Origin of the sequence: Exiguobacterium sp. s125 (assembly GCF_018618605.1) — a bacterium.
Classification (GTDB): Bacteria; Bacillota; Bacilli; order Exiguobacteriales; family Exiguobacteriaceae; genus Exiguobacterium_A; species Exiguobacterium_A oxidotolerans.
On record NZ_JACSMI010000001.1, the window covers coordinates 807,400 to 865,070 of the forward strand.

The window sequence follows — 57,671 nt, forward strand, 5'->3', positions numbered from 1 at the left end:
CAAGGACTTAAACATCATCATCAAAGGTGACGTTCAAGGTTCAGTCGAAGCCCTCGCTGGTTCACTCAAGAAAATTGATGTCGAAGGCGTTAAAATCAACATCGTTCACTCAGGTGTTGGTGCCATCACAGAAGGTGATGTCATCCTCGCTTCAGCAGCGAACGCGATCATCATCGGTTTCAACGTCCGTCCAGACGGCAACGCGAAATCAATGGCAGATCAAGAAAAAGTTGAGATTCGTCTTCACAAAATCATCTACAATGCGATTGAAGAAATCGAACAAGCGATGAAAGGGTTACTTGACCCTGAATTCGTTGAGAAAATCATTGGACAAGCTGAAGTCCGTGACGTCATCAAAGTTTCGAAAGTCGGAACGATTGCTGGTGGTTACGTGACTGAAGGTAAGCTGACACGTGCAGCAGGTGTTCGTGTCGTCCGTGACAGCATCGTTATTTATGAAGGGAAACTTGATACACTACGTCGCTTTAAAGACGACGTCAAAGAAGTCGCAACCGGCTACGAATGTGGAATCAAGATTGAGAAATATGACGACATCAAAGTCGATGACGTTATCGAAGCCTTCATCATGGAAGAAGTAAAACGGAAGTAACAGAACGGAGAATATCCGAACTGGAGGGAATTCACATGAGTGTACGTTCAAATCGTGTTGCAGAACAAGTTCGTAAAGAGATTACGCAAATGCTCATCAAAGACGTCAATGATCCCCGTGTCAAAGCGATTACCGTAACAGGTGTCGAAGTGACGGGTGATTTACAGCAAGCAACGATTTTTTATTCAGTGCTTGGTGACGAGAAAGTACGCGAAGAAGCACGGATCGGTCTTGAAAAATCAAAAGGATTCATGCGTAAAGAAATTGGGTCACGCATCCGGTTACGCAAAACTCCTGAATTGATGTTCGAGATTGATACATCGGTCGAGTATGGATCGCGGATTGATGAGTTGCTCCGGAACTTGAACAAGGATTGACACATGAACAGGGCAACCACAGGCGTGGTTGCCCTTTTTTTAGGAGATGATGAGAGATGGAACCGATTGGTGTACTACCGTTAGACAAACCAGCGGGTATGACGAGTCACGATTGTGTATTTAAATTGCGCCGTTTGTTTCAAACAAAGAAAGTCGGACATACCGGCACGCTTGATCCTGAAGTCACAGGCGTCTTACCGATTTGTTTAGGACGGGCGACAAAACTTGCGCGGTTCATCACGGATGAAGGAAAACGGTATGTAGCGGAAGTGACGCTTGGTTTTTCGACGACGACAGAAGATGCCCATGGGGAAACGGTCGAGACGACTGGCGTGATGCAAGGGGCAGTGACGGAAGCGCAAATCGATTTAGTTCTCGGGCAATTGACTGGGCAAATCGAACAGACCCCGCCGTACTACTCTGCTGTTAAAGTCAATGGAAGAAAGCTATACGAATATGCACGAAAAGGAATCGAAGTCGAACGACCAACGCGCGTCGTTGAGATTCACGAATTAAAACGAACGTCTCCTTTGACGTTCGATCACAACACGTGCCGCTTTCACATGGAGATTGCCTGCGGAAAAGGAACCTATATCCGGACGCTCGCTGTTCAAATCGGAGAGTTGCTCGGTTATGCAGCGCACATGAGTCACTTGCGACGAACGGCGTCGGGTGCGATTGAAGAGGGTGATACGGTCACACTTGCGATGCTCGAAGGCTGTGAGACGGTCGAGGAGCGGATGGCGTACGTTTTACCAATTGAACAAGTCATTCAAAAGTGGCCACGGATGACTGTTGACGCTGAAACGGCAGCTCGGGTTTTAAACGGAGCAAAGCTTGCAAGCATTCCGGATGAATTCGAACTGTTTACTGTCTATAATGAAGAGGACGTACCGTTAGCGATTTATCGCCGAGACCCTGAAATCAATATGGGGCGTGTCGAGGTCATGTTACAAATCGATTAAGATCGGAGAGATAGGGATGGAAATCATTCATTTAACATATCCGGAAAAACCGGTAGCGGAGTCGGGAGTCATTGCACTTGGATTCTTTGATGGGGTTCACCTAGGGCATCAACATGTCTTGCAAACGGCAATCGAGAAAGGCGAGGAGCTCAATCTCCCTGTCACTGTGATGACGTTTGACCCGCACCCGAAGCAGGTCCTCGGAAAAAGTGACGATCAAATCCGTTACATCACCCCGCTTGATCGAAAGCTCGAGAAGATGGCGGACCTCGGAATCGACCGGGCTTACGTGATTGAGTTCACGATTGCGTTTTCCGAGTTGTCCCCGCAAGAGTTCGTCGATACGTACTTGATTGCGGCGGGTGCGAAACATATCGTCGCCGGATTTGACTATTCTTACGGACGATTCGGAGCTGGAAAGATGGCAACACTCGATTTTCATAGTCGCGGTCAATTCACACACACGACTGTCGCTGAACAGCAAGCAGATGATGAAAAAGTCAGTTCGACGCGGATTCGAAAGCTGTTAGCGGCTGGTGAAGTCGAAGCGGCAGCCAGTTTACTCGGGGAACCGTATCAAATTAAAGGGACAGTCATTCATGGAGATGCACGAGGAAGACAAATCGGCTTTCCGACTGCTAATATCCGTCCGGAGTTTGCGTATGTCATTCCGAAACTCGGGGTATACGCGACACATGTCCATTTAGAAGATGGACGGACATTCCCCGCGATGACGAACATCGGACGGAGACCGACCTTTTATGAAACAGGAGAAGTCAGTGTTGAAACCCACTTACTTCAGTTTGACGAAGATTTATACGGTCAAGAATTAAAACTGGAGTGGATCGCCTATTTACGTGACGAACGGGCATTCGACGGGATCGAGAGCTTAAAAGCACAACTCGCTCAAGATAAAATCGAAGCGGCACGTCGTTTAAACGTTTGACAGAAGAATAGCGGTTCGTTATGATAAGTCAGTACGATCACGTACAGCCGATTGACTTGGCATCAGGTCTCACCATCCGATGCTCGGCAATACGGTCATTCAAAAGATGGAGGTGGAGTGACAATGGCACTCACTAAAGAACGTAAAAACGAAATTATCGAAGCTTATGCTACGAAACAAGGCGATACTGGTTCGCCGGAAGTACAAGTTGCTGTTTTAACTGAACAGATCACAACTTTGAACGATCACTTACGTACACACAAAAAGGATCACCACTCACGTCGTGGTCTCTTGAAAATGGTCGGTCGTCGCCGTAACTTGCTCACATACCTTCGTAACAAGGATGTTGCTCGTTACCGTTCTTTGATCGAGCGTCTTGGTCTTCGTCGCTAATCCGACTAAAAGGACAAGTGGAAGCAGGAGCATTGTCTCCTGTTTCTTTTTTTTGCCGATTCGTGGACATTTGGCGCAAGAACCTACATAATTAGATTTGAATGAAAAAACGGATAGTAGTGAGAGGAGATTTGTGCATGTCACAAACAAAACAGACGTTTTCGACCGAACTCGGTGGACGTACTTTAACAATTGAAATCGGTCAACTGGCCAAACAAGCGAACGGGGCAGCGATGATTCGCTATGGCGAGACAGCCGTCCTCGCAACAGTCGTTGCGTCGAAGCAACCGAAAGACTTGGATTTCTTCCCATTAACAGTGAACTATGAAGAAAAATTATACGCAGCAGGTAAAATTCCAGGAGGTTTTTTAAAACGTGAAGGCCGTCCTGGAGAAAACGCGATTTTAACTTCACGATTAATTGACCGTCCGATTCGTCCACTCTTCCCAGAAGGATTCCGTCATGACATTCAAGTCGCGACGACAGTTCTTTCTTCAGATGCGGACAACTCGTCAGAAGTCGCAGCTATGATTGGTGCTTCGATTGCCCTTTCCATCTCGGATATTCCGTTTGACGGTCCAATCGCTGGTGTGACGATTGGTCGCGTTGATGGAGAGTTCATCATCAACCCAACGGCAAGTCAGTCGGAAGCAAGCGATATCGATTTACAAGTCGCAGGGACAAAACATGCCGTCAACATGGTCGAAGCCGGTGCGAAGGAAGTACCGGAAGAAGCGATGCTCGAAGCGATTCTTCTCGGACATGACGTCATCAAAGAATTGATTGCGTTCCAAGAGGAAATCGTTGCTGCCGTCGGGAAAGAGAAATTTGCCTACACGGTGTCATCATTTGATGAAGCACTTGTTGCGCGTCTGAAGACGGAAGCATTAGCAGAAGTCACGACAGCGGTTCAAGTCGAAGAAAAACAAGCGCGTGACGTCGCGATCAACGAAGTCATCTCAAAATATATTGATCTTTACGCAGCCGACGAGTCGGTCACGGAAGCACAACTTGCTGAAGTTTCTGGTGTATTGAATAAGTTCGTCAAAGCGGAAGTTCGTCGTCTCATCACAGAAGATAAAGTACGTCCGGATGGTCGTGGACTTGCTGAAATTCGTCCGCTCGACTCAGAAATCGGTCTCTTGCCACGTGCTCATGGTTCTGGACTCTTTACACGTGGTCAAACACAAGTCTTGTCTGTCGCGACGCTTGGTGTCGCTGGAGACGCACAAATCATCGATGGACTTGGTTTGAAAGAAGAAAAACGTTTCATGCACCATTACAACTTCCCGCCGTTCTCAGTCGGGGAAGCGCGTCCAATGCGTGCACCAGGTCGTCGTGAAATTGGTCACGGAGCACTTGGAGAGCGTGCCTTACAGCCTGTCTTGCCATCAGAAACAGATTTCCCGTATACGATTCGTCTCGTCTCGGAAGTGCTTGAATCAAATGGATCTTCTTCACAAGCCTCAATCTGTGGATCAATCCTCGCGATGATGGATGCCGGTGTCCCGCTTAAAGCACCAGTTGCAGGAATCGCGATGGGATTAATTAAAGAAGGCGAAAATTATTCAATCTTAACAGACATTCAAGGTATGGAAGATCACCTCGGCGACATGGACTTTAAAGTCGCAGGAACAAAAGATGGTGTAACTGCTTTACAAATGGATATGAAGATTGGCGGCATCACGCGTCAAATTCTTGAAGAGGCGCTCGAACAAGCACGCCTTGGCCGTTTGCACATTCTTGAACACATGAATTCGATCATTGCAGAACCACGTGTCGAGTTGTCGAAATATGCACCGAAAATCGTAACCCTCAAAATCAATCCGGATAAAATCCGTGATGTGATTGGACCCGGCGGTAAAGTCATCAATGCAATCATCGATGAAACAGGCGTCAAGATTGATATCGACCAAGATGGTACGGTCTTTATCGCATCGACAGATCAAGATGGCATTAATCGTGCACGTCAACTCGTCGAGGACATCGTTCGTGAAGTCGTCATCGGTGAAGAGTTTGACGGGACAGTCCGCCGGATTGAGAAATTCGGAGCGTTCGTTGAGTTGTTCAAAGGAAAAGACGCACTCGTCCACATCTCTGAGCTTGCACTTGATCGTGTCGGTCAAACGGAAGATGTCGTCAAACTCGGCGACAAGCTGAAAGTCCGTGTCACAGAAGTTGATGATAAAGGTCGTGTCAACGCCTCACATAAAATCCTTCTCGTTGAAGGAATGAGCGCGGAAGACCGTGCAGCATACGATGAAAAGAAAAAAACAGAGCGTGACAACCGCCCGCCACGTCGGGATACAGGATCTCGCCCACCACGTGACGGACAACGTCCACCACGTCGTAACTAATGAAAACAAGGTGGCTCAACGGTGCGGATGTCGCAACGAGGGCCACCTTGTTTCCGATTCAGGAGGAAACTATTATGGTCGAACGGATACAGCTACAAAACGGAGTACGAATCATCATCGAACGGATGCCGAGCGCGCGGAGCGTAGCAACAGGAATTTTCATCAAGGCCGGCTCACGAACAGAAACGCTTGAGGAACATGGAATCAGTCATTTAATCGAACATATGGTCTTTAAAGGGACAGAACAGTTCTCGGCGAAAGAGATTGCGGTTTACTTCGACCGACTTGGTGGAAATATTAATGCATTCACAAGTAAGGATCAAACGTGTTATTACGTTAAGACATTAGATGAACATGCAGCGACGGCATTTGATGTCCTAGCGGATATGTTCCTCGACTCGACGTTCGACGAAGAAGAACTCGAAAAAGAGAAACGGGTCGTCATCGAAGAAATCAAGATGTACGAAGATACACCAGATGATCTCGTCCATGAACTGCTCGCGATCGCAGCCTATGGCGAGGACGTCATGGCGCGACCAATCCTTGGGACGGAAGAGAGTGTTCTTAAAATCAATCGGCAGATGATTACGGAATACATGAAACAGGCGTATGCACCGGACCAAATCGTCATCTCGATTGCGGGTCACGTATCGGATGCTTTAGTGGAACAAGTGAAGGAGCGGTTCAGTGTCATGACACCGAGTGAAATCTCGCGTCCGATTCAGCTTCCCGAACTAAAAAATGATGTAATCCGTAAGGAAAAGGATACAGAACAGGTCCATCTTTGTTATAATTTCCGTGCAATCGATTCTACGGACGATCGTTTACCGGGACTTGCATTATTGAATAATGCCTTCGGAGCGACGATGTCTAGCCGCTTGTTCCAATCCATTCGTGAAGAACGCGGACTGGCGTACTCTGTCTTTTCGTACTACACGACATTTGACGACCATGGGACGTTCACGATTTACGTCGGTACTTCACACGAAACACTGAAGGAAGTCGAAGATGTCTTAGAAGCAGAAATCAAACTGTTGCTCGCGAATGGTTTGACGGATAAAGAAGTTGAAGATGGCATCGAGCAACTGAAAGGTTCACTCATTCTCGGGAATGAAGGAACATCAAGTCACATGAACCGAAATGCACGAAATGAACTTCATCTGGAAAAACACCCGACGTTAGAAGAAGTCATCGAAGAGGTGGAGCGCATCACTAAAGAAGATATTCAAGGATTGATCACACATATCTTCGAAGAACCACCAGCAAAAGCGTATATCTTACCGGAAATGGAAGAAGAAACCGTGTGAGAGAAGCTCTCAACTAAAAAAACCATACAGAAAACATGTTGTCGAGAAAGAAGGAATACCCTTGAATTTAGCTGAATTAATCGAAGCCATCCAAATTCAAAAAATTGAACGGATGGTAGATGCGGAAGTCGTCTCTTTGACGACAGATTCACGTGACGTGAAGCCTGGGACATTATTTGTCGCGATTAAAGGATATACAGTAGATGGACACGATTACGCTCGACAGGCTGAATCGAGCGGAGCAATTGCAATCATCGCTGAACACGCGCTCGATGTGACGATTCCTGTCATTCTTGTCAGAAGTACGACGCGGGCAATCGCTGAACTTGCAGGGAAATTCTATGATTATCCTTCCGAAAAAATGCGGATGATTGGCATTACAGGAACAAACGGAAAAACGACGACGACGACGATTGTTCGTGACGTCTTGGCGCGCCTAGGGCGTAAGACAGGAATCATCGGGACCGTCGAAGTGAAGATTGGTGACCGTGTCGTTCCAAGTCGGAATACGACGCCACAAAGCTCGGAACTGCAAGCATTTTTCCATCAGATGTACCAAGAGGGCGTTGAAGACGTCATTATGGAGGTATCGTCGCATGGATTAGAGCTAGGACGTGTCACGGGCGCGGATTTTGATGTGGCAGGATTTACGAACTTAACGCATGACCATCTCGATTTCCATAAGACGTTCGAAAACTACGCCCGCGCAAAAGGGTTATTGTTTGCACAACTCGGACAGCGCCTATCGGATGAAAAGGTAGCCGTCTTGAATGCAGACGATGCGACAAGTGAATTGTTTGAGATGATGACGGGTGCGCGCGTGTTAACATATGGCATTGATCAGCCCGCGGATTTGCAGGCACACAACATTACACAGACACTTCAAGAGACGACATTTACGATGGATTATCAAGAAGAGTCGATTGAATTGACGGTCCAATTCATTGGTCGTTTTAACGTCTATAACTTGTTGCTCGCAACAGGTATCTTATTATCACTCGGCTATCGTTTACCTGAGATTTCGAACGCGATCACTCAGATTCAGCCAGCCCAAGGGCGGATGCAACGTTTACCGATCGACGGGTATAATGTCTATGTCGATTACGCCCATACACCAGATGGAATCGAGCAATGTCTGAAGGCACTCGTCGATGTCCCGAAAGAGAAGATTATTTTCTTGATTGGAACAGGTGGAAATCGGGATGTGACGAAACGTCCGATGATGGGACAATTGGCATCGACCTATGCCGGGACGGTCATCGTCACGACGGATGATCCGCGCTTTGAGTCTTATGAGTCGATCACATCAGGGATTGCGTCAGGGATGCTTCATGACCAATTCGTCGAAATTGGCGATCGAGTCGAAGCCGTTCGATATGCAGCGAGTCTTGCACGTCCCGATAATATCGTCATTCTCGCAGGAAAAGGGCATGAAAAATATCAAATCATTGGTGACGAAAAAACACCACTCGACGAAGAACAAATCGTCAAAGAGATGATACGCCAATTGGAGGAAAAGCAGTGAATTATCAACCACTTGAATTAACGACAGAACGATTTGAAGCGTTTGTTAAAACACATCCAAAAGGGGACTTATTACAGTTGCCGGCATGGGGAGACGTCAAACAGGCGACAGGATGGACCCATCAGCGGATTGCTGTTGGAACGCCGGACGGTCAACCAATCGGTGTCGCTTTACTCTTATTTAAGCAAGTGCCGAAACTACCGTTTACGTTATGTTACGCACCGCGCGGATTTGTCGTCGATTATGCAAATAAAGAAGCCGTCACAGCACTGCGTGATCTCGCGATTAAGGTGGCAAAACAACATAAAGCCATCGCCATCAAATTGGATCCGAACATTGATCGTGATGAGGACCCGACACTGCTGACAGAAATGATGGCCCTCGGATTTAAGCACAATGGTTTTGGTGGCGGCTTCGATCATGCGCAACCGCGTTTTACGATGGAGACGAGCCTTGAAGGAACGGAGAAAGAAATCTTTGATCGGTTTCATTCAAAGTTTCGCTACAACGTCCGACTGGCTGAACGAAAAGGAATTGTTTGCTATGAAGCGAGTCGTGAAGAACTGAAAACGTTCGCGAAGTTGATGGTCGAAACAGGCGAACGGGACGGGTTCTCGATCCGTGGTCTTGACTACTTCGAAAATCTCTATGATCATTTGCGTCCGAACGGGGATGCGGCACTCTTTTTAACAAAACTTGATGCGGCGAAGGCACTTGAAAGCACGGAAGCATTATTGTTACAAGCTGATCGCGAATTGGCAAAAATCCACCGACAGCTTGAAAAGGAGACGACGGAGAAAAAAATCAAGAGTCTGAACAATCGTCTCGAACAGACGACAGCACAAATCGACAAGGCTGAGAAATCAAAAACTGAGTTGATGGCAATTGCCGCGAAGCATCCGGACGGCGTCATTCTCTCTGGCGGATTATTGACGCTTGCCGGTCGTCGTTCTTACTATTTATATGGTGCGTCGTCAAATGAGTATCGTGAGTTCATGCCGAATCACTTGATGCAGTGGACGATGATGCAATATGCCAAAGCGCACGGCGCCGTATCGTATGATTTTGGTGGCGTCAGTGGATCGACGGACCCGGATGATCACTATGCAGGGTTATACGCATTCAAGTCGGGCTGGGGCAGTACGATGATTGAAAAAATCGGAGAATTTGATTACGTTCTCAACAAACCTCTTTATCTTGTGCTTGAAACAGGTCTACCGATTCTGAAGCGATTACGGAAGAAGTTCCGTCGCTAATGAAGAGAGGGACAATCTTTGCCTGGATCTTGTTTTTATTCGCGATGTTCGCGGTCGGGTTGTTTCTTGCCGCTTCAACAAATCGTTTACCGTCTGTTCTACTAGACCAACCAGATTTAGGAATTGACAGCTGTCCCCGGGATGTAGCAGGGGAGAACCGTTTGATTAATGCTAGTCGCGACAACCTCAAACAGCTCCACCCGGCAGTCGAAGCAGGGGCAGAGGATTTGATTCGAATTAGCCACTCTTGCTACGATATCGATATTCGAATCACGCAAGGTTATCGCACTGAAAAACAACAGGATGCCCTCTATGCACAAGGTCGTTCAACGCCTGGTGACATCGTAACAAATGCGCGTGGCGGGGAATCAATGCATAACTACGGTCTAGCGATTGACTTCGTACAAATGATTGATGGCGGGATTTCATATGACATTGACTACGATGGCAATCAAACAGGCAAGAGTGATTGGCGAGAGGTCGCCGATGTTGGTAAAGCCCTTGGATTTGAGTGGGGTGGCGACTGGAAGCGTTTTGTTGATTATCCGCATTTCGAGATGAATTTCAATTATTCTTTAAGTGAATTGAAGTCCGGTGCACGACCGAGTAAGCAAGAAAAGGCCAATCGAACTGAGGAAATCGAGCACTTGCTTGAATCCTGATGAAGCGTCATACCGGACATGTTCTGATTCGGTATGACGTTTTTTTTTAATTTTCCTAGTCCCGTTGTTGGCAGGAAGGCAAAGTTCGGCTAGAATAGTGATAGTGATAAGTGGACGGCTCACGAAAAGTGAATACAAATAGGAGGTCATGTTGTGTCAAAGAAAAAGACGGAAAAAGTAAGCGTCTTTGCTCTTGGTGGGGCTGGTGAAATCGGTAAGAACATGTACGTCGTCGAACTCGACGAGGACATCTTCGTAATCGATGCTGGCTTGATGTTCCCAGGAGATGAGATGCTTGGAATTGACAAAGTCATTCCAGACATAAGTTATCTGAAGGAAAACAAAGAACGGATTCAAGGGATTTTCATCACGCACGGTCACGAAGACCATATCGGCGCACTCAGTTACGTCTTACGTGACTTGAAAGTGCCTGTATACGGGACACGCCTGACACTCGGATTGATTGAAATCAAATTAAAAGAAGCCGGTTTATTGAAGAAGGCAGATCTTCGTCCAATTGATGCCAAGACGAAATTAACCGTTGCGGGACATTTCATTACGTTCTTCCGCGTCAACCACTCGATACCGGATGCGGTCGGGGTTTGTATCCAAACATCACAAGGAGCCATCGTTCATACGGGGGATTTCAAGTTTGACTACACACCAGTTGACGGGAAACAAGCAGATTTCGGTAAGATTGCAGCAATCGGGCAACGGGGCGTTTTATGTCTTCTATCTGATTCAACGAATGCAGAGCGGCCAGGGATGTCCGGTTCAGAGTCGACGGTCGGGTCCGAATTGAACGACGTCATCTATGAAGCACCAGGTCGTGTTATCGTTGCATCGTTCGCATCGAACGTTCACCGCTTGCAACAAGTATTCGCAGCGGCCGAAGCGAATAACCGGAAAGTTGCAGTCGTCGGACGAAGTATGGTCAACATCGTCGAAGTCGCGCAACGTTTGAACTATTTACGGTTCAAGCAAAAAACATTGATTGAGTTATCAGAAATCAATCGCCTCGATGATAACCAAGTCGTCATCTTGACGACCGGTTCACAAGGCGAGCCGATGGCGGCATTAACACGGATGGCACGCAATGCACATAAACAAGTCAACATCCGTCTTAACGATACAGTCGTCGTCGCAGCGTCACCAATTCCAGGGAACGAGAAATCGGTTTCGAAAACAATCGATCTGTTGTTCCGTGCCGGGGCGAACGTCATTTATAACCAACGTAAAGTTCACGTGTCTGGTCACGGTCACGCAGAAGACTTGAAGTTGATGCTCAACTTAATCAAACCGAAGTTCTTTATTCCGATTCACGGAGAATTCCGGATGCAAAAAGCGCATAGTCGTCTCGCACAGACGGTAGGTGTCAATGCAAACAACATCTTCATTATTGAAAATGGTGATGTGGTCGAATTTGAAAAACGTAAAGCACGTATGTCACGTAAAGTGAATGCCGGAAATGTGTTGATTGACGGGATTGGTGTAGGAGATGTCGGGAACATCGTCTTACGTGACCGTCGTCTCTTGTCTCAAGATGGTGTCGTTCTCTGCGTCATCACGATTAGTCGGAAGAACAAAACGATCGTGTCAGGCCCAGAAATCATCTCACGTGGATTCGTCTACATGCGTGAGTCAGAAGATATGATCAATGAGGCTAACCGAATCGTCGCGAAACAACTCCAAGGAAAATTAACGGGAGAACTCGATTGGACTGAAATGAAGTCGTTGATCCGAGATAAGCTGAGTTCTTATCTATATGAACAGACAAAACGTCGTCCAATGATTTTGCCGATCATCATGGAGATTTAACAAGAAGAGCGACTCAGATCGACCAATTCCTGGTCAGCTGAGTCGTTTTTTTATCAGGAGGTAGTATAGATGGCGACGACAAAAAAGAAACCTGTTCGCAAACAAACGACGGCACGGAAACGACCGCCGGCTAAAAAACAACGCCCTCCGATTCAATATCGTACATATGTAGGTGTTTTCGCTGTTTTGTTATTACTAGCCTATCTTCTTGCGTTAGGAGAATTTGGACGAGTCGGTGAGAAGTTCGCCGAGTTCGCTTTTGATACGGTCGGTCAATTCGGCTCGTTGCTTTATGGCTTGTCAGGGAGTTTGCTCCTCTTGTTCCTATCGCAACTCGAGCGACAAAAAAAATGGGCGATCAGTTTACTCGCAGCCGGTCTTTTAATTTGGATTGATTTAATATTAGGAGAGCCGAGGGGTACATTAAATGCTTGGCTCTATCAAGGATCGGCCTATTACATTTCGAGTTTTGGTGCCTTCTTGATTGGGTTGTTTTTAATTGGCACAAGCGTGCACCTGCTTCATCCGTTATTCTTCAGTGAACTGGCGCATGGAATGCTCGAGCGGGTGGAAGCGTTTCGAAATCGTGAGCGATCTTTACCTGAACGCAAGGAGCGTCCTGTCAAAGAAGCTAAAAAACAAAAAGAACGTAAACCACTCGAACGGCAAGCAAAACCAACAACAGCTAAACAGGAGACTACTGTGCCGTCACTTCCGGAAAACGAACCAGAAGATGCAGTGGAGAGTATTCAAGACGTCCCGATCATCGGGTTCGCGGACCATGTCGAACCGCAGGCGGCTGAACTACAAGGTCCGTTGACGATGACTGAAACACCGGACGGATACCAATTGCCTTCTCTTGAATTATTGATGGAACCGACATCAAAAGATTTATCAGGTGAGAACAAACGCCTCAAGGACAATGCAACGAAATTGATTGCGACTTTAAAGTCGTTCGGGATTGGGGCAAAGGTCTTAAAAATTCATTTAGGTCCAAGTGTCACGAAGTATGAAATTGAACCGCATCAAGGAATCAAGCTCAGTCGGATTACGGGACTCGCAGATGACCTGGCGCTCGCGCTCGCTGCGAAGGACATTCGAATCGAAGCACCGATTCCGGGAAAGGCAGCGGTCGGGATCGAGGTGCCGAATCGTGAAGTGGCGATGGTCTCACTTCGGGAAGTCCTCGGAGCAGAAAGCGTTCAAGCCGATCCTGATCGATTACTTGTCGCTCTTGGACGGAGTATCTCGGGAGAGACCGTGACGGCGAAGTTAAACAAAATGCCACACGTGTTAGTCGCAGGATCGACGGGATCCGGGAAGTCAGTCTGTATCAATGGGATGATCGTCTCGATATTGATGCGGGCACGACCGGATGAAGTCCGTTTGATGATGATCGATCCGAAAATGGTTGAGTTGAATGTCTACAATGGTATTCCGCATCTTCTTGCACCCGTCGTCACCGATCCGAAAAAAGCTGCGCAAGCCTTAAAACAAGTCGTTTCAGAGATGGAACGGCGGTATGAAATCTTCAGTCAGAACGGCGCCCGCAACATCGAAGGCTACAATGCATTGATTGATAAGATGAATGCGGAAGAAAAAGTCCATCAGCGTTTACCGTACATCGTCGTCATTGTCGATGAGTTAGCAGATTTGATGATGGTCGCTTCAAACGAAGTCGAAGATGCCATCATGCGTCTTGCTCAGATGGCACGGGCAGCCGGCATTCATATGGTCATCGCAACACAACGGCCAAGTGTCGATATCATCACGGGTGTCATCAAAGCGAACATACCGTCTCGGATTGCTTTCAGCGTATCGAGTGGAACGGATTCTCGCACCATCCTCGATACGAGCGGGGCAGATAAGCTACTCGGACGAGGGGACATGCTGCTCCTTGGAAATGGGATGAATAAACCTGTTCGTGTCCAAGGGGCGTTCTTATCGGACGAAGAGGTTGAAAAAGTCGTCAACCATGTCATCAGTCAACAAAAAGCACAGTACGTGGAAGCAATGATTCCAAAAGATGTTCCTGAGGGTGAATCTGACGTCGACGATCCGTTATATGATGAGGTTGTTCAGTTCATCTTGACGCAAGATACAGCCTCGACGTCAATGATACAGCGGAAGTATCGGATTGGTTATAATCGCGCTGCACGACTGATCGATGCATTAGAAGAGAATGGTCTCGTCGGTCCGTCAGAAGGATCGAAACCACGCCGAGTCATCGGACGTTAAGTAATAACAGAGAACCAGCGTTCACATAATGAGCGTTGGTTTTCTTTACGTGTAAGAAAATATAAAAAAAAGTCTAAATGAGAACGCTTTCAGGAAAATAGTTGTCAGACGTCTGTTGATTTTATACGCATGTTTTGTCATACTCAGTCATATGAGTTGACCTACCTCTCACAGAGGTAAGTGAGCGACTTTTACACAAATAGATAATGAAAGCGCTCACATAGTTGGAAGAGGAGATGAATGACAATGAAGAAAAAACAGGTACTTGTGTCAGCAATGACGGTAGCAACAGTGGGACTCGCAGCATGTGGAGGTTCAGATGATAGTGCAAAGGGAAACAAGGACGAGTTTTCTGTCGCAATGGTTGCCGATAAAGGCGGAATCGATGATAAATCGTTTAACCAGTCGGCGTGGGAAGGTCTGCAAGCGTATGGAAAAGAAAACGACCTTCAGAAAAATGAGGGTTATTCGTACCTTCAATCAAAATCGCAACAAGATTACCAACCGAACTTATCGCGTCTTGCACGAGCGGGAGAAGATTTGATTTTTGGGATTGGAAATACGTTTAATGAAGATATCAAAACGGTTGCCGATCAGTTTAAAGATACACAGTTTGCAATTATCGATAACGTCGTCGAAGGAGACAACGTGACATCGATTACGTTTAAAGAAAACGAAGGTGCCTACCTTGCGGGAATCGTTGCCGCGATGGAAACGAAAACAGATCACATCGGGTTTGTCGGTGGAATGAAGATGGATGTAATCGAACGCTTCCGGGCAGGCTTTGAAGCTGGGGCAAAATCCGTTAATCCGAACATCAAAGTCGACGTACAGTACGCAGAAGATTTCGCTGCACCTGAAAAAGGACAAGCAATCGCAGCAGGCATGTATGGTAAAGGGGCAGATATCATTTTCCCGGCAGCCGGTGGAACAGGAAACGGCGTCTTCACAGAAGCGAAAAACCGGAAGAAAAATGGAGAAGAAGTTGCTGTCATCGGTGTCGATCGTGACCAACAAGAAGAAGGCATGCCAGAAGATGTCACGTTGACATCTGTCATCAAACGAGTGGACTTAGCTGTCAAAGATACAGCGAATGAAGCGAAAGCTGGAAAACTCACAGGTGGAGAGACGATTCGTTACGGTTTGAAAGAGCAAGGCGTTGACATCATTGAGTCAGAAAAAATCTCGAAAAAGACACTCGACATGCTCGAACAAGCGAAAGAAAAAGTCATTTCAGGTAAAACAGAAGTACCTGAACAATAAGCGTCAAAGGAAGAGCGGGCATTCTTAGGTAGAACGCCCTATTTTCTTCCAACAATAGATACGATATGAAAAGGGTTACAAAAGCGCCAGAAGTCAGACTTCTAACCTGTTACAAAATGATTGCAGGATTGTGTTCGACGTCATATACTTATCTTGGCTGGAGTTCTCATACGTCAGAAGTCTGAGCACTGGTTACAACTAGATAGAGGATGGAGATGCGTCATGTCGATTAAATTAGATCATCGTTTGCTTTACTTACGAGTGATTGAAAAGATTAAGTCTGACATCGATGACGGCGTTTACAAGGAAGGCGAGAAACTACCTTCAGAGTTTGAACTTTCAAAGCAACTTGGCGTTAGTCGAGCGACTCTTCGGGAGGCTTTACGAATTCTTGAAGATGAGAACATCGTCATCCGTAAACACGGTGTCGGTACGTTTATCAATGCAAGACCACCATTCACGTCGGGGATTGAAGAATTGTACAGTGTGACGGAGATGATTGCGCGCGCTGGGATGATTCCAACGTCTGAAGTCTTATCTTCAGAAATGGTTCAACCGACAGAACGTGACCGAGAACGTTTCCAACTTGGTCCGGATGAACTGGTTTATCGAATCGAACGAATCCGACTTGCAGGAGATGTTCCTGTTGTCTATTGCGTCGATAAGATTCCAAGCCATTATATTAAAAATGAAGAACAGTTTACGTCTTCGACTTCACTGTTCGACGCACTAGAAAAAGAACTAGGTCGTCGGGTCACACATGCGGTGACGCATATCGAACCTCGAATCGATCCGAAAATCGCTGAACAATTACATACGGACCAACCCTTGCTCGCGTTGCGACAAACGCATTATGATGAGCTCGACCGATCCGTTCTTTATTCAGCGAACTATTTCCGTGCGGATAAGTTTGATTTCCATGTCATCCGTAAACGTGTATAATCGATTGTTTTAGGAGTTTTACTGAAAGCGCTTCCGCAAACCTACGTAACGCTCCTCATCACCAGCCTCAGGTGCTTGACGTAGTCAGGAACTTTGTATGACCATATTCGAAAGGGGATTATTTCAGATGAAAAAGAAGTCACTTCTCGCATTAGCAGCAACAGGTTTAGCAATGAGTTCGGTACTCGCAGCATGTGGTAGCAACGATGATTCTAAAGATTCAGGAAGCGGCGAAAAAGACGGCTTCAAAGTAGGTATGGTCACAGATACAGGCGGTGTTGATGATAAATCATTCAACCAATCTGCATGGGAAGGCATTCAGAAGTTCGGTAAAGATAACGATTTGGAAGAAGGAACTGGTTACAAATACCTTCAATCAGCAAAACAATCGGATTATCAACCGAACTTACAACAATTAGCACGTGCGAACTACGACTTGATTCTCGGAATCGGGTTCTTGATGGCAGAAGACATCGGTAAAGTAGCGGATCAGTTTGACGACAAGAACTTTGCACTCGTCGATATGGTCGTTGATAAGCCGAACGTCGCGTCAATCGTCTTCAAGGAAAACGAAGGTTCGTTCCTCGTCGGTGTCGTCGCGGGTCTTACTACGAAAACAGATAAAGTCGGATTCGTCGGTGGCGTAAACTCAGACTTAATCAAAAAGTTTGAAAGTGGATTTAAAGCAGGCGTCATGGCTGTCAACCCAGATGCAAAAGTTGAAGTTCAATATGCAGAAGATTTCAATGCTGCTGAAAAAGGACAAGCAATTGCTTCAGGGATGTACGGCAAGAAAGTTGACGTGATTTATCACGCAGCTGGTGGTACAGGACAAGGTGTCTTCACAGAAGCGAAAAACCGTAAGAAAAACGGTGAAGATGTTTGGGTCATCGGTGTTGACCGTGACCAAGTCGAAGAAGGTATGCCAGAAAACGTTACATTGACGTCAATGGTTAAGCGTGTTGATACAGCAGTTGAACAAGTTGCGAAAGATACGAAAGATGGCAACTTCCCAGCAGGTAAAGTCGTAGAATTCGGTCTTAAAGACGGCGGCGTTGATATCGCACCTTCACAAGACAACATTGAAAAAGACGTCTTGACGAAAGTCGAAGACTACAAAAAGCAAATCATCGATGGAAAGATCACAGTTCCAGCAACTGACGATGAGTATAAAGAGTACGAAGCATCACTTTAATAAAATGGAAGCGGGGGTCGCTAGCATTGCGGCCTCCCCTTTTAAACTAAACATGGGAGTGGATTTTCTTGGAATACGTCATTGAGATGCTAAACATACGAAAAGAGTTTGGCAGTTTCGTCGCAAATGATAATATCACGCTCCAGCTTCGGAAAGGTGAGATTCACGCTTTACTTGGTGAAAACGGTGCCGGAAAATCGACGCTGATGAACGTCTTATTTGGTTTGTATCAGCCTGAGGCTGGAGAAATTCGTGTACGCGGTGAAAAAGTTAATATTACAAGTCCGAACGTCGCGAATGATCTTGGAATCGGCATGGTGCATCAACACTTCATGCTCGTTCAAAATTTCACCGTCACGGAAAACATCATTTTAGGTGCAGAACCGAAATCTGGTCTCAAAATCGACCGCGCAACTGCCCGGGAGAAAGTACGCCAAATTTCGGAGCAGTATGGTCTTGCGGTAGATCCAGATGCAAAAATTGAAGATATTTCAGTCGGGATGCAACAACGTGTCGAGATTTTAAAGACACTGTATCGTGGAGCTGACATTCTCATCTTCGATGAACCATCGGCTGTATTGACGCCTCAGGAAATCAAAGAATTGATTCAAATCATGAATCGGTTGATTGCTGAAGGTAAGTCGATCATCTTGATCACACATAAATTGAAGGAAATCATGGAAGTGGCAGATCGCTGTACGACGATTCGTCGTGGTAAGTACATTGGTACAGTTGATATCGATGAAACGATGACACAGTCGAGACTCGCTGAAATGATGGTTGGCCGTGAAGTAAACTTTGATGCGGAGTATTCCAAGGCAAATCCACAAGAACTCGTTCTCGATGTAAAAAACCTCGTCGTTAAAGACGGTCGTGGGATTAAAGCAGTCGACGGACTGAACTTAGATGTTCGAGCCGGCGAAATTGTCGGGATTGCAGGGATTGATGGGAATGGTCAAACTGAATTGATTGAAGCAATCACAGGATTAAGAAGAGCCGAAAGCGGAGAAGTATTCTTAAACAACAAATCAATCAAAAACCTGAAGCCGCGGAAAGTGACGGAAGCGGGCATCGGTCATATTCCTCAAGACCGTCATAAACATGGACTCGTTCTTGATTATTCAATCGGTCATAACATGGTCTTACAAACGTACTATCAAAAACCGTATTCAAAAGCAGGCATCATGAACTACAAGCAGGTCATGGAAAAAGCTCAAACGTTAATTGAGAAGTTCGACGTCCGAACTCCAAGTCCTGAAACATTTGCTCGCGCCTTATCGGGCGGGAACCAGCAAAAAGCCATCATCGCGCGTGAAGTCGATCGTTCACCTGACTTATTAATTGCTGCGCAACCAACACGTGGACTCGATGTCGGTGCAATTGAATTCATTCATGAGCAGTTAGTACTTGAACGGGAAAAAGGACGCGCTGTCCTCTTGATTTCGTTTGAACTCGAAGAAATTTTACAAGTCTCAGACCGCATTGCCGTTCTGTATGAAGGACGGACAGTAGCCTTTCTCGATCCTAAGGAAACGAATGAAATTGAACTCGGCTTCCTGATGGCTGGCGGTAAGAAAGAGGAGGTAGGTCGTTCATGAAACTCGAACGTTTTTATGGGATTTTGATTCCAATCTTGTCAATTATCCTCGGTATGGTAGTTGGTGCCATCGTCATGTTGATTGGTGGTTATGACCCAATCGCTGGATTTGATCAACTGTTTTACGGAATCTTTGGTGAACCGTATAGTATCGGAGAAACGTTGCGTGCAGCAGCACCATTGATTTTTGCGGGTCTCGCCGTCGCCTTTGCCTTTCGAACGGGATTATTTAACATCGGGGTTGAAGGTCAAGTTTTAGTCGGTTGGATGGTCGCGGTCTGGATCGGGATTTCTTTCGATCTCCCGACAGCAATCCACTTGCCACTCGCGTTAATCGGAGCGGGTTTAGCGGGCGCACTTTGGGCTGCGGTTCCAGGTATTTTAAAAGCGCGTTTCCATGTCCATGAAGTCATCACGTCAATCATGATGAACTACATCGCGTTGTATGTGACGAATGATATTTTACGTCACGTCATCGGAATCAAAAACGAGCGGACAGATTCAGTCAAAGAAACGGCTTCGTTGGCTTCACCATTCTTGCAAGAGTTAACGGATTTTTCGCGTTTGCACAATGGGATTTTCATTGCCATCGTCGCCGCACTCGTCTTCTGGTTCATTCTTTGGAAGACGACGCTTGGTTACGAGTTACGTGCAGTTGGATTTAATAAAAGTGCTGCAGAGTATGCCGGTATGGGTGTCAACAAGAACATCATTCTCTCATTCGTCATCTCTGGTGTATTCGCTGGATTTGCTGGTGCGATGGAAGGGTTAGGGACATTCCAAAACATGACGCTAAACGCATCCTTTACGGGTGTTGGATTTGACGGAATCGCCGTCGCCTTACTTGGTGCGAACAACCCGATCGGAGTTGTTCTGGCCGCATTATTATTTGCCGGACTCAACATTGGCGGATTGTCGATGCAACAAATCGGGATTCCACCAGAACTGATTAAAATCATCATCGCCTTCATCATCATCTTCGTCGCTTCCGGTTACGCGATCCGTCTCGTCATCGAAAAGCTGACGGTTAAAAGAGCAGAAGGCAAAAAAGTGAAAGGAGCCGATAAATAATGGGCTTTCTAGATGTACTTTATATTATCGTACCGATTGCGCTTGCCTATTCGGCTCCATTGATCATTGCAGCGCTCGGTGGTATTTTTAGTGAACGTTCTGGTGTCGTCAACATCGCGCTTGAAGGCTTGATGGTCATGGGTGCATTCACGGGTGTTGTTTCAGCCCTGACATTATCGAAGATGGGATTCGGCGCTGCTAGTCCATGGATTGCGATGTTAATCGCTATCGTCATTGGAGCAATCTTCGCTTTATTCCTTGCAGTGCCTGCGATTTTGTTCCGTGCCGACCAAACGGTACTTGGTGTCGCAATCAATATCTTAGCAGTTGGCCTTGCGATTTTCTTAGTCCGTGCCTTCTATGGAAAAGGACAAACAGACTCGATTCCGAACCGGATTTCGAAAGAGAATGTGCCGTTCCTATCTGATATTCCTGTTTTAAAAATGTTTTTTGCAAACGTCTACTATACTTCGTACATTGCGATCATCTTAGCAGTTGTGGCATGGTTCGTCGTCTTTAAGACACCATTCGGTCTTCGTCTCCGTTCTGTCGGAGAACATCCGATGGCAGCAGATACGATGGGGATTAACGTCACGAAGATGCGCTTTATCGGAGTCATGATTTCAGGCGGATTCGGTGGTCTTGCGGGTGCAGTTTATGCAACTTCGATTTCATTGAACTTCAGCGTGACGACGATTCTCGGGCAAGGTTTCCTTGCGATCGCCGCGATGATTTTCGGAAAATGGAATCCGCTCGGTGCAATGGCAGCTGCCTTGTTCTTCGGTTTCGCTCAAGCGATTTCGATTATCGGACAACAGTTACCATTACTCGATCAAATTCCTCAAGTCTATCTTTTGATTGCGCCTTACGTCTTAACGATCCTTGCACTTGCTGGTGTCGTCGGTCGCGCCGATGCACCAAAAGCTGTTGGTGTACCGTACATCAAAGGGAAACGATAACGATCATTCAGGTATTCTTGTTAAAAAAAGCTGTACGGATCGACCGATTGGGTCGAGACGTACAGCTTTTTTGATGTATGGTCATAAAAAAAACAGCATGGCGTGAAGCTACCATACTGTCAAATACTTATTCGTATTTTAATGCGTCGCCTTCGAATGATTCGTCTGCCACTTTAATTGAATCAGTTGGGCAACCTTCGAATGCGTCAATCATGTCATCGAACAATGCTTCCGGGATTTCTGCTGTCCCTTTGTTATCGTCTAGAATGACGTATGCTAAGCCCTCGTCATCATAGTCATAGATATCAGGTGCTGCGGCACCACAAGCGCCACAAGCGATACACGTGTCTTTATCGACAATCGTAAATTTAGCCATTTTGTATTTCTCCTCTCTATTCGAAAACATGATTGATCTAGTATTGTTCTCATCTATATGTCATTGTATCGGACTCATGCGTTCTTTTCAATGAGGAAGCGGTAGAAGTATTCAAACAAAGTAACAGGATGCGATGGAAATAGTCGGGTAAGGCGCAGTAGGTGCGTTAATCTAAGAAAGAGGTTTGGAAAGGCCAAGCTAATTATGCTATACATATAAACGAATGAAGACGATACTTTAAATATAATCAAACCGATCGAAGGTGAGGGGGAGTGGATGAAATTGACTGTCATCAATCAAGTTTTGTTAGAAACCATTAGTCGTCTCCGGGGTGAACGGACAGATCGTAGCCTCTTTCATATCCTTCAAGGAAAGCGTTCGGCAACATCACTCCAGGATGCACATTTCTATGAATTAGAAACTGTCTTTGGGGTGCTGCCCTTTCGACGAGAAACATTCGATCGGCTACTGCTTGAGCTGGAACAGCAGGGTTTCATTGAACGAGCGGAAACGTTGCGCATCACGGAGCTTGGTGAATCCTCGATCAAAGTACCGTTTTTAATCGATGACATGGGCGGTGAATTGCGTGGATTTCCAATCATTTTATGGAAACGCTTAAGCCTTTTGATTCAAACCGTCGTTTGTCTCGAACAAAAACGATTTTTCGTACCGGTTCAGCAAGACGTCGCGATAAAGGACTGGGTCCGGCGATACGTCAAAGGGATGCCGCAGCGTACGCAGTGGATTGATCAGGTGTACCATGAATTACGAGAGGCGTTGCGTCAGCTGTCGGTAAAAGAAGCGACGCTCATCAGTTACCGCTTGTCGGGGTTGAAAACAGGTTTGTCTTACCCGCAACTTGAAGAGAAACTTGACAGTGACGTCTTGTCGCTCCGCTTGGAATTTATGATGGCTTGGCGAAAATGTCTGCGTCACTTGGATGAAGCAGGACTGATTTTACGTCTTGGTGAAGATATTGATCAATCGAAGATGACACAATCAGCACAGAAAACGTGGGATATGTTACGTAACGGATTTGCTTTGAATGAAATCTCCGAGCGGCGCCGCCTGAAGAAGAGCACGATGGAAGATCACCTCGTCGAAATTGCGATGTACAGTGACGTATTCCCGCGGAGCCAATTCTTATCGGATGCACAATTTAAAGAAGTGATTGAAGTAGCAAATCGAAACGAGACATTTTCGTTGAAACGAATTAAAGGTGAATTGAAGCTTGAGACCGATTATTTTCAAATTCGTATCGCGTTAGCGCGAAAAAGATGGGAGGAGAGATGATGGAGACTGTCTTAAAACGTTATTTTAAGCATGACCGCTTTCGAGCAGGTCAAAAAGACATCATTGCATCCGTTTTAGCAGGTCGCGATACGGTCGCCATCTTGCCGACCGGGGGAGGGAAGTCGATCTGTTATCAACTTCCGTCCTATTTGTTGCCAGAAGGGTTGACCGTCATCCTTTCGCCGCTCTTATCGTTGATTGAAGATCAAGTCATGCAAATCAAAAGTCGCGGTGAACGTTCCGTCGCTAAATTGACGTCGCACGAAACAAAAGACCAAAAAGAGCAGATTTTACGTCACCTGAGTCAACTTCGGTATTTGTATTTGTCACCGGAACAATTGGCGATGCCGAACGTCAAACAACGGCTTCAGCAAACAAACATTAATTTATTCGTCGTGGATGAAGCGCATTGTATTTCACAATGGGGTCATGAGTTTCGCCCCGAGTACGCGAAGCTTGGAATCGTAAAGAAACAACTCGGAAACCCGACTTGTTTAGCTTTGACGGCAACAGCAACGAAACAAGTGGAACAGGATATGTTAAGAGGCTTAGAGCTGTCGGACCCGACGATTATCCGGCATTCCGTCAATCGACCGGAAATTCAATTTATCGTCGAAGACGTTGAGCCTGATCAAAAAGATCATGTGCTGGTAAACTGGTTAACGAAGGTAGAACGTCCGTGTGTCATCTATACGACGACAAGAAACGAAGCAGAGCGTGTCGCACGTCTAATCACGAAGGCGACATACTACCATGCAGGACTCGAAGCAGAGGATCGTCAATTGATCCAACAACAATTCTTACATGATGAGATTGAGTGTCTCGTCTGTACAAGTGCCTTCGGCATGGGGGTCAATAAAGGGAATGTCCGGACCGTCATCCATTACTCGATGCCGGCGACGATTGAAGCCTATATGCAGGAAGTCGGTCGGGCAGGGCGAGACGGAGCGCCGTCGACAGCGCTACTGCTCTATGCAAAGGGGGATCACCGTCTACAGCAGTTTTTAGTCGAAAAGCAGTATGCCCCTGTGCTTTGGATTGACCAATTGTTAGCGGGCATGGCACGTCAGGAACCGCTTGAAACGATGGAACGGCGTTTAGGGTTAGATGTCGAAGATCCAGCGTATCGTTTATTAAAATCGCAACTCAGTGATCGCTGGTCGCGTGAGGACATCATCGCTTGGCAAGAAGAGCGAAAAAAGATACGTTTACGTGAACTTATGCAAATGATAAATTATATTCAAAGTATAACGTGTCGACGAACGTTCATCTTGAATCATTTTGATGAGCAACCGATCGTCCAGGACCGGTGCTGTGATATTTGTGGTAATACGACAACACAATCACCGCAAAAAAGGCATACGATTGAAATTTTGGATTGGGAACAACGACTAGAAGAGGTCTTTTTTTCATCAGCCGATTCAGTGTAAACTAGTATTATCCTTATTTTTAGAAAAGGTGATGAAATTGAGTAAATACGATCAACGAAAGAACCGACAAGAAGAACCAAAATCAAGCTTACCACCACGTTCTTCACGAATTGAACATGTGCGGAATGAACGGTTAAAGCAACCCTTTGTCAAAAATCCGTTAGCCATCACGCTGACGATTCTTATGATTACAATCATTATCGCCTTCGTTTCCCTCGGTTTCATGATGTAAGGGCACATTGTGAACAGAGATTATTTTCCTTTACGGGTATACTGAAAAGGAGAAGGAAGGAGGCACGGTGCATGGATCGTGGGAAATATAATATCAAAGCAGTCGCTGCATTAGTAGGGCTCAACCCAACGACCATTCGTGCTTGGGAAAGGCGATATCAAGTGCTTGATCCGGACCGGAGTGAATCTGGGCATCGCATCTATAGTGATAGCGATGTCGCGAAGCTCCGCTGGATTGTAGACAAACAAAAAGAAGGACTATCTGTTTCGAAAGCGATTCAACTGTACGAAATGCCTGTCAGTCGCACGGAGCTTCCACTTGATTATGGTGTTGAACTACGTGAACAACTGTTTGAGGCATTAACGACATTTGAGGAACGACATGCCCATGACATCATGAATAAGGCATTCTCGATGTTTAGTTTCGATAAGGTGATTCAAGATATCGTCGGACCGTTGCTGCACGAAATCGGCTCGAAGTGGGAAAATGGTGAAATTACGATTGCGCATGAACATTTTGCGACAGCCTTTTTACGGGCCCGCCTTTCGACATTATCGTTGCAAATGCCGATCAATCCTTTTTTACCGCGCATTTTATGTGTATGTGCGCCAGAAGAAGAACATGAATTGGGATTGTTATTTTTTACGCTATACTTACGCCAATCCGGCTTCGATGTGATTTTTCTTGGGGCAGGAATTCCCGTGTCAGATCTTGTGACGGTGACAAAACAATTAGTACCACGTGCTGTCGTCCTTTCGTGTACGATTTCTGACCACCTCAGTCTTTTAGATGAAGCGCTTGCCGAACTACGACAGGCTGTACCGAACGTCGAGATTGGTCTAGGTGGTTATGCCGTCGAACAGCTCCCTGAAAAATACGCGGATCATCTCCTCGGGACGGACGATTCCTCCTGGAAAAGTTGGTTAAGTCGACTCACTCCGACAACTGGTGTATAGTGTGATTCATATCGAACGGAGAAGTTGTTTTTCTCCGGCATTGACTGGAGGAGTCTTAGATGAGATTTGAGACATTTAAACAAGGGCATTTACGTGTGTTTATTACGAAGCAGGAACTATCCGTTCACGACGTTCGACCAGAAACACTGGCAGTTGGAAAAGGACAGGACCTATTACGTAACCTGTTAGAAGAAGCAGAATCAAATTTTGGATTTCATGCGGTCGGGACACTCGAATTTTTTGTGACATTCTTTCCGAATGACGGGATGTTGGTCGATGTACGACGAGAAGGTGAATTACCAGAAGAAACGTTTGATGAATTTGATCAAGTAGAAATTCGGATGACCGTCGATATCGTACATCATGTCCTGTATCAACTCGAAGAATTCGAGGACGTCATTCAAGCGAGCCACGGATTGCTTCGCCACGTTCCGATGACGGAAACGGGTGGAGCGCTGTACTACTTCGAAGGACGGTATTACTTGTATTTCGAGGAACGGATGGCAGAGGCGCTTGAACGGACGATTACGACCGTACTGTCTGAATATGGCGTACCAAGTGCGAAAAGTCCGCTCGCGATGGCGGAATACGGAAAAACACTTCAGCGTTCGGATGCAATCAAAATGATCGCCGGGACATTTTCCGTGTAAATGATGATTTTTAACGAATCGGCACATACGACGATTCTTTTTAAGGCCACTGACCGGTTTCTGACGGAAAGTGGTCTTTTTCATGAGGAATCATCAGTTAACACCATTTTGTATTTTTTCGTTGAAAGAGTGATGGTATGATAAACAGTGAACGTAAGATGAAGGAGTGAAGAGTATGAGAGTGGCAGTATTATATGGTGGGATTTCTGGAGAACGTGAGGTTTCGTTAAGTAGCGGGAAGTCCGTGATTCAAGCATTGGAGGGAAAAGGGCACGAAGTCGTTGCCATCGATTTCCATCCGGAACGTGCTGAAGAAATTTTCAATCTGGATGTTGAAGTCGCCGTCATTGCTCTTCATGGAAAATATGGAGAAGATGGTCGTGTCCAAGCATTACTAGAGTTAGCGGATATTCCGTATACTGGATCAGGTGTTTTGGCTTCCGCATTAGCGATGGATAAAGCACGGTCGAAGTTGCACTTTGAGAAGGCTGGCATTCGGATTGCGCGTGATGTCTTGATTGAACGCGGTGACGACATCGCAGATAAGGTCCGGCAGTGGGGCGGTGAATTCCCTTGTGTCGTCAAACCGGCTCAAGAAGGATCGTCAAATGGATTGACGATTGCGATGGACGACGCGATGTTACGAAGCGGAATCGAACTCGCTTTTCAGGCAGACGATGCGGTTTTGATTGAACAATTCATTAAAGGGCGAGAAGTAACCGTACCGGTGCTCGGCCAAAAAGGTGCTGAAAAAGCGTTGCCCGTCATCGAAATCATTCCTAAAAATGAATTTTATGATTATGAATCAAAATATGCAGTCGGTGGATCAGAGCATATCTGTCCTGCTGATTTTGACGAGGTGACGACACAAAAATTACAAGAGTGGGCAGTCCTCGCCCATCAAGTCCTCGGATGTTCGGGCTATTCCCGTTCTGATTTCCTGGTGCCTGAAATCGGTCATCCCGTTATTTTAGAAACCAATACGCTACCTGGTATGACAGCGACAAGTCTATTCCCGGACGGGGCACGGGCAATCGGGATTGATTATCCAGAGCTAGTCGAATCGTTTATCAATCTAGCGATTACACGTCATCAAGCGACTTCGAACAACATAAAGTAAACGAAAAAGAGTAGATGATAGAAAGCGCTTACAAATATAGTAGGAATCCCTTTCATTACACGTCGGAACAAGGTATACTTTATCCGAACAAGGAAACGGCATAGGGGATGCCACTTATGGGGAGGAACGTTGGAATGATCACTGACCAACAACATGCGAATCATCGGAAAAACGTACTTGAAGCAACACAGGAAATCGTAAAAGAAGCTCTTGAGAAGTTGGGTTACCCGGACGAAATGTATGAATTGTTAAAAGAACCGTTGCGAATGTTAACGGTTCGGATTCCAGTTCGGATGGACGATGGGTCAACAAAAATCTTTACCGGCTACCGGGCGCAACACAATGATGCTGTCGGTCCGACGAAAGGTGGAATCCGTTTCCACCCGAACGTAACGGAAGTCGAAGTCAAAGCGTTATCCGTCTGGATGAGCTTGAAGGCAGGAATCGTCGATTTACCATACGGTGGTGGTAAAGGTGGAATCATTTGCGATCCACGAGAGATGAGTTTCCGGGAAATCGAGCGTCTGAGTCGTGGCTATGTCCGTGCAATCAGTCAAATCGTTGGTCCGACAAAAGATATTCCAGCGCCTGATGTCTTCACGAACTCACAAATCATGGCCTGGATGATGGATGAGTACAGCCGGATTGATGAATTCAATTCACCGGGCTTCATTACAGGAAAGCCGTTAGTACTCGGTGGTTCCCACGGGCGTGAGACTGCGACAGCTAAAGGGGTCGCCATCATGATTCGGGAAGCTGCTGCGAAAAAAGGGATTACATTAGAAGGAGCCCGCGTCGTCGTTCAAGGGTTTGGTAATGCAGGGAGCTTCTTATCGAAGTTCATGCATGATTTAGGGGCGAAAGTCATTGCGATTAGTGATGCATATGGCGCTCTCCATGATCCGAACGGACTGGATATCCCATATTTACTTGATCGTCGCGATTCGTTCGGGACGGTGACGACGCTGTTCAAAAATACAATTTCAAATAAAGAACTGCTCGAATTAGAGTGTGACATTCTTGTTCCGGCAGCGATTGAAAATCAAATCACGGAAGATAATGCGCATGACATTAAAGCGCGAATCGTCGTCGAAGCAGCCAACGGTCCGACGACGAATGAAGCGACTAAAATTCTCGCAGATCGTGAAATCTTGATTGTTCCCGATGTCTTGGCTTCAAGTGGTGGCGTAACAGTGTCCTACTTTGAATGGGTTCAAAACAACCAAGGGTATTACTGGACGGAAGAAGAAGTGCATGAAAAGCTTGAAAAAGTACTCGTGAACTCGTTTAATCAAGTGTATCAAACATCGCATACACGAAATGTTGATATGCGCCTCGCTGCCTACATGGTAGGCGTTCGTAAAATGGCGGAAGCCTCACGCTTCCGTGGATGGGTTTAATTTGAAAAAGTTCACTTCTTACAGGAGTGAACTTTTTTCATGTAACTTAAATTCTTTCTTCGTTTGCTCATGTTTGCTAAGATAAAAAAAAAGCACGTGGAAGAGGAGAAAAGATTATGCTGGATTGTCTCATCATTGGTGCAGGACCGTGTGGGTTATCGGCAGCGATCGAGATGCAAGATCGTGGATTAGCTGTCGAAGTCATCGAAAAAGGAAATATCGTCGAAGCGATTTATCAATATCCGACGCATCAAACATTTTTTTCGAGTAGCGAAAAATTAGAAATCGGTGGTGTTCCGTTTATCAACAAGGAACTTAAGCCGAAACGCCAAGATGCACTCGTCTATTACCGTGAAGTCGTTAAACGGAAAGAAATCACGATTCGTCCGTTTGAGACGGTGGAACGAATCAGTAAACGTACGGATGGTGAAGGGTTCGAAGTCGTATCGTCGCGAATGGAGGAGACGGTGACGCGTCAGGCACGGGCACTCGTCTTAGCGACAGGCTATTACGGATTGCCAAATAAAATGGACGTACCAGGTGAGGAATTACCGCACGTTTCTCATTATTTTAAAGAAGGTCATCCTTTCTTCGGACAAGACGTTGTCGTCATTGGTGGAAAAAATTCGAGTGTCGATGCCGCAATTGAACTTGAGAAGGCAGGTGCACATGTCACGCTGTTATACCGTGGTGAAGCGTACAGTCCGTCAATCAAGCCATGGGTCCTCCCGAACTTCGAAGCGCTCGTACGGGCCGAGAAGGTCAAGATGGTGTTTAACGCAACGATCGATTCCATCACACCGACGCACGTCCATTATAAAGAACAAGGAGAAGCGACCTCAATTAAAGCAGATTTTGTTTTTGCGATGACAGGTTACACACCGGACGTTGGTTTGTTCGCGGATGCCGGTATCATGATTGATGGAGAAACGGGAATTCCGGATTTCAATGAGGAAACGATGGAGTCAAACGTTCCCGGCATTTATATTGCGGGTGTCGTCGCTGCAGGATATGACGCCAACAAAATATTTATCGAAAACGGTCGTTTTCATGGAGAATTGATTGCAACGAGTCTTGCGGATCGACTTGTTCGTGAAACGACGCGATAAGCGCTCTTTTCGATCGCTAAAAAAATAACCGTTTCCCTCCCCGGGAAGCGGTTATTTTTAGTGACAGATCATTCGACTTGAAATGAAGTCTCAAGTTCAGGGTGTGTAGCCTCGATTTCGAGCTCAATCATCAATTTCAATCGAGCTTTTTGCGAGTTCAGACCATTCGAGAAAATCAGACCAAGTTCTTTTAATTGTTGTCCTCCGCCTGCATATCCGTAGACATCTTGGACGATGCCGTTAAAGCAACGACTGACGATGACGATTGGCATTTGTTCAGTCAGCTGACGAATCGCATCCATCAGACTCGGTGGCACATTTCCTTGCCCGAGTACTTCGAGGACTAGACCATCATAACCAAGTTCACCGACAGCAACTAAAAGGTCGGGGTCCATCCCGGCGTAAACTTTTAGGACGGAGACACGCTTTGTTAGTTTCGTCACCATGTGCGTTGGTTTTAAGACAGGTGTATTGAATAAATAGACATGATCTTTCGTGACCATCCCTAAGTTACCGAAATGAACAGATTTAAAAGTATCGACAGAAGAAGTATGCGTTTTCGTGACGTTGAAAGCAGAGTGGATTTCTCCGTTAAAGACAACGAGAACCCCTTTTCCTCTAGCTGCATCACTGACGGCTACACGCAATGCCGTAATCAAATTAAACTCACCGTCTGAACCGACTTCATTTGATGAACGCATCGCACCTGTCAAGACGATTGGAATTGGAGCACCAATCGTCAACTGTAAGAAATAAGCCGTTTCTTCTAACGTATCCGTTCCGTGCGTGATGACGACGCCATCATACCCTGCCTGCAGTTCTTCTTTGATGAAGTGTGCGAGACGGAGCATGATGTCCGGTGTGATGTGTGGTGAAGGAAGGTTCGCGAAGTGGCGTGTCGTGATGTCCGCGATGTCGGTCGCACGTGGCAATGAAGCATCAAGTGGGTTGATGTCATTCGGCAGAACGTGACCGGAATGATTTTGTGCCATCGCGATCGTGCCTCCGGTATGGACTAATAGTAATTTTTTCATAAAGAGCCTCCTGTCTATTTGTTCGATAGTCAGACACTAAAAGCTGACTATTCATTTTCATCCATAATTGTACCTTTTTTTTTCGGATATACAATGGACTCGGTTTTCTTTTCCAGGAGAAACCTTTATCCTTAAGGAATAGGAAGGGGGCAAAAACGTGTTATCGATCGTTTTCTCAGGAATTGCCCCGGGAATTGCACTACTTACTTATTTTTATCTCCGCCATGAACATGAAGCTGAACCCGTCGGTTATATTTTACGGAGTTTCATTTTTGGCATTTTACTTGTGTTTCCATTGATGTTCATCGACTACGTCGTTCAGACTGAATTTGGGGGAGATGAATCGATTCGTCTGTTTCGAACGGCAATTACGGAAGAATTTGCGAAATGGTTTATCGTTTTTTATACCGTATATATCCATCAACGTTTCAATGATTATTATGATGGTATCATTTACGCAGTCGCCTGTTCGCTCGGCTTTGCGACGCTTGAGAATATTTTATATTTAATGGTCAATGGGACGGTTGAACACATGATATTCAGAGCGTTGCTTCCTGTATCGGGTCATGCACTCTTTGCTGTTCTAATGGGCTTCTTTATGGGGCGTGCAAAATTTTCAATTTACCCGAATCGTTGGCTAAGTCTGTCCTTAATCGTTCCGATGATTGCGCACAGTATGTTTAATTTGTTAATATTGGAAAATGGTGGTATTTCCTTGCTGCCCATTATTTTTATGGTGATTTTATGGGGAGTCGGCCTTTACCAAGTTAAGAGTGCGAATCGCTTGAATCATCGATACAAAAAAAATAGTAATTGAATAGAATGGATTGGGAGAGAGTGACATGATGCAAACAGGTGATTTGATAATGGTACGCAACAGTGAAAATCGACAAGGTCGGACGAAGGTCACGGCTGTGACGAACCGTTTAATCTGGATGGAAGCGCCGAGTGAGGCGGACACGCTAAAAACATTTATTTTATCGGAAGATGAATCGATTCACGTTTACTTTTTTAAAGAAAAGGGACGGTTGTATGGCTTTGAATCGGAAATCGTCGAACGACAAAATGATCCGCTTCGTGGACAACGATATGCAATCAGACGCCCGACCGACCAACAGATTGAGCGTGTTCAACGTCGTCAGTTCGTACGTGTGCCGTTACTTTTGGACGTCGCACTTCATCCACATAAAACTAAATTCGAACCGTTCACGACGGTCTCGCTTGATTTATCAGCAGGTGGAATATTGATCTTAGCGAATCATTTACCGATTGAACTAAAAGACGAGGTTGAATTGACGTTTTTACTACCGGCCGAACATGGAGGAACCCATACACTTGATGTTTTAGGTGAGTTAGTTCGCGTCGATCGACGCGAAGAACGTTACGAACTCGCCTTTCAATTTACACAAATTCATGATCGAAGTCGTGAGCTCGTCTTACGGCACTGTTATCAGGCGCAAATGAAAAATTCGCGGAGTGGCACGAATTCATTCACCTAAGTCTATTTTTTTGCTATGATAACGGTCGATACTATGAACCGCTTAAAAATGGTTCAAACGGAAGGAACGAAAAACATGACTAAAATTCAAATCGCACTTGACGGACCAGCTGGTGCCGGAAAAAGTACAATTGCTAAACAATTAGCAGCACATCTTGACTACGTCTACATCGACACAGGGGCGATGTATCGGGCCGTAACGCTCGCAGCACTTGAGCAAGGAATCGATCTCGAGGATGGGCAACGGTTAGGTGAGTTAATGACATCACTTGATATTCGTTTAACACCAGGTGAAAACGGGCAACGTGTCTTTATTGGCGAGCGCGAAGTAACAGAGTCGATTCGGTCGAGCGAAGTGACGAACAATGTCTCATTCGTCGCAAAACATGCTCAAGTACGTTCGGCACTCGTCGAGATGCAGCGCCGCTTAGCAGAATCGGGCGGTATTGTTATGGATGGGCGTGACATCGGTACAGTCGTCTTACCAGATGCTGAACTGAAAGTCTTCATGACAGCAACAGTCGAAGAACGTGCGAGTCGCCGGCATCGTGAAAACGTGTCTCGGGGGATGGACAGTGACTTAGAAGCACTTCAAGCAGAAATCGCGTTGCGTGATAAACGTGATAGTGAACGGGAAGTGTCTCCGCTCAGACAAGCGGACGATGCTATTTATCTCGATACAACCGTCATGTCGATCGATCAAGTCGTCCTTCGTCTGACAGAGCTTGCGGAAGGGGTATTAAAATGAGTCGAACGGACTCCGTTTATCGACTAGCGCGATTCGTCGTGCTCGTCATCGCCAAAACTGTATTTCGTCTTCGCGTGACAGGGAGAGAAAATCTTCCGAAGGATGGATCCGTTCTTTTATGTGCGAATCATAGCTCGAACTGGGATCCCGTCTTTCTAGTTAGCGCGATTCCGACGAGTCGCTCGGTTCGTTATATGGCAAAAGAGGAACTGTTTAAAGTCCCTGGATTAAAACAATTGATGACGGCAGCGGGGACGTATCCCGTCGGACGCGGACAGGGCGATCGTCAAGCTTTAAAACGAACGATTGAATTATTGAAAACGGATGAAACCGTCGGAATTTTTCCAGAAGGAACACGGTCTGCTCCAGGTGAGTTCACGGCAGCGCAACCAGGTGTCGGTTTTTTTGCACTCCGATCTCCGGCGCAAATCGTTCCTGTCGCGATCATCGGCAACTATCGCCCGTTTAAGCCGATGCGGGTCGTAATCGGAAAACCAGTCGATATTGAAGATTTACGCGATCAACGCGGTGCCGCGAAAGCGATTTCAGAACGAATTCTCGAAGAAATCAAATCGGTCTACTACAATCATGTGTAAAACCTTGACAAATAGTCAGAATTGTAAGAAGTTAAAAGAAGGATAAACGTATTTTATTACGTTTCTTGTACTCATCGTGAGGAGGTTGTGTTGGAATGGTCGAAGAAATGAAAGATATGCCTGATTTTGAAATTCATCGGGACCAGGTAGTTACTGGGATGGTCGTGAAGATTGAAGACAAGCAAGCACTCATTGATATCGGATATAAGACAGAAGCAATCCTGCCGATTAGCGAAGTCTCAAGTCTCCATTTGGATGACATACGAGGTGTGCTAAAAGTCGGTGATGAATTACAAGTAAAGGTGAAGAAGATTACAGACGAAGAAGTCGTCGTCTCAAAACGTGAGATTGATGCCTTAAAAGCATGGGAAGAAGTCGAAGCGAAATATGAATCGGCTGAAATTTTTGAAGTTGTCGTCAAAGACATCGTCAAAGGGGGTCTCGTCGTCGACATCGGCGTACGTGGATTCATTCCAGCTTCACTTGTCGAACGTCACTATGTAGAAGATTTTTCTAACTACATCGGCCGGTCGATCGAAGTCAAGGTCGTTGAGCTCGACCAAGAAAAAAATCGTGTCATTCTTTCACATAAAGCGGTCGTCGAAGGCGAGCTTAATGCGAAGAAAAAAGAGACGCTTGAAAACTTGGAAGTGGGTCAAGTCCTTGAAGGAACTGTCCAACGCTTAACGGATTTTGGTGCATTTGTCGATATCGGTGGTGTTGACGGACTCGTCCACATTTCTGAAATGGCGCATCATCGTGTCGAACGACCGTCTGATATCGTAACGGAAGGGCAACAAGTCGAAGTGAAAGTACTTGGTGTCGACCGCGATACAGAAAAGGTCAAGCTATCAATTAAAGAGACGCAACCAGGTCCATGGCAACAGATGGAAGGAAAAATCGAAGCGGGTGACATCGTCAAAGGACGTGTCCGTCGTCTCGTTCAATTCGGAGCATTCGTCGAACTTGCACCGCAAGTCGAAGGTCTCCTCCATATCTCTCAAATCGCTAATCGCCATATTAGTTCGCCGTCGGAAGTGCTTGAAGAGGGACAAGAAATCGAAGCGAAAGTTCTTGAGGTTCACTTAGATGAACACAAGATTTCCCTTTCGACGCGTGTCTTAGAACAAGAAGAGACGGATGAAGATGACTATTCTCAATATACGGATCAAAATGAAGGGTTTTCGGTAGCGGACCTCGCTGATAAAGACTCGGACGCAAAAGAATAAATTTTGACAAAAAGTGGACACGATTCGTGTCTGCTTTTTTTATGTTTCGGTTAGATGTGGTATAAGCGCGCTTGATTTGATACAATAGAACGGCTATGAAGCGAGAGAAGAGAAAGAAGGTGTTGGGATGGCAATTCCAGTAGTGGCGATCGTAGGTCGCCCAAATATCGGAAAGTCGACGATTTTTAACCGGGTGATTGGAGATCGGGTTTCGATCGTAGAAGACAAGCCAGGTGTTACCCGCGACCGTATATACGGAACTGGAGAATGGCTCAATCGTCATTTTCATTTGATTGATACAGGTGGAATCGAAGTCGGGGATGAGCCCTTACTTCAAATGATGCGTCATCAGGCGGAGCTTGCAATCGATGAAGCGGACGTCATTATTTTCATGGTCAATGGACGCGAAGGGATTACGGCTGCCGATGAAGAAGTCGCCGGCATGTTGTTCCGTTCAAATAAACCAGTTGTTATCGCGGTCAATAAAGTCGATAACTTTGAAATGCGTGATTTAATGTATGAATTTTACTCATTAGGATTCGGCGATTTATATCCGATTTCCGGAACGCATGGTCTAGGACTCGGAGACATGCTTGATCGTGTCCTCGAACTAGCTCCAAACAAAGAAGACATCGAATACGACGAAAATACAATTAAGTTTGCCTTAGTTGGTCGTCCAAACGTCGGGAAGTCGAGTATGACGAACTCGATTCTCGGTGAAGAACGTGTCATCGTCTCAAGTGTCGCTGGTACAACCCGTGATGCAATCGATACACCGTTTACACGTGACGATCAAGAATACGTCATCATCGACACAGCAGGTATGCGTAAACGTGGGAAAGTCTACGAATCGACAGAACGCTTTAGTGTCATGCGTGCCCAAAAAGCCATTGAGCGAGCTGACGTCGTTTGTGTCGTCCTCGACGGTGAAGAAGGTATCATCGAACAAGATAAAAAAGTCGCCGGATATGCCCACGAAGCCGGACGTGCGATTGTCATCGTCGTCAATAAATGGGACGCGGTCGAAAAAGATGATAAAACGATGAAGAAAATGGAAGAAGAAATTCGTGAAGAATTCCGCTTCCTCGACTATGCGCCAATCGTTTTCGTCTCTGCGAAGACGAAACGTCGTCTTCAAACATTGCTCCCTGTCATCAATCAAGCGGCGAAAAGTCATGCCCAACGCATTCAGACAAGCGTCTTGAACGATGTTATCGTCGACGCAGTCGCGATGAATCCAGCGCCGACGGATAAGGGTGTTCGTCTACGGATTAACTATGCGACACAAGTGGCATCGCGTCCGCCTACATTCGTCTTGTTCGTCAACGATCCAGAGCTCTTGCATTTCTCATACAAACGGTATCTCGATAACCGAATCCGGGAAGCATTTGATTTTACTGGAACACCGATTCGGATTTTGGCACGTCAAAAACAATAAGGCAGGGTGAAAATCATGATGAAAAAAATTGCAGTCATTGGAGCTGGAAGCTGGGGAACTGCGCTTTCACTCGTTTTAGCAGATAATGGTCATGACGTCATTCTTTATGGCCGTGATCAAAAAAATGTTGATGCCATTAATGAAAATCATGAGAATACACAATTTCTGCCTGGTGTGGCATTGCCTTCTTCTTTACGGGCGACGACGAATTTAGATGATGCTGTAGCAGGTGCTTCGCATATTTTGATTGTGACGCCTTCGTCAGCGATTCGTGGCGTCGCACGCCAGTTAAATGAACGATTAACAGAACCCGTCGTCCTCATTCATGCGTCGAAAGGGATTGAACCGAAGACGCACTTACGATTGTCTCAGTTGATTGAAGAAGAAATCGATCCCGCAAAACGTTCGGCGGTCTGTGTTTTGACAGGACCGTCACACGCAGAAGAGGTTGCATTACGTAAACCGACGACGGTGACGATTGCTTCTGAAGATTTAGAAGAGGCCGGTCGTGTCCAAGAACTCTTCATGAATGAAAACTTCCGGGTGTACTTGAACGCGGATATCATCGGAGCGGAACTTGGTGGCGCCTTGAAGAACATCATTGCCTTAGCTGCAGGAATGACGGACGGTTTAGGGTATGGAGATAATGCGAAAGCAGCATTGATTACGCGTGGAATGGTAGAAATCGCGCGTCTCGGTACATTGCTTGGTGCTAAGCCGATGACGTTCACCGGTTTGACGGGGATGGGTGATTTGATTGTGACCTGTACATCAGTCCATAGTCGGAACTGGCGAGCCGGGAATGCCATCGGGCGTGGTGAAAAACTCGAAACCGTATTAGAAAACATGGGGATGGTCGTTGAGGGAGTTCGCGCGACTCAAGCTGCTTACGATTTGGCAGAAACGAAACAGTGCGAGCTTCCAATCACGACGGCACTCTACCATGTCCTTTTCGATGGTCACACACCGGAAGAAGAAGTACGGAAGTTGATGCAACGCCCGCAAAAAAATGAAATTGAACATCTGTTTACGACGAAAGATTAACGGAGTGGGGTGGAAACCTTGAGTCCTGGATTATTAAAAATGTGGATTTCGTTTGGCGGGATCGGGTTATTTGCGATTAGCGTCCTATTCGTCACGATCAGTCGAACGAAATTGACAGGGGTTTGGCAGTTCCTGCTCTCGACCCTTGCCTTCCTATGTTTTATTGTAGCTTCCATTATTATGGTGTTCATCGTCATGGCAGGTCCGAGCGCATGAAGAAGCTAGTCGTTCTTTTCATGTTGGTGCCTGTCATGTTGTTATCGGGATGTCTCTTCCCGGATAGTCAAAAACCTTCGAACCGGATACCCTATCCGCAACAAATCGCAACGGTTCAAGATGCTGTCGACGCGTATCAAAAAGATACCGGTGTCTTACCAATCAAAACAAGAGACGCAGATACGCCTTTGATGGAGCGGTATCAAATTGAACTCGGACGCTTAATTCCTCGTTATATGAGTGATCCTCCACCGAATAGTTTCGAAGGTGGTGGAACGTTCATTTACTTGTTAGTCGATGTGGAAGAGAAACCGACTGTAAAGCTGATGGATTTACTCGTTGCAGAAGAACTCCAAAAGCTACAGGTGCGCATCGATACGTACCGAAAGAAAAATGAAAAATATCCATTTAAAGGTTCGATTGGTAAAAATCAATTCACACTCGACTATAAAAAGTTGTTCATTAAGGAAGAACCGAAGATTCCGAGTCCTTATTCCGATACGGAACTGGACATCTATGTCGACGGTCAAGGGCAGTTGTATGTCAACTATCTTCCTGAATTGAAGAAAGCCGTTGAAACTGCGAAGAAAAAACCAAAAGTCGGTCAAGATATTCGTCATTTACTGTATGATGATCAACCTTTTGTCCCGGCATACTCTCAAAGCTATACAATTAACGAAAAAGGCGAACCTACGTTTTCTGAGGAATCGATCGAAGAATCAGAAAATTGAGAGGGATTATGACGAAAATGTTGTAATAGCAACGTTTATAAGGTATGATTAGCCTCGAAGAAGCGATTGGGAGGGGGTGAAAGTAATGAACAAAACTGAACTCATTCAAGCGGTTGTCGAAAAATCAGGTCTTACAAAAAAAGACGTGACTAAAGTTGTTGAATCAACATTCGAATCAATCACTGAGACACTCCAATCTGGAGAAAAAGTCCAATTGATTGGTTTTGGTAACTTCGAAGTCCGTGAACGTGCCGCTCGTAAAGGTCGCAACCCACGTACGAAAGAAGATATCGAAATCCCAGCAAGCAAAGTGCCTGCCTTCAAACCGGGTAAAGCATTGAAAGATGCAGTCAAGTAATTTGGCTACATAGTCGTTCGAGGAATTCCTCGAACGGCTTTTTTTGTGGGTATTCAAAGGCGTGAAAAAGCGATGATTATGGTATATTAAAAAAGAAGAACATCCATCAACGAGATGGCACTGGAGATCGGGGGGTAAAAGCATGGACCAACGAGAGCTATTCATGACAGAAATCATTACTGCGCTCAACAACAAACAGACGACTCAACTAGCTCGACATGTGGATTTCCCTTCCATCGATCGTGAACAGATCAGTTGGTTGATTGATGTCGCTCAAAACGAGACATTGGATTGGCAGGCGCTCGTAAAGGGCGTACATTTTGCGAAGGTTGCACTTGTCTTACATGAACGAGTAGGTGAAACGAAACGAGGATCAAAAGAAAGACAATTGCTCGTATTGGCGGGAGATCTTTTTTCGACTTACTTTTTTGAAGAGTTAGCGTCGCTTCCCCAAACGGCACTCGTGACGTTAGGACGGACCGTACAGCGTGTGAATGAAGCAAAATGTTCGATCCATGAGCGAAATTATACGTCGACAGAAGATTACGTCTTACTCTGGCTGACGGCGGAATTTGGACTCGTTCAAGGTTTGGCGGCAATCAGCGGTCAAGATTGGTTAACACGAGAAGGGCAACGCATCATTCGGAAACAGGCCGAGTTGCTCGATCATGAAGCGCAACAACTACTATTATCACATTTAGAACAAATGGCAGTAGCGTAATATTCTTGAAAGGGTGAACTGCGTGCAGACACAAGAAAAAGAAAAGAAAGTTTATGAAGTGTTTCAATCAATTTCGACAAATTATGATCAGATGAATTCCATCATCAGTTTCCGCTTGCACAAATTATGGCGAAAAGAAACAATGCGCCGGATGGATGTATTTCCGGGGGCAAAATGTCTTGATTTATGTTGCGGAACGGCTGACTGGACAATTCAACTCGCGAAAGCGGCTGGTCCGACCGGTGTCATCAAAGGACTCGATTTCTCTGAAAACATGCTTAAAGTCGGAGTCGATAAAGTCGAGGCGTTAGGGATGAAAAACGTCGAATTGATTCATGGCAATGCGATGGATTTACCTTTTGGTGATCATTCCTTTGACTACGTGACAATTGGGTTTGGACTACGGAATGTTCCGGACTATCTCCAAGTCATCAAAGAGATGCATCGTGTCTTAAAACCAGGTGGAACAGTCGTATGTCTTGAGACGAGTCAACCGACGGCACCAATTTTCCGTGAGGCCTACTCGTTATACTTTGGTAAAATCATGCCACAAGTCGGTCGTTTGTTTGCAAAATCGTTTGATCAATATAACTGGCTTCAAGAATCGACGGAAGTGTTCCTCGATCGTGTTGAATTAAAGCAATTATTTGAGCAGGCTGGCTTCATGCAGGTCGAAGTAAAGGCGTTTGCAGGTGGGGCGGCTGCAATGCACCTCGGGAAGAAGTGGTGAGATGTCACTGCATTCAATTTATCGAGATGTAACGAAAGAAGTGAATTTAGTCGACCGATTCTTAACAAATCATATTGCGTCCGAAGAACCGACGATTGATGCTGCGGGACAACAACTCTTGAAAGCGGGGGGGAAGCGGATTCGTCCGGCTTTTGTTTTGCTCGCTTCGAAGTTTGGTCAAGCAGACCGGGATGAACTGGTCCGTGTCGCGGCAAGTCTTGAACTGGTCCACATGGCATCACTCGTGCATGATGATGTCATCGATGATGCCGAACTGAGACGTGGAAAGCCGACCGTCATGCAACGTTTTGATGAAGAAGTTGCATTATACTCGGGTAACTATTTGTTTGGTGAGGCAGTCAAATTGATTGGAGAAATCGGGAAACCGGAACTCGTCCAAGTCATGGTCCATGCGATGCGCGAAATTTGTGAGGGTGAAATCGAACAAATTTATGATCAATACGATTGGAATCAATCGATTAAACGATATATTAAACGAATCGAGCGGAAAACGGCGATCTTGATTGAGGCAAGTTGTCATCTAGGAGCCATCGTCGCGAACTGCTCGGAAGCGGATACGAAAGCATTGCGGCAATTTGGGCGTGACATCGGTCTTGCTTTTCAAATTGCGGATGACTTACTGGATTTCACAGCGAACCGGGTCGAGCTTGGTAAACCGGTCGCAGAAGATTTACGACATGGGCATAAGACGTTGCCAGTTTTCTACGCCTCAGAAAATCCAGCTTTTTTCAAGGAACTCGTCAAAATTCAGGAGATGCCCTCCCACGAAGAAGTCGCGCCACTTCTTGACCGTCTGCAAGCGTCTGACGCACTTGAACGGACACAACAGACCGTCGATCTTTACATTAAGCGAGCGATTCGTCGTTTAGAGCATTTACCGAAGTCTTCTGCAAAGCGTTCACTTGAAGAAGTCGCACGTTACGTTGGAAAGCGAAAAGGATAAAAAACTGTCAAAATTTTCTTGCCGCTCGATCCGTTTACGAGTAAACTTACTATGTAAGCGCTTTTCTAAAAGCATTTCATAGGGGGACTCAAAAATGGAACAAACATTTTTAATGGTAAAACCTGATGGTGTCGAACGCGGATTGATTGGGGAAATCATCGGCCGGATCGAACGAAAAGGATTTGTTGTACGTGAAATGAAAATGATGCAAGCGTCTGAAGAATTGGCGAAAGCACATTATGCAGAGCACGCAGAGAAGCCTTTCTTTGGAGAGTTGGTCACTTTCTTAACGTCTGGTCCTGTCGTCGCACTTCGTGTCGAAGGAACGGATGTCGTATCTGTTTCACGTTTGATGATTGGAAAAACAAAACCGACAGAAGCGCTACCTGGGACGATTCGGGGAGATTTCGCGAACACGATGAGCGAGAACGTCATCCATGGTTCAGACAGCGTCGAGAGTGCGGAGCGTGAACTTGGACTTTGGTTTCAAGGGCAACCGGTAAACGCATAATGAAACGAACGGCAAACAGACGATTGAGCAATTGCTCAATCGTCTGTTTTTGTATTTTGGAAAGGAAATGGCTTTATGCTACTATAGAGAATAAGATAGGGTCATAAAACGTGTATGACCGATGATAGAGAGGACCAGTGAGGTGTACTATGGACGATTACGAGCTTTTCATCCAACGTTTCTTAAAAAAGTCAGGAATTGATTTAGGACAATATAAAGAAGCACAAATGAAACGACGTTTGACGGCTTTGCGCGATAAAAAAGGACATGATACCTTCGCCTCGTATATGCAGGCAATGGAAAAAAGCGAGACCTTATATGAAGAATTCTTGGACCGGATGACGATCAATGTTAGTGAATTCTTCAGAAATCCGATTCGCTGGCAACAGCTCGAACAAGATATTCTTCCGGTGCTGCAAGCACGTGCGCATGGTCGGATTCGGACATGGAGCGCGGCTTGTTCAACGGGGGAAGAGCCCTATTCGCTCGCGATGATTCTTAATGAGATGATGGACCCTGCCCAATTCACGATTCAAGCGACCGATTTAGATGAGATCGTTCTTGAAAAGGCGAAGCAAGGTCGATACGGCATTTCAGCCTTAAACGAAGTCGTCGAATCAAGGAAAAAACGATATTTCATCGAACAGGATCAACAATATGAGGTCGCTCCAGAAATTAAACGGCTCGTCCGTTTCAGTAAACATAATTTGTTAGGAGATCGCTATGACAGTGGATTTGATTTAATCATCTGTCGTAACGTACTTATTTACTTTACAGAAGAAGCAAAAGCGCACGTCTATCGCTCTTTTGTGGATGCGTTAAAACCGGGCGGCATTTTATTCGTCGGCGGAACGGAACAAATCTTTCAACCGGAACGATTTGGTCTAAAAATGAAGCAAAGCTTCTTTTATGAAAAAATTTAACGACGTGAAGGGATGAAGCGTATGCGCTACATGACAGCTGGAGAATCACACGGAAAAGGACTTTCCGTCATCATCGATGGTGTTCCTTCCGGACTAACAATCGATTTCGAAAAAATTCAATCTGAAATGACACGACGTCAAGGCGGTTATGGACGTGGACGGCGGATGCAAATCGAACAGGATACGATTGATGTTCGGGGTGGAATTCGTCACGGTTACACGACGGGGGCGCCAATCAGTCTGTTTATTGAAAACAAAGACCATACGCACTGGAAACAAGTCATGCAGGCGGAACCGCTCGAGGAAGCGCTTGAACGTCCGCGGACATTGACACGCCCACGCCCAGGACATGCGGATCTTGTAGGTGGCTTGAAGTACGGTCATCGTGATCTCCGTGATGTCCTCGAACGTTCCTCTGCTCGAGAAACGGCGGCCCGAGTTGCAGTTGGGGCAATCGCGAAACAATTGTTGGCACAGCTCGATGTCGATTTGTTTTCCCATGTACGATCAATCGGTGGCGTTGATGCTGAAGCCGTTGATCCGACGACGCGGCGTGAGTTGATTGAAGCTTCTCCAGTCCGTTGTGCAGATGAAGCAGCGACTGAACAGATGATGCGTGCGATCGATCAAGCTAAAAAAGACGGCGACACACTTGGTGGTGAAGTCGAAGTCGTCGTCACGGGACTTGTTCCGGGGATTGGATCATTTACGCAAAATGACATGAAGTTAGACAGTCGGATCGCCCAAGCTGTCATCAGTGTCAATGCGATGAAAGCGGTTGGATTTGGTGATGGTTTTGATTTGGCGCGTCGTCCCGGTAGTACGGTCCAAGATGAAATCATTCATAGTGAAGCAGGTTACTCCCGCAGAACCAATCACCTAGGCGGAATTGAAGGTGGGATGTCGACAGGAATGCCGATTCGAGTTCAAGTTGCGATGAAGCCGATTCCGACATTGTATCAACCCCTGCAATCGGTCGATATTGAAACGAAAGAGCCGTTCACGGCCCAAATTGAACGCAGTGATGCTTGTGCTGTGCCGGCAGCAGCTGTCGTTCTCGAAGCTGTCGTCGCATTCGAAGTCGCAGCCGCGATTCTCGAAATGTTCGGGAGTTCAACGATGGATCGATTAAAACAAACGATAGCTGATTACAAGGAGGAGGTGCGTCTGTTTTGACGCATCTTTGCATCAAAGCGAGTCGCCCGTATTCGGTTCACATCGAGCCGGGTGCGTTGCGACGCCTGGCGGAAGTCGAAGAAGCACAGGTAGCAGATCGATTTTGGATTATCACCGATCAAACGGTCAGTACCCTTCATTTAGAGACATTGATCAAACACGTCACGACTCTTTTTCCGAAAACAAACTGGATGACGAGTACTGTCGTACCAGGTGAGAGCAGTAAATCGCTCGAAACGTATGCAGACTTGCTTCAAGAAGGCATTGAACGAGGGGTGACCCGTCGTACGGTCATCCTGGCATTTGGTGGTGGAATGATTGGAGATCTCGCCGGTTTCGTTGCAGCAACGATTCTACGGGGCATTCCGTTCATCCAAATTCCGACGACGTTACTCGCGCATGACTCGAGCGTCGGCGGGAAAGTCGGGCTAAATCTATCGCTCGGTAAAAACCTCGTCGGGGCGTTCTATCAACCGAGTGCCGTTCTCTACGATGTATCTTTTCTGAAAACATTACCGGACCGCGAGTGGAGAAGCGGTTTTTTTGAATTGTTGAAACATGGTCTTTTGGCAGCGGAACCGTTTGCTGATCAACTGATGGATTTAAAACTGTCCGATATGAAAGAGTTGCCACTCGAATCCTGGATTGCGAAAGGGATTTCCGTCAAACAACGAATCGTCGAACAAGATGAACAAGAACAAGGCATCCGTGCCTTTTTAAATTATGGGCATACATTTGGTCATGCCGTCGAGTATGCGAGTGAGCGTCTCGCGCATGGTGAGGCAGTCGGAATCGGTTTAGTCTTTGCCAAAATGTTAGAGGGACAAGTCGAAGAAGGAAATCAACTGGCTCAATTGTTGACGCGTTTAGGTGTCGAACTACCAAAAAGGCAATCGTTCGAGGTCTATTTCGACTATATGAAACGGGATAAAAAAAATAATCAGTCGATTCGATTCGTCTTAGCAGAAAACGGGAAATTTAACTTAGAGGAAATTCCGGTGGGACGATTGCTGTCCGCCTATGACATGACTGTGAGGTGCTTGAAATGGGATTAAAGGGAAAGGTACGAGTACCCGGCGATAAATCAATGACACACCGTGCTTTTTTATTTGGTGGGATTGCAAACGGGACGACGACGATTTCGAATGCACTCGAAGGAGCGGATTGTCTCGCTTCACTGAAGGCGGTTGAGGCACTTGGTGCGAAAATCGAGCGTTCTGAAAAAACGATTCAGATTACAGGGACGACTGCATTAAACGAAGCAAAAATCGATTGTGGGAATTCCGGAACGACGATTCGACTACTAAGCGGTATTTTAGCTGGTAGCGAGGCGGCGTATGAATTGACAGGCGATGATTCGTTAAAAAAACGACCGATGGATCGGGTGACGATTCCACTCAGTCAGCTTGGTGCGAAAATCGAAGGGAACTACGCTCCGTTACGGATTCAGGGGCAACCGCTCGTCGGAACGACGTATACCTTACCGGTCGCAAGTGCTCAGGTGAAAAGTGCGGTCTTACTAGCGGGGTTATTTGCGACAGGTGAGACAACGGTGATTGAGCCGATCTTATCACGCGATCATACGGAACGGATGTTGCCGCAATTCGGCGTCGATGTGACGATCAATGACTTTGAAGACGGACGGCATATTCGTGTCGAAGGTCCTGTTCAACTTACGGCGACGACAGTCGATATACCGGGCGATCCGTCCTCGGCCGCATTTTGGTGGACGGCGGCGGCGATTGGCGAGGACAGTGTCATCACGACGGAACGCGTACTCATGAACCCGACCCGGATCGGATTTTTACAAGTATTACGACAAATGGGTGCGAGCGTCAAAATTTCGAACCGGCAGGAAGTGGCAGGGGAGGAAGTCGCGGATGTGACGGTAGAATCGACTACCCTGCAGGCGATGACGATTGAAGGAGAACAAATCCCTTCGTTGATCGACGAGGTTCCGCTCCTCGCTTTACTCGCGACGCAAGCGGAAGGAAAGACGATCATCCGGGATGCAGCGGAGTTACGCGTCAAAGAAACGGACCGGATCGAGACTGTCGTCGCGTCACTACGACGACTCGGAGCGTCGATTGAAGCGACGGCAGACGGGATGACAATTGAAGGCCCGACGTCATTAAAAGGGGCGGCGGTCGACAGTGCCGGTGATCACCGTTTGGCGATGATGTTGACGATTGCTAAGACATTGAACGAAGAAATTCAAGTGAACGGGAATGAAGTAGTTGAAGTCAGCTACCCAACGTTCTATGATGATTTAAAGAAACTGCAAGATAACGGGAACGGATAAGTTCCGAATTGAATTTAGAAAGTGAGGCGTTTGCCTTGAACGAACAGGTATTAAAAGAAATCGTCGAAGGGCTAGAACACGGCCATACGTCGGAAGCGTTAGCTTCACTCGAACAACTTGAAAAGACAGGGACCGATGAGGATCGCTTAGCTGTCGCAGATCTTTACATCGAACTCGGACTCTCGGACCGGGCAGTCGATATCTTATCGCCTCTTTACGTCGATTATGCGGGGAATGCTGGCGTCGCTTTATTGCTTGCCGAATGTTATATCGATCTTGATAGAGAAGAAGAAGCAATCACCGTCCTTGAACAAGTCGATAAGACGGATAGCGAAAATGGACCTCGGACATTAGTGTTGTTAGCGGACCTCTATCAATCACAAGGACTCGACGAAGTCGCGCTCGCGAAATTAAAAGAGGCACGGTCACTTGCGCCGGATGAACCGTTGCTCGCTTACGGACTGGCTGAACTCTATATGACACTTGGAGCGTTTGATCAAGCGGTCCCATTGTTCGCTGAAATTGCAGCTGTTCCGGCATTAAGAGAAGAATTGCCACTGGATGCCCTGTACGCCGAGTCGCTCGCAATGATTGGTGAATTCGAAGAAGCGATTCCCTTATATGAACGTGCAGTCGCGGAACGGTCTGACTTGCATACGCTGTTTGGACTTGCGATGACCGCCCACCGCGTCGGACTACACCAAAAAGCGGTCGAAACGTTCCAACAACTGATTGCCCAAGATCCAGACTATACGTCGGCTTACGTGCCTTACGCCGAGAGTCAAGCAGAACTCGGCTTGACGAAGGAAGCGTTGAATGTCATTAAGCAAGGGATGGAGCGAGACGATTATAATGATGAGCTCCGGACGATGGAAGCTTTATTCCTCTTGAAGCTAGGAGACCGCCAAGGGAGTGTCAACGCCTTACGTGAAGCTCTTGCCCTTAACCCGGAATCCTTGCTCGCTGCGGAACGTTTACTTGCGCTCCTCGCTGAAGATGAGGACCATGAGGCGACGATTGAAACGATTTCAGCAATCGAAGAACACGTCACGGCACCAATCTTGACGTGGTACCGTGCTCGATCACTCTATGCGCTGGAAGATTATACGAATGCAATGAAGCAGTATGCTCAAGTTGAATCTGCATTCGCGGATGATGCCCTCTTCTTGAAAGAATATGGTTTCGCATTGGTTGAAGAAGGACGACGTGAAGAGGGACAAGCATTGTTGCGTCGGGCAGCGATGTTCGCTCCAGAAGATGCTGATCTCGTCGATTATGTCGAACGGATGGATAGTTGATTCGATTGGAGAAGGGAGTAGGATTGAGATGACAGAGAGAAAACAGCGTTTCTTGCGCCGCATCTTGACCTATTACACGTTGAAGCGTCGGGAATCCAAATGGATCCTTGATTATTGGCTTCGTAATGATGCGAAACTGGATCAAGTTCATTTTGTTCAAAATGCGATGTTCGCGCCAAAAGCAATCATCATGACGACATACGGGTTTGACGCTGAACCGTTTCTCTTTAAAAAAGGTGAGGTTAAAACGACTGACCCGGAAAAGGCATATCACGACATCCGATTGACGGACGAACCGATTTATATCGAGTTAAATTTTCAAGGGATGATGATGGATGATGAATACTTGTCCCTACTTGAAGAGAACCCGTTTCGTCCGGAGGTCACTGTTGAACCACGATTAGCGGACGAAGCGATGAATTTCATCGCGGCGACGGTCAATCGGCAAGAGGAAGAGCGATTGATTCGTTTGATTGATGAAGCACTTGATGCACGCGATCGGAGTCGTTTTCAATCACTCTCGGAAGAATTGCGGACGATTCGGAGCCAACTCCAATAACTAAAATACACTTTTCAATCTTCATACGCGTTCGTCTGCAGTCATCCTCTTCGGATAAAGAAGAGGATGATTTTATTTGAGTTTGAAAAAAACCTAAATATGAAGAAAAATAGAATGGAATTTCATAAAACGTTCACATTAAGCGAGCAGTAATAAAAGCGGATATGATACATTAAATGTGACGAAATGTAAGTGAACAGGAAAGGGGGAAATGATTTGCGTTTCAAACCATCCGATGTTCAAAGGACGAGAAACGAACAAGCGTATATCGATACGTTGGTCGTCCCATTGATACCGATCGGATTTGATGAATCGATGCATGCTTTTGCGGAATGTGCTGACATGACATTGACGGTTGCGTCAGAAGTCGAACGGCAACTGTCCGGTCGGGCGATGCTCCTTCCAGCAATGACGTATGTCGGTATACCGTCACTCGATCAATTGAACGGTTGGCGGGAAGCGGCATCTGCCGAGCAATTCCGTTTTGTCACGTTCATTACGGCAGATTTACGCTGGAAAGACACAGCGGTCGACGACATCGTCTATGTTCCACGATTATCGCTCGAGACGATGAGTCGCGACCAGCAAGGTCAGATGGTCGGGAATTTTGTAGGACAAGTTCTCGAACAGTTAGGAAACCGTTGGACCGCGCTATGAAGCGGTTGACGCGATGATTTTATTAAGATACTATTACCATGTGAGAAATTTGTGTGAAGTACAGTGGTCTTGGGGCACGGCGTACATCACAAGGGGGGATCGATATGGCTCAAAACGGGTCTAACGTAACACGTCGTCAATTCTTGACGTATACACTGACTGGAGTCGGTGGCTTTATGGCAGCGACGATGGTCATGCCGATGGTCAACTTCGCAGTTGATCCGGTCCTGAAGAAATCAGGATCAGGCGATAAAGTAAAAGTAATGAAGTTGTCGGACATCACAACAGAACCAAAACGGGTCGACTTCAAGAAGCAAACACAGGATGCTTGGTATGATTTCGAAGAAACATTATCAGCATGGGTCTTCAAAAATGATAAGGGCGAAATTCTCGCACTATCACCGATCTGTAAGCATTTAGGATGCCAAGTCAGTTTCGGAGCAGATCCGACGCACCCAGAGCAATTCTATTGCCCATGTCATTTCGGACGGTACACGAAAGATGGCGTCAACGTACCAGGAACGCCTCCGACGAAGCCGCTTGATGAATATGAAATGCAAGAGAAAGATGGTTTCCTCTACTTAGGTAAACCAGTCGAAAGAGGTGCGTAAGCGATGATGCAAAAAATCTATGATTGGATTGATGAGCGGGTTGATATCACTCCGCTTTGGCGAGATATCGCCGATCATGAAGTTCCAGAACACGTAAACCCTGCCCATAACTTTTCAGCATTCGTTTATTGTTTTGGCGGGTTGACGTTCTTTACAATCGTCATCCAGATTCTTTCAGGGATGTTCTTGACGATGTATTACGTACCAGATATCATCAATGCCCATGCGTCAGTGTACTATCTTCAAAACGAAGTCGCACACGGTCAAATCGTTCGTGGTATGCACCACTGGGGCGCATCAGTCGTCATCGTAATGTTGTTCTTACATACATTACGCGTCTTCTTCACAGGATCATACAAAAAGCCACGTGAATTGAACTGGGTCGTCGGTGTCCTCTTGTTCTTCGTTGTCTTAGCACTTGGTCTAACCGGATACTTGTTGCCTTGGGACATGAAAGCATTGTTCGCGACGAAAGTTACGATTCAAATCGCGGAAAGCATACCGGTCATCGGTGGCATCGCGAAGACGCTCCTCGCGGGTGGAGAAATCGTCGGTGCAAGTACGATTGCTCGATTCTTTGCGATTCACGTCTTCTTCCTTCCTGCGGCATTGTTCGTCTTGCTCGGGGCCCACTTCATGATGATCCGTAAACAAGGGATCTCTGGACCACTTTAAACCGACAATCAACTTAGGCAACCTAAAAGGGGGAGAACACGATGCATCGTGGTAAAGGAATGAAATTCGTCACCGATTCACGGGTGTCGATCAATAACCGGATGCCGAATAAGTCGAAAGACTATTCTGAGTATCCAGGTCGGACGGAAGCGTTCTGGCCAAACTTCTTACTTCGCGAATGGATGGTAGGAGCGGTCTTCTTGATCGGCTTCATGACGCTGACAATCGTTGAAGCAGCACCACTACAAAACATAGCTGACCCGACGAATACGTCGTACATTCCACTTCCGGACTGGTACTTCCTATTCCTCTATCAGCTCTTGAAATATCAATTTGCTGCCGGTCCGTACATTTTGATGGGAACTGTCATTCTTCCAGGTCTTGCTTTTACGGCGTTACTCGTAGCACCGTGGCTCGACCAAGGGATTGAACGTCGCCCGGCAAAACGTCCAGTCGCAGTCAGCATGATGTTACTCGGAATCGTCTCAATCATTTTCTTGACTTGGGAATCTGTTCAAACAACGCACTGGGATACGATCCATAAACAAGGTGAGTTGACGATGAACGAAGGTCCTGAAATCGATACGACGGCGAAAGGGTATGAAATTTACTCGAACCAGTCATGTGTCAACTGTCATGGTAAGAACCTCGAAGGTGGAGCAGCCGCTCCTGCCCTCGTCGGGACACAAAAGACAGAAGATGAAATTTATGAAATCGCAGATAAAGGTGTCGGTGCGATGCCTGCTGGACAGTACAAAGGTTCAGATGCAGATCGTAAAGAACTCGCTAAATTCATCGCTTCTTACGGTGAAGGCGGAGAGAACAATAAATAAGAGAAGAGCCGGGGGAATGATTCCTCCGGCTTTTGTCTATCATGAGGTGAATGAATGTGCCGTTTTTGCAGATTTTAAAACATAAAGCCCTCCTTTGGCCGCTCGGATTAATCAATCTAGCGGGAACGTTATACGGCTATTATTGGTATCAACCGCAACTCGAGACGGCGAAATGGTACTATTATCCGTTCATCCCGGACAGTCCGACGGCGTCGCTATTTTTTACGATCATCGTGTTTTTATGGATCTTCAATCGTCGTTCCCGACTGTTTGAAGCGCTCGCGTTCGTCACGTTGATTAAATACGGTGTCTGGGCCGTCGTCATGAATGCCTTGATGCTTCAAGAACTCGGGACAGGTAACAGTTATTTGACGGCAATGGCACTGATGTTGATGGTCTCGCACGGCGCGATGGCATTCCAGGCACTGCTTTATGTTCCGTTCATGACGTTTCGCGTCAAGGAACTTGTCCTTGTCTCGATTTGGGTCATCCATAACGATGTCGTCGACTATGTGCTCGGTCAGTGGCCACGCTATCCGGCACTTGCGGAGCACATCCAGTGGATTGGCTATGGTTCGTTCTGGTTGACGGGATTATGTATTTTGATGGGATATTTCTTTGTCGCACGCGATTCGATTGACAATAAGGTCGCTTGAACGTAAAATAAGGATATAATCTTTTAGGAAAGGACAGATGTTACATGGCTAACTATCTGATTTACCTCGCCATCATCATCATTGTTCCCATCTGGGCACAAATGCGAGTCCGAAAAACGTATAAAAAATACCAAGAAGTTCCGATTCATAGTGGGGTGACAGGCGCTCAAGTCGCTGACTTCATCATGAAACAGAATGGGATTACGGATGTCCGTCTCGAAGCAATCGGCGGAACGATGTCCGATCATTACGATCCGACGAATAAAGTCGTTCGTCTTTCGGAAGATGTGTATCATGGTTCAACGGTTTCTGCCGTTTCGATTGCAGCGCACGAAATCGGGCACGTCATCCAAGATGCGACGGACTACAACATGATGCGTGTCCGTCACCGGATTGCACCGGTTGCGTCAATTACGTCGAATCTGTCATTCCCGTTATTACTCGTTGGTTTCTTCGCTGGGATGACTGGTCTTGCGATGCTTGGTGTCATCTTGATGCTCGGTGCCGTCGTCTTCCAGCTCGTGACGTTGCCAGTTGAGTTCGATGCGTCGAAACGGGCGATGGCTCAGTTAACGGAACACGGAATCATCGATGCGGAAGAAGAGCGTGGCTCACGCCGTGTCTTGAACGCCGCCGCCTGGACTTACGTCGCTGCGACACTCGTCGCTGTCGCCGAATTCCTCCGCCTCGCTTTGATGGTCTTTGCACCGTCTGACGAGTAATTCAAGAGTAACGCGTACAAATTAATAAAAAATAAACACCCGGCTGGTTCGATCTTCTTCTTCAGAATCGAATCAACCGGGTGTTTTTTTGTGTATTTTTACGTTTCCTTGATCGGAACACGATTTTCATCGAACGTAAATCCTTCGCCGGTTACTTCATACACATCATGGAGTGTGATGAAAGCATGTTGATCTATCGTTTTGACAAGTGTTTTTAATCGTGTGATTTCATTGCGGGCGACGACGACATACAAGACTTCGAGGTCGCGACCGGAGAATCCACCTTTCGCGAGTAACCGCGTCGTTCCGCGGTTCATCGTCGCGTGAATCCCGTCGGCGATCTCCGTCCGGTGATCACTGATGATCATCGCGGCTTTACCAGCATACGTTCCTTCCTGCATCCAGTCGATGACACGGGCCCCGACGTAGACGGCAAGCAACGTATACATCGCCTGTTTGTAGTCGAGATATGTCAATGAAGCGACGATGACGAAAAAATCAAAAATCATGAACGTCCGACCGATCGACCATCCGAAATACCGCTTCGTCAGTCGGGCGATGATATCGACCCCGCCCGTCGTACCGCCGTTGTTGAAGATGATGCCGAGGCCGACACCGATGAAGACACCGGCGAACAACGAAGCGAGCACCATATCGTCTTTCAACATGATTTCAAGCGGTGAATAGTTGGCGATTAGGCCGTACCAAAGAGAAAAGCTGAACGTGCCGATCAAGGTATAGATGAACGTCGTCCGCCCGAGCATTTTATAGCTGACGAAAAATAACGGGACGTTTAAGACGAGGTTCGTAATCGACGGGGATAAACCGAACAAGCCCTTTAAAATAAGGGTGATTCCCGTGAATCCACCCTCAGCTAACTCATTTTGAACATTAAAATGATAAATGCCGAACGCAAAGATAAATGATCCGATTAAAATCCAAAAAATATTTCGGAAGCGAATCGGAAATTGAAATGGGGGTGCCATAACAGGTTGCTCCTCTCTAACAAGACTCTTTCTCTAGGGTAACGGTAGACGTTGAAAAAGACTAGCTTTTCTACGGAAATCTCCTTGGAAAGTGGTCGATGTAGTTTTTAAGAGGCGTTTTGTTTACAATTGAATCGAGAAGACAAGGTTAACCTAATTAAAGAGAGAGTGATCTTATATGAAAAAATCGATTGGAATCCTTTGTTACCCATCCGTAGGCGGAAGTGGTGTCGTCGCGACGGAACTCGGGATGAAACTTGCAGACCGTGGGCATGATGTCCACTTCATTACATCAAGCATACCGTTTCGCTTGACGGAATATCGTCCGAATATCACGGTTCACCTCGTAGAAGTCAACCAATATTCTGTATTTAAATATCCGCCTTATGATATTACATTGGCTTCGAAAGTCGCAGAAGTCATCGATGTGTTCGATCTCGACATCATCCATGCCCACTACGCCGTCCCGCATGCCGTCTGTGCAGAGCTCGGACGCAATATGGCGAAGAAGAAAGGCGTCGCTGTCGTGACGACTTTACATGGAACGGACATCACGGTCATCGGTCAAGACTTAGAGATGCAGCCAGCCATCCGTTACGGAATCGAAAGTTCGGATGCTGTGACGGCCGTCTCGGAAAGTCTTGCTCTTGAGACGAACATGACGTTGCATGCCGAGTACGATATTGACGTCATTGCGAACTCGATTGATGAGAGTGTGTATTATCCGATGCGCGACGAACGTCTAAAACGACATTATGGGATTGAGCCGGGAGAAGTCGTCGTCATACATATTTCGAACTTCCGCCCCGTCAAACGCATCGATGATACGCTCGTCGCATTTGCAATTGCTGCAAATAATCGTGACATGCGGCTATTACTCGTCGGAGATGGTCCGGAGATGGGGCAGACGCGCCGCCGGGCAAAAGAACTCGGGGTCTATGAAAAAATCATCTTTGCCGGAAAACAAGAACATGTCGCCCAGTTGCTCGCAATCAGTGACATCCATTTATTGTTGTCGGAAAAAGAAGCGTTCGGACTCGTCGTCCTTGAAGCGATGGCGGTCGGAGTCCCAAGTGTCGTCTCGAATGCCGGTGGCTTACCAGAAGTGATCCAAGACGGACAAACCGGATTCATCGTTCCGACGTATGACGTCAAGGCAGCGGCGGAACGAATCGGCCAGTTAGCCGATACACCCGAGTTACGCGAACAGATGGCGGATGCCGGAATTCGCGATACACGGCAACGGTTCGATTCAAATGAAATCGTCCGGAAGTATGAACAGGTCTATGAACGGGTGTGTGCACGATATGAAAATGTCTGAGCTGGCGAATACGATCATTGAAACAATCGAACGTGCAGGTGGCGAAGCGTATGTCGTCGGTGGAGCTGTTCGCGACACGTTACTCGGACGCGTGCCTGGCGATTATGATTTAGCGACGTCACTCTTACCGGACGAGGTCATCCCGTTGTTTCCGGTCGTCATCCCGACCGGACTCGAGCACGGGACGGTGACGATCGTCTTAGAACACGTACCGTTCGAAGTGACGACGTTTCGTTCCGAGTCAACCTATAGCGACCGCCGTAGACCAGACCACGTGACACTTGGCGTCTCGCTGGAAGAAGATTTGACACGACGTGATTTTACAATCAACGCGATGGCGTTAAAACCAACCGGGCTCGTCGATCTCTTTGGCGGACAAGCCGACCTTGCGAGCAAAATCATTCGAACGGTCGGCCGGCCAGAAGAGCGCTTCGAAGAAGATGCCTTACGGATGATTCGTGCCTTTCGCTTCATGAGTCAGCTCGAGTTCTCGTTAGACGGTTTGACGGAGCGGGCCATCGCGAAGCAAGCGGAGACGATTCAACACGTCGCAATCGAACGTGTCGCGATTGAGTTCGAAAAACTGCTCCTTGGACCGGGGCGTGTTGCAGCGTTACAAGCGATGTTACGCACAGGACTCGCGACCTATCTTCCACACGTCACTTCAGAAGTGATGGGACGATTAGCACAATCATCATTACAGGGTGTCTCGACAGAAAATGTGTGGACGCTGCTGCTCGACGCCGGGTTTCCGCAAGAACGGTTACGTGTCTTTAAACGTTCGAAAAAACAGGAGCAACGGGCAAAACGACTCGTAGCGCTTGTTCGACTGGAGCAACTAACGGACTGGCAACGGTATACATTGACGGACGAGGAACTGCTCGTCTTAAATCAAATGACAGGTCGGAGTCACGCAGACCGGACAACTTTAGCGATCCGTTCGTTAAAAGATTTACGAGTCGGCGGACGCGACATGATTGCTGCCGGGCTGAAAAAACAAGAAATCAAAGAAGCACTCCACTATTTGGAACAGCATGTCGTAAACGGACACCTTGAAAATCAACGTTCGATTCTGTTAGAGGAAGTGAGCAAATGGAAAAATCAACACGAGACTTAATTTTGCAACGATTGATGCAGACGGATTGGATTTCAGGTCAAGATTTAGCTGACCAGTTAAATATTTCACGTACCGCTATTTGGAAACAAATTGCGTCTTTAAAAGAAGCAGGGTACGCGATTGAATCGAATAAAAAAACCGGATACCATCTCATCGATCGTGGTGATCATTTAACAGCACTTGCAATCGAACAGTACTTACAGACGAAATTTTTCGGACGCGATATTTTTCATGTCGAGGAGACGGAGACGACGCAACGGATTGCGCATGATTTAGCACAACAGCAGGTCAAAGAAGGGAAACTCGTCGTCTGTGACTACCAGACGAGTGGGCGCGGACAGCTCGGTCGTGTTTGGCACGAGACGAAAGGAAACGGAATTGCGATGAGTTTGATAGTAAGACCAGACGTCCCGCTCGATCAAGCAGGACAATTAACACTCGTGTCTGGCATTGCCCTAGCGACATCTTTACGTGAGTTCGACGTGCCAGTGACAATCAAATGGCCGAATGATTTATTGATTGATGGTCAAAAGGTCGCAGGGATTTTGACGGAAATGCAGACGGAAGCAAACCGGATCAGTTCGGTCATCATTGGAATTGGAATCAATGTCCACCATGACGTCTTCAGTACGGCAATCGCTGATCGGGCGACGTCCCTTAAACTCGCGACCAATCGAACGTTTCGGCGAGCAGAAATCGTTGCATCCTTCTTAAATCAGTTTGAGCAGATGTACGAACGGTGGTTGGTCGATGGATTCGGCTCTTTTGTCGAAGCGTGGGAACATCTTGCGGATAAGCTCAATCAACCCGTTACACTACGCTCGCGTCAACAAACCTTGTCTGGTTATTTGCGCGGAATTCGCGCCGATGGAACGCTGATGGTCGAAACGGACCAAGGAATGGAAGCATTCCATTCGGCGGAACTCGTCTACTGGACAGAAAACTAAAATCCCGACGTTTGCAGTTGCCAATTTGAATCATGTATAATAAAGCGAAGGATGATAGCCGTTAGGAGTCATACCGGTAGAAAACTTTTTTATCGCTAGTACGACCTGCCTTGATCCTATTTCGGACAGGGACAGAAGGACGATGTTGCACTTATTCACGCCTTCTTTCCTATGGGTATTTTTAGGAAGGAAGGCGTTTCCTTTTGTCCTCTCTACACTAACGAAGGAGAGAACACACATGCACACAATGACACCTTTACTAAAAAAACAAGCAACGGGAGAAAAACTCGTTATGTTGACGGCGTATGATTATCCGTCAGCGAAATTAGCAGAAGCAGGAGCCGTCGATCTCTTACTCGTCGGTGATTCACTTGGAAACGTAATTTTAGGATATGATTCGACGATTGCCGTGACGGTTGAGGACATGATTCATCATGCACGGGCGGTCCGCCGTGGGGCACCGAAGACATTCATGGTCGTTGACATGCCATTCGCAAGTTACCACGGTTCGTTCGACCGGACGCTTGATGCTGCGGCACGTATTTTTCAAGAAAGTCAGGCCGATGCCTTAAAACTTGAAGGTGCTGGGGACATCTTGACGACGATTCGTCGCTTGACGGACGCAGGGATGCCTTGTGTCGCACATCTTGGATTGACACCCCAATCAGTTGGCGTACTCGAAGGTTTTAAAGTACAAGGAAAATCGCTTGCAGCAGCGGAACAGTTGATTGCAGACAGTTTAGCAGCGGAACAAGCCGGTGCGAAGATGCTCGTCCTGGAATGTGTCCCGCACCAACTTGCGAAACGAGTCAGCGAATTACTTCAGATTCCTGTCATCGGGATTGGTGCCGGCGTTGATGTCGATGGACAAGTCCTCGTCTACCATGACATCCTGACATATGGTGTCGGACGTCTACCGAAGTTTGTTAAAGCGTATACGGACTGGAATACGTCAGGGACAGCAGCGATTGCTAGCTACGTCGAAGAAGTAAAACAAGGTGTATTCCCATCTATTGAACATAC

59 protein-coding genes (2 of these 59 only partly in view) are annotated in these 57,671 nt (G+C 46.6%); 56 read left to right on the plus strand and 3 right to left on the minus strand.

The window, feature by feature from the left end:
• From infB to KNQ05_RS04025, 18 genes are all read left to right on the plus strand, one after another.
• A protein-coding gene (gene infB, locus KNQ05_RS03940) for a translation initiation factor IF-2 (RefSeq protein ID WP_029330732.1) crosses the window boundary here: on the plus strand, positions 1-610 show its end. The gene continues 1,565 nt to the left of window position 1, outside the view; 610 of the gene's 2,175 nt are visible here — the last part of the coding sequence; its start codon lies off the left edge, out of view; its stop codon occupies positions 608-610.
• 35 nt (positions 611-645) lie between these two features.
• A complete protein-coding gene (gene rbfA, locus KNQ05_RS03945; RefSeq protein ID WP_029330730.1) occupies positions 646-987 on the plus strand; it encodes a 30S ribosome-binding factor RbfA in 342 nt (113 codons plus the stop codon).
• Positions 988-1,043: 56 nt separating this feature from the next.
• A complete protein-coding gene (gene truB, locus KNQ05_RS03950; RefSeq protein WP_214804429.1) occupies positions 1,044-1,952 on the plus strand; it encodes a tRNA pseudouridine(55) synthase TruB in 909 nt (302 codons plus the stop codon).
• A gap of 16 nt (positions 1,953-1,968) precedes the next feature.
• Positions 1,969-2,898, plus strand: coding sequence for a bifunctional riboflavin kinase/FAD synthetase (locus tag KNQ05_RS03955; protein ID WP_159172422.1), 930 nt, complete (start codon positions 1,969-1,971; stop codon positions 2,896-2,898).
• Between the two features lie 123 nt (positions 2,899-3,021).
• Positions 3,022-3,291 (plus strand): 30S ribosomal protein S15, encoded by a 270-nt coding sequence (rpsO, locus tag KNQ05_RS03960; protein WP_023468676.1) that lies wholly within the window; start codon positions 3,022-3,024, stop codon positions 3,289-3,291.
• Positions 3,292-3,428: 137 nt separating this feature from the next.
• Complete coding sequence (gene pnp / locus KNQ05_RS03965; protein WP_088837342.1) at positions 3,429-5,648, plus strand: polyribonucleotide nucleotidyltransferase; 2,220 nt, start codon at positions 3,429-3,431, stop codon at positions 5,646-5,648.
• Between the two features lie 74 nt (positions 5,649-5,722).
• The gene (locus KNQ05_RS03970; RefSeq protein WP_088837341.1) at positions 5,723-6,955 is read left to right on the plus strand and encodes a M16 family metallopeptidase; all 1,233 of its coding nucleotides are present in this window, start codon (positions 5,723-5,725) and stop codon (positions 6,953-6,955) included.
• A gap of 61 nt (positions 6,956-7,016) precedes the next feature.
• Positions 7,017-8,480 carry a UDP-N-acetylmuramoyl-L-alanyl-D-glutamate--2,6-diaminopimelate ligase gene (locus tag KNQ05_RS03975; protein ID WP_088837340.1) on the plus strand — a complete coding sequence of 488 codons (1,464 nt, stop codon included), beginning with the start codon at positions 7,017-7,019 and terminating at the stop codon, positions 8,478-8,480.
• Positions 8,477-9,736: a lipid II:glycine glycyltransferase FemX gene (locus KNQ05_RS03980; RefSeq protein ID WP_029330720.1), complete on the plus strand. Its 1,260-nt coding sequence runs from the start codon at positions 8,477-8,479 to the stop codon at positions 9,734-9,736. The genes KNQ05_RS03975 and KNQ05_RS03980 overlap by 4 nt, the downstream gene beginning before the upstream one ends.
• Complete coding sequence (locus KNQ05_RS03985) at positions 9,736-10,398, plus strand: M15 family metallopeptidase (protein ID WP_088837339.1); 663 nt, start codon at positions 9,736-9,738, stop codon at positions 10,396-10,398. Before KNQ05_RS03980 ends, KNQ05_RS03985 begins: the two co-directional genes overlap by 1 nt.
• A 153-nt stretch (positions 10,399-10,551) precedes the next feature.
• Positions 10,552-12,216, plus strand: a complete 1,665-nt coding sequence (locus tag KNQ05_RS03990; protein ID WP_029330716.1) for a ribonuclease J — start codon at positions 10,552-10,554, stop codon at positions 12,214-12,216.
• Between the two features lie 69 nt (positions 12,217-12,285).
• Positions 12,286-14,454 carry a DNA translocase FtsK gene (locus tag KNQ05_RS03995; RefSeq protein ID WP_214804431.1) on the plus strand — a complete coding sequence of 723 codons (2,169 nt, stop codon included), beginning with the start codon at positions 12,286-12,288 and terminating at the stop codon, positions 14,452-14,454.
• Between the two features lie 246 nt (positions 14,455-14,700).
• Positions 14,701-15,717 carry a BMP family lipoprotein gene (locus tag KNQ05_RS04000; RefSeq protein WP_214765118.1) on the plus strand — a complete coding sequence of 339 codons (1,017 nt, stop codon included), beginning with the start codon at positions 14,701-14,703 and terminating at the stop codon, positions 15,715-15,717.
• Between the two features lie 222 nt (positions 15,718-15,939).
• Complete coding sequence (locus KNQ05_RS04005; protein ID WP_029330710.1) at positions 15,940-16,659, plus strand: GntR family transcriptional regulator; 720 nt, start codon at positions 15,940-15,942, stop codon at positions 16,657-16,659.
• A gap of 127 nt (positions 16,660-16,786) precedes the next feature.
• Positions 16,787-17,854 carry a BMP family lipoprotein gene (locus KNQ05_RS04010; protein ID WP_029330708.1) on the plus strand — a complete coding sequence of 356 codons (1,068 nt, stop codon included), beginning with the start codon at positions 16,787-16,789 and terminating at the stop codon, positions 17,852-17,854.
• A 68-nt stretch (positions 17,855-17,922) separates the two neighbouring features.
• Positions 17,923-19,452: an ABC transporter ATP-binding protein gene (locus KNQ05_RS04015; protein ID WP_088837336.1), complete on the plus strand. Its 1,530-nt coding sequence runs from the start codon at positions 17,923-17,925 to the stop codon at positions 19,450-19,452.
• Positions 19,449-20,522, plus strand: a complete 1,074-nt coding sequence (locus KNQ05_RS04020) for an ABC transporter permease (RefSeq protein ID WP_088837335.1) — start codon at positions 19,449-19,451, stop codon at positions 20,520-20,522. The genes KNQ05_RS04015 and KNQ05_RS04020 overlap by 4 nt, the downstream gene beginning before the upstream one ends.
• Complete coding sequence (locus KNQ05_RS04025) at positions 20,522-21,481, plus strand: ABC transporter permease (protein ID WP_029330703.1); 960 nt, start codon at positions 20,522-20,524, stop codon at positions 21,479-21,481. The genes KNQ05_RS04020 and KNQ05_RS04025 overlap by 1 nt, the downstream gene beginning before the upstream one ends.
• A 127-nt stretch (positions 21,482-21,608) precedes the next feature.
• Here the strand turns inward: KNQ05_RS04025 and KNQ05_RS04030 are convergent, their stop codons facing one another.
• On the minus strand, positions 21,609-21,857 hold the full coding sequence (locus KNQ05_RS04030) for a ferredoxin (protein ID WP_012370689.1): 249 nt from the start codon (positions 21,855-21,857) through the stop codon (positions 21,609-21,611).
• A 276-nt stretch (positions 21,858-22,133) separates the two neighbouring features.
• On the opposite strand from KNQ05_RS04030, the gene KNQ05_RS04035 reads away from it, so the two are divergent.
• The 8 genes from KNQ05_RS04035 (at position 22,134) to KNQ05_RS04070 (ending at position 30,047) form a co-directional block, all read left to right on the plus strand.
• Positions 22,134-23,150: a YpbB family protein gene (locus tag KNQ05_RS04035; protein WP_214768572.1), complete on the plus strand. Its 1,017-nt coding sequence runs from the start codon at positions 22,134-22,136 to the stop codon at positions 23,148-23,150.
• Positions 23,150-24,580 (plus strand): RecQ family ATP-dependent DNA helicase, encoded by a 1,431-nt coding sequence (locus KNQ05_RS04040; RefSeq protein ID WP_251132446.1) that lies wholly within the window; start codon positions 23,150-23,152, stop codon positions 24,578-24,580. The genes KNQ05_RS04035 and KNQ05_RS04040 overlap by 1 nt, the downstream gene beginning before the upstream one ends.
• Before the next feature lie 37 nt (positions 24,581-24,617).
• Positions 24,618-24,812 (plus strand): hypothetical protein, encoded by a 195-nt coding sequence (locus tag KNQ05_RS04045; RefSeq protein WP_029330697.1) that lies wholly within the window; start codon positions 24,618-24,620, stop codon positions 24,810-24,812.
• Positions 24,813-24,883: 71 nt separating this feature from the next.
• Complete coding sequence (locus tag KNQ05_RS04050) at positions 24,884-25,768, plus strand: MerR family transcriptional regulator (protein ID WP_088837332.1); 885 nt, start codon at positions 24,884-24,886, stop codon at positions 25,766-25,768.
• Between the two features lie 59 nt (positions 25,769-25,827).
• Positions 25,828-26,418 carry an adaptor protein MecA gene (locus tag KNQ05_RS04055; RefSeq protein ID WP_159172429.1) on the plus strand — a complete coding sequence of 197 codons (591 nt, stop codon included), beginning with the start codon at positions 25,828-25,830 and terminating at the stop codon, positions 26,416-26,418.
• A gap of 175 nt (positions 26,419-26,593) precedes the next feature.
• Positions 26,594-27,538 (plus strand): D-alanine--D-alanine ligase, encoded by a 945-nt coding sequence (locus tag KNQ05_RS04060; RefSeq protein WP_029330692.1) that lies wholly within the window; start codon positions 26,594-26,596, stop codon positions 27,536-27,538.
• A 134-nt stretch (positions 27,539-27,672) separates the two neighbouring features.
• Positions 27,673-28,938 (plus strand): Glu/Leu/Phe/Val family dehydrogenase, encoded by a 1,266-nt coding sequence (locus KNQ05_RS04065; protein WP_029330690.1) that lies wholly within the window; start codon positions 27,673-27,675, stop codon positions 28,936-28,938.
• Between the two features lie 116 nt (positions 28,939-29,054).
• Positions 29,055-30,047, plus strand: a complete 993-nt coding sequence (locus KNQ05_RS04070; protein ID WP_214765113.1) for a YpdA family putative bacillithiol disulfide reductase — start codon at positions 29,055-29,057, stop codon at positions 30,045-30,047.
• A gap of 68 nt (positions 30,048-30,115) precedes the next feature.
• Here KNQ05_RS04070 and KNQ05_RS04075 read toward each other — a convergent pair whose 3' ends face one another.
• Positions 30,116-31,081: an asparaginase gene (locus KNQ05_RS04075; RefSeq protein WP_088837329.1), complete on the minus strand. Its 966-nt coding sequence runs from the start codon at positions 31,079-31,081 to the stop codon at positions 30,116-30,118.
• 157 nt (positions 31,082-31,238) lie between these two features.
• Between KNQ05_RS04075 and prsW the strand changes: the two genes are divergently transcribed.
• From prsW to KNQ05_RS04205, 26 genes are all read left to right on the plus strand, one after another.
• Positions 31,239-31,898: a glutamic-type intramembrane protease PrsW gene (prsW, locus tag KNQ05_RS04080; RefSeq protein ID WP_088837328.1), complete on the plus strand. Its 660-nt coding sequence runs from the start codon at positions 31,239-31,241 to the stop codon at positions 31,896-31,898.
• 25 nt (positions 31,899-31,923) lie between these two features.
• Positions 31,924-32,580 carry a flagellar brake protein gene (locus KNQ05_RS04085; RefSeq protein WP_214765111.1) on the plus strand — a complete coding sequence of 219 codons (657 nt, stop codon included), beginning with the start codon at positions 31,924-31,926 and terminating at the stop codon, positions 32,578-32,580.
• Between the two features lie 75 nt (positions 32,581-32,655).
• Positions 32,656-33,327 carry a (d)CMP kinase gene (gene cmk / locus KNQ05_RS04090; protein ID WP_214765110.1) on the plus strand — a complete coding sequence of 224 codons (672 nt, stop codon included), beginning with the start codon at positions 32,656-32,658 and terminating at the stop codon, positions 33,325-33,327.
• Complete coding sequence (locus KNQ05_RS04095) at positions 33,324-33,923, plus strand: lysophospholipid acyltransferase family protein (RefSeq protein ID WP_088837326.1); 600 nt, start codon at positions 33,324-33,326, stop codon at positions 33,921-33,923. Before cmk ends, KNQ05_RS04095 begins: the two co-directional genes overlap by 4 nt.
• Before the next feature lie 95 nt (positions 33,924-34,018).
• The gene (gene rpsA / locus KNQ05_RS04100) at positions 34,019-35,152 is read left to right on the plus strand and encodes a 30S ribosomal protein S1 (protein WP_214801827.1); all 1,134 of its coding nucleotides are present in this window, start codon (positions 34,019-34,021) and stop codon (positions 35,150-35,152) included.
• A gap of 127 nt (positions 35,153-35,279) precedes the next feature.
• Positions 35,280-36,590: a ribosome biogenesis GTPase Der gene (der, locus tag KNQ05_RS04105; RefSeq protein ID WP_029330675.1), complete on the plus strand. Its 1,311-nt coding sequence runs from the start codon at positions 35,280-35,282 to the stop codon at positions 36,588-36,590.
• Between the two features lie 18 nt (positions 36,591-36,608).
• A complete protein-coding gene (locus KNQ05_RS04110; RefSeq protein ID WP_201302334.1) occupies positions 36,609-37,634 on the plus strand; it encodes an NAD(P)H-dependent glycerol-3-phosphate dehydrogenase in 1,026 nt (341 codons plus the stop codon).
• Positions 37,635-37,652: 18 nt separating this feature from the next.
• Positions 37,653-37,850, plus strand: coding sequence for a DUF2768 domain-containing protein (locus KNQ05_RS04115; protein ID WP_029330666.1), 198 nt, complete (start codon positions 37,653-37,655; stop codon positions 37,848-37,850).
• Positions 37,847-38,581, plus strand: a complete 735-nt coding sequence (locus KNQ05_RS04120; RefSeq protein ID WP_029330664.1) for a hypothetical protein — start codon at positions 37,847-37,849, stop codon at positions 38,579-38,581. The genes KNQ05_RS04115 and KNQ05_RS04120 overlap by 4 nt, the downstream gene beginning before the upstream one ends.
• Positions 38,582-38,666: 85 nt before the next feature.
• Positions 38,667-38,939 carry an HU family DNA-binding protein gene (locus KNQ05_RS04125; protein WP_012370671.1) on the plus strand — a complete coding sequence of 91 codons (273 nt, stop codon included), beginning with the start codon at positions 38,667-38,669 and terminating at the stop codon, positions 38,937-38,939.
• Positions 38,940-39,081: 142 nt separating this feature from the next.
• On the plus strand, positions 39,082-39,660 hold the full coding sequence (locus tag KNQ05_RS04130) for a heptaprenyl diphosphate synthase component 1 (RefSeq protein WP_029330662.1): 579 nt from the start codon (positions 39,082-39,084) through the stop codon (positions 39,658-39,660).
• 22 nt (positions 39,661-39,682) lie between these two features.
• Positions 39,683-40,390 carry a demethylmenaquinone methyltransferase gene (locus KNQ05_RS04135; RefSeq protein ID WP_029330660.1) on the plus strand — a complete coding sequence of 236 codons (708 nt, stop codon included), beginning with the start codon at positions 39,683-39,685 and terminating at the stop codon, positions 40,388-40,390.
• 1 nt (position 40,391) lies between these two features.
• Positions 40,392-41,354 (plus strand): polyprenyl synthetase family protein, encoded by a 963-nt coding sequence (locus KNQ05_RS04140; RefSeq protein WP_088837324.1) that lies wholly within the window; start codon positions 40,392-40,394, stop codon positions 41,352-41,354.
• Positions 41,355-41,448: 94 nt separating this feature from the next.
• Positions 41,449-41,865 carry a nucleoside-diphosphate kinase gene (ndk, locus tag KNQ05_RS04145; RefSeq protein ID WP_088837323.1) on the plus strand — a complete coding sequence of 139 codons (417 nt, stop codon included), beginning with the start codon at positions 41,449-41,451 and terminating at the stop codon, positions 41,863-41,865.
• 149 nt (positions 41,866-42,014) lie between these two features.
• Positions 42,015-42,788, plus strand: coding sequence for a CheR family methyltransferase (locus tag KNQ05_RS04150; protein WP_214765107.1), 774 nt, complete (start codon positions 42,015-42,017; stop codon positions 42,786-42,788).
• A gap of 21 nt (positions 42,789-42,809) precedes the next feature.
• Positions 42,810-43,964 (plus strand): chorismate synthase, encoded by a 1,155-nt coding sequence (aroC, locus tag KNQ05_RS04155; protein ID WP_214804435.1) that lies wholly within the window; start codon positions 42,810-42,812, stop codon positions 43,962-43,964.
• Positions 43,961-45,019: a 3-dehydroquinate synthase gene (gene aroB, locus KNQ05_RS04160; RefSeq protein ID WP_214804437.1), complete on the plus strand. Its 1,059-nt coding sequence runs from the start codon at positions 43,961-43,963 to the stop codon at positions 45,017-45,019. The genes aroC and aroB overlap by 4 nt, the downstream gene beginning before the upstream one ends.
• Positions 45,010-46,266: a 3-phosphoshikimate 1-carboxyvinyltransferase gene (aroA, locus tag KNQ05_RS04165; protein WP_214804439.1), complete on the plus strand. Its 1,257-nt coding sequence runs from the start codon at positions 45,010-45,012 to the stop codon at positions 46,264-46,266. Before aroB ends, aroA begins: the two co-directional genes overlap by 10 nt.
• A gap of 35 nt (positions 46,267-46,301) precedes the next feature.
• A complete protein-coding gene (locus KNQ05_RS04170; RefSeq protein WP_029330640.1) occupies positions 46,302-47,564 on the plus strand; it encodes a tetratricopeptide repeat protein in 1,263 nt (420 codons plus the stop codon).
• 28 nt (positions 47,565-47,592) lie between these two features.
• Positions 47,593-48,123 carry a ReoY family proteolytic degradation factor gene (locus tag KNQ05_RS04175; RefSeq protein ID WP_029330637.1) on the plus strand — a complete coding sequence of 177 codons (531 nt, stop codon included), beginning with the start codon at positions 47,593-47,595 and terminating at the stop codon, positions 48,121-48,123.
• Between the two features lie 216 nt (positions 48,124-48,339).
• Positions 48,340-48,780 (plus strand): DUF2487 family protein, encoded by a 441-nt coding sequence (locus KNQ05_RS04180; RefSeq protein ID WP_029330635.1) that lies wholly within the window; start codon positions 48,340-48,342, stop codon positions 48,778-48,780.
• 104 nt (positions 48,781-48,884) lie between these two features.
• Entirely contained in the window at positions 48,885-49,391 is a 507-nt protein-coding gene (locus KNQ05_RS04185) for a ubiquinol-cytochrome c reductase iron-sulfur subunit (RefSeq protein ID WP_029330633.1), read from the plus strand.
• 3 nt (positions 49,392-49,394) lie between these two features.
• Positions 49,395-50,066 carry a menaquinol-cytochrome c reductase cytochrome b subunit gene (gene qcrB / locus KNQ05_RS04190; RefSeq protein WP_012370658.1) on the plus strand — a complete coding sequence of 224 codons (672 nt, stop codon included), beginning with the start codon at positions 49,395-49,397 and terminating at the stop codon, positions 50,064-50,066.
• A 41-nt stretch (positions 50,067-50,107) separates the two neighbouring features.
• Positions 50,108-50,899, plus strand: coding sequence for a menaquinol-cytochrome c reductase cytochrome b/c subunit (locus KNQ05_RS04195; RefSeq protein WP_214804441.1), 792 nt, complete (start codon positions 50,108-50,110; stop codon positions 50,897-50,899).
• A gap of 50 nt (positions 50,900-50,949) precedes the next feature.
• Positions 50,950-51,555 (plus strand): DUF1405 domain-containing protein, encoded by a 606-nt coding sequence (locus KNQ05_RS04200; protein WP_251132445.1) that lies wholly within the window; start codon positions 50,950-50,952, stop codon positions 51,553-51,555.
• A gap of 44 nt (positions 51,556-51,599) precedes the next feature.
• Complete coding sequence (locus tag KNQ05_RS04205) at positions 51,600-52,277, plus strand: zinc metallopeptidase (protein WP_088837317.1); 678 nt, start codon at positions 51,600-51,602, stop codon at positions 52,275-52,277.
• A 98-nt stretch (positions 52,278-52,375) separates the two neighbouring features.
• Here the strand turns inward: KNQ05_RS04205 and KNQ05_RS04210 are convergent, their stop codons facing one another.
• Entirely contained in the window at positions 52,376-53,263 is an 888-nt protein-coding gene (locus tag KNQ05_RS04210) for a YitT family protein (protein ID WP_214804445.1), read from the minus strand.
• A 178-nt stretch (positions 53,264-53,441) separates the two neighbouring features.
• On the opposite strand from KNQ05_RS04210, the gene bshA reads away from it, so the two are divergent.
• The 4 genes from bshA to panB form a co-directional block, all read left to right on the plus strand.
• The gene (gene bshA / locus KNQ05_RS04215; RefSeq protein ID WP_214804447.1) at positions 53,442-54,584 is read left to right on the plus strand and encodes an N-acetyl-alpha-D-glucosaminyl L-malate synthase BshA; all 1,143 of its coding nucleotides are present in this window, start codon (positions 53,442-53,444) and stop codon (positions 54,582-54,584) included.
• Positions 54,571-55,701 carry a CCA tRNA nucleotidyltransferase gene (locus KNQ05_RS04220; RefSeq protein WP_251132170.1) on the plus strand — a complete coding sequence of 377 codons (1,131 nt, stop codon included), beginning with the start codon at positions 54,571-54,573 and terminating at the stop codon, positions 55,699-55,701. The genes bshA and KNQ05_RS04220 overlap by 14 nt, the downstream gene beginning before the upstream one ends.
• The gene (locus KNQ05_RS04225; protein WP_214804449.1) at positions 55,677-56,648 is read left to right on the plus strand and encodes a biotin--[acetyl-CoA-carboxylase] ligase; all 972 of its coding nucleotides are present in this window, start codon (positions 55,677-55,679) and stop codon (positions 56,646-56,648) included. Before KNQ05_RS04220 ends, KNQ05_RS04225 begins: the two co-directional genes overlap by 25 nt.
• 238 nt (positions 56,649-56,886) lie before the next feature.
• A protein-coding gene (gene panB / locus KNQ05_RS04230; protein ID WP_029330615.1) for a 3-methyl-2-oxobutanoate hydroxymethyltransferase crosses the window boundary here: on the plus strand, positions 56,887-57,671 show its 5' portion. 55 nt of this gene lie beyond the right edge of the window; 785 of the gene's 840 nt are visible here — the first part of the coding sequence; it begins with the start codon at positions 56,887-56,889; the stop codon falls past the right edge of the window.

Bases quoted from the DNA above. Each gene is read 5' to 3' on its own strand.
- rbfA (WP_029330730.1), top strand. From the start codon at position 646: ATGAGTGTACGTTCAAATCGTGTTGCAGAACAAGTTCGTAAAGAGATT.
- truB (WP_214804429.1), top strand. From the start codon at position 1,044: ATGGAACCGATTGGTGTACTACCGTTAGACAAACCAGCGGGTATGACG.
- KNQ05_RS03955 (WP_159172422.1), top strand. From the start codon at position 1,969: ATGGAAATCATTCATTTAACATATCCGGAAAAACCGGTAGCGGAGTCG.
- rpsO (WP_023468676.1), top strand. From the start codon at position 3,022: ATGGCACTCACTAAAGAACGTAAAAACGAAATTATCGAAGCTTATGCT.
- pnp (WP_088837342.1), top strand. From the start codon at position 3,429: ATGTCACAAACAAAACAGACGTTTTCGACCGAACTCGGTGGACGTACT.
- KNQ05_RS03970 (WP_088837341.1), top strand. From the start codon at position 5,723: ATGGTCGAACGGATACAGCTACAAAACGGAGTACGAATCATCATCGAA.
- KNQ05_RS03985 (WP_088837339.1), top strand. From the start codon at position 9,736: ATGAAGAGAGGGACAATCTTTGCCTGGATCTTGTTTTTATTCGCGATG.
- KNQ05_RS03995 (WP_214804431.1), top strand. From the start codon at position 12,286: ATGGCGACGACAAAAAAGAAACCTGTTCGCAAACAAACGACGGCACGG.
- KNQ05_RS04000 (WP_214765118.1), top strand. From the start codon at position 14,701: ATGAAGAAAAAACAGGTACTTGTGTCAGCAATGACGGTAGCAACAGTG.
- KNQ05_RS04005 (WP_029330710.1), top strand. From the start codon at position 15,940: ATGTCGATTAAATTAGATCATCGTTTGCTTTACTTACGAGTGATTGAA.
- KNQ05_RS04010 (WP_029330708.1), top strand. From the start codon at position 16,787: ATGAAAAAGAAGTCACTTCTCGCATTAGCAGCAACAGGTTTAGCAATG.
- KNQ05_RS04020 (WP_088837335.1), top strand. From the start codon at position 19,449: ATGAAACTCGAACGTTTTTATGGGATTTTGATTCCAATCTTGTCAATT.
- KNQ05_RS04025 (WP_029330703.1), top strand. From the start codon at position 20,522: ATGGGCTTTCTAGATGTACTTTATATTATCGTACCGATTGCGCTTGCC.
- KNQ05_RS04030 (WP_012370689.1), bottom strand. From the start codon at position 21,857: ATGGCTAAATTTACGATTGTCGATAAAGACACGTGTATCGCTTGTGGC.
- KNQ05_RS04035 (WP_214768572.1), top strand. From the start codon at position 22,134: ATGAAATTGACTGTCATCAATCAAGTTTTGTTAGAAACCATTAGTCGT.
- KNQ05_RS04040 (WP_251132446.1), top strand. From the start codon at position 23,150: ATGGAGACTGTCTTAAAACGTTATTTTAAGCATGACCGCTTTCGAGCA.
- KNQ05_RS04050 (WP_088837332.1), top strand. From the start codon at position 24,884: ATGGATCGTGGGAAATATAATATCAAAGCAGTCGCTGCATTAGTAGGG.
- KNQ05_RS04055 (WP_159172429.1), top strand. From the start codon at position 25,828: ATGAGATTTGAGACATTTAAACAAGGGCATTTACGTGTGTTTATTACG.
- KNQ05_RS04060 (WP_029330692.1), top strand. From the start codon at position 26,594: ATGAGAGTGGCAGTATTATATGGTGGGATTTCTGGAGAACGTGAGGTT.
- KNQ05_RS04065 (WP_029330690.1), top strand. From the start codon at position 27,673: ATGATCACTGACCAACAACATGCGAATCATCGGAAAAACGTACTTGAA.
- KNQ05_RS04070 (WP_214765113.1), top strand. From the start codon at position 29,055: ATGCTGGATTGTCTCATCATTGGTGCAGGACCGTGTGGGTTATCGGCA.
- KNQ05_RS04075 (WP_088837329.1), bottom strand. From the start codon at position 31,081: ATGAAAAAATTACTATTAGTCCATACCGGAGGCACGATCGCGATGGCA.
- KNQ05_RS04085 (WP_214765111.1), top strand. From the start codon at position 31,924: ATGATGCAAACAGGTGATTTGATAATGGTACGCAACAGTGAAAATCGA.
- cmk (WP_214765110.1), top strand. From the start codon at position 32,656: ATGACTAAAATTCAAATCGCACTTGACGGACCAGCTGGTGCCGGAAAA.
- KNQ05_RS04095 (WP_088837326.1), top strand. From the start codon at position 33,324: ATGAGTCGAACGGACTCCGTTTATCGACTAGCGCGATTCGTCGTGCTC.
- rpsA (WP_214801827.1), top strand. From the start codon at position 34,019: ATGGTCGAAGAAATGAAAGATATGCCTGATTTTGAAATTCATCGGGAC.
- der (WP_029330675.1), top strand. From the start codon at position 35,280: ATGGCAATTCCAGTAGTGGCGATCGTAGGTCGCCCAAATATCGGAAAG.
- KNQ05_RS04110 (WP_201302334.1), top strand. From the start codon at position 36,609: ATGAAAAAAATTGCAGTCATTGGAGCTGGAAGCTGGGGAACTGCGCTT.
- KNQ05_RS04120 (WP_029330664.1), top strand. From the start codon at position 37,847: ATGAAGAAGCTAGTCGTTCTTTTCATGTTGGTGCCTGTCATGTTGTTA.
- KNQ05_RS04125 (WP_012370671.1), top strand. From the start codon at position 38,667: ATGAACAAAACTGAACTCATTCAAGCGGTTGTCGAAAAATCAGGTCTT.
- KNQ05_RS04130 (WP_029330662.1), top strand. From the start codon at position 39,082: ATGGACCAACGAGAGCTATTCATGACAGAAATCATTACTGCGCTCAAC.
- KNQ05_RS04140 (WP_088837324.1), top strand. From the start codon at position 40,392: ATGTCACTGCATTCAATTTATCGAGATGTAACGAAAGAAGTGAATTTA.
- ndk (WP_088837323.1), top strand. From the start codon at position 41,449: ATGGAACAAACATTTTTAATGGTAAAACCTGATGGTGTCGAACGCGGA.
- KNQ05_RS04150 (WP_214765107.1), top strand. From the start codon at position 42,015: ATGGACGATTACGAGCTTTTCATCCAACGTTTCTTAAAAAAGTCAGGA.
- aroC (WP_214804435.1), top strand. From the start codon at position 42,810: ATGCGCTACATGACAGCTGGAGAATCACACGGAAAAGGACTTTCCGTC.
- aroA (WP_214804439.1), top strand. From the start codon at position 45,010: ATGGGATTAAAGGGAAAGGTACGAGTACCCGGCGATAAATCAATGACA.
- KNQ05_RS04175 (WP_029330637.1), top strand. From the start codon at position 47,593: ATGACAGAGAGAAAACAGCGTTTCTTGCGCCGCATCTTGACCTATTAC.
- KNQ05_RS04185 (WP_029330633.1), top strand. From the start codon at position 48,885: ATGGCTCAAAACGGGTCTAACGTAACACGTCGTCAATTCTTGACGTAT.
- qcrB (WP_012370658.1), top strand. From the start codon at position 49,395: ATGATGCAAAAAATCTATGATTGGATTGATGAGCGGGTTGATATCACT.
- KNQ05_RS04195 (WP_214804441.1), top strand. From the start codon at position 50,108: ATGCATCGTGGTAAAGGAATGAAATTCGTCACCGATTCACGGGTGTCG.
- KNQ05_RS04200 (WP_251132445.1), top strand. From the start codon at position 50,950: ATGAATGTGCCGTTTTTGCAGATTTTAAAACATAAAGCCCTCCTTTGG.
- KNQ05_RS04205 (WP_088837317.1), top strand. From the start codon at position 51,600: ATGGCTAACTATCTGATTTACCTCGCCATCATCATCATTGTTCCCATC.
- KNQ05_RS04210 (WP_214804445.1), bottom strand. From the start codon at position 53,263: ATGGCACCCCCATTTCAATTTCCGATTCGCTTCCGAAATATTTTTTGG.
- bshA (WP_214804447.1), top strand. From the start codon at position 53,442: ATGAAAAAATCGATTGGAATCCTTTGTTACCCATCCGTAGGCGGAAGT.
- KNQ05_RS04220 (WP_251132170.1), top strand. From the start codon at position 54,571: ATGAAAATGTCTGAGCTGGCGAATACGATCATTGAAACAATCGAACGT.
- KNQ05_RS04225 (WP_214804449.1), top strand. From the start codon at position 55,677: ATGGAAAAATCAACACGAGACTTAATTTTGCAACGATTGATGCAGACG.